We start from the raw sequence: 57,671 nt of genomic DNA, 5'->3' as shown, positions 1-57,671 counted from the left end.
TGGATAATCCAAGCCGGGGTTATCGCGGGGAGCGCAAACTTGCTCAATCTGTTGGATCTCAGACCGGGTCGGGCTCTCAAAGTGGCGTTACTGGGAGGCGCTGCCGGATTCTTACCCGCCCACAGTGGGTGCAACTTCGCACGTCGACGCCTGGCGGCAACAAACTGTGCTGTTATCGCCGCTGCCCTGCCCTTAGATTTGCGTGAAGTCACCATGTTGGGCGACACGGGCGCAAACGCTTTGGGAGCAGCTTTGGGAACCACTTGGTCGCAGGGAAGAACTACCCGCACCAACCTCGTGACCTTGGCGGGAATCGCTGTCCTGACCCTGGCTAGTGAAAAAATCAGTTTCTCGAAAGTCATCGACAGTCACCCGGTGCTAAAAGCTGGAGACAACTGGGGACGTTTGCCCGCGTAGGATTCGCGTGGAACGGCACGTTACATAAACAGTCCGAAAGGTGAGTAAACCGATTTGAGAAAGCGTGAAAAAACCGTTACGAACCCGGTAGCCGCTTTAGCAGGGGCAGCCGGGACCGTAGCGGTGATTACGCTAGTCTCCAGGGTTTTTGGTTTCGGACGATGGTTGGCTCAAGCCACCTGGGTCGGAGCGGACACGGTCGGCAACGCCTATGCCTCGGCGAACCAAATCCCCAATGTGATTTTTGAGGTCGTGGTAGGGGGCGCTTTGGCTTCCATTACCATCCCCCTGCTGGCTCAAGCTATTGCCGGTTCGCTGAAAGACGAAGTGAATCGTATCGCTTCGGCGCTGCTCACCTGGACGCTGACCATGCTGGTTCCGCTGGGGTTAATAGTTTTCGTGGCAGCAGAGCCTATCGCCGCGGTGCTGCCTGTCTCGGTAGGTTCCGACGTTGCCACACAAAATGCACTGACAGCTTATTTCCTGAGGGTGTTTGCCTTCCAGATTCCTCTCTACGGGGTCGCCGTGGTGCTGGGGGGAATCCTCCAAGCTCACCATCGGTTTGCCTGGCCAGCCCTGATGCCGGCGTTTTCCTCCGTAGTAACCATTGGTGCCTATGCCGCCTACGGCGCCGGGAGCGGCTCTGACCCGACCGAATACACGGCTATTACCGCTCTGGCATGGGGAACTACCGCAGGCGTGCTGGTGCTGAGCGTTCCACTGTTCATTCCCGTCTGGAACGTGGGAGTGCGCCTCAAACTCGTATGGAAGATGCCCCGGGAACAATTCCGGCACGCTCTCACGTTGGGAGCCTACGGTATCGGAGCCCTGCTGGCAGCCCAAGGCTACATGCTCGCCACATTGTTCCTGACCCGGTGGGGCGGGGTGGAAGGCACTATCAATGTTTTTCAGTATTCCCAAGCTATCTATCTGCTGCCCTACGCGCTGTTCACTTTTCCGGTCGCGACTGTCGTATTCCCGCTATTGACCAGGAGCTTCGCCGCGGGGCAGACCGTAAAAGCTGGAGAGCTGACCACCAGTTCCACCGCGTTAATTGCCGGTCTGTCTCTGCTGGGTGTCTCCGGTTTGATCGTGGTGGCACCCGGTATGGCAGCCATTTTTGCATGGAACAGACCCATTCCGGGACTGGAAATGGCAGTCGTGGCGATGGCTCCTGCCCTGGTGGGATACGCCTTGCTCTATCACTTGTCAAGAGTGTTTATTGCCCTTAATCATGCCCAGCATTCCTTTTTCGCAGCACTGCTGGGGTGGGGGATAGCTGCTATCAGCGGATGGCTGCTGATTATCGTTTTGGCGCCTTCGCGCGGTAACGGTGTTGCTACGCTCCTCGCACTGGGCGCTGGCAATGTCCTGGGTATGAGCGCGGCAGGGGTTTATCTGCTGATAATGTGGGGACGTCTCCAGGTGGGTTCTCCGGCACAAGTGTTGCGGGCATTGTTGATTGCTCTGCCCGGCGCTGTCCTGGGGGGCGCTTTCGGGCGCTTATCCTATGCGGGGGTCATGACCCTAGATCTGCCCCTGGGAGTGCTCTGGGCAATTCTCGCAGCCGGTTTTGTGGCGGTAATCTGTGCCTTGCCGGGACTGAAAATCATTGCCACGCCCTTCTGGAAACAAACCCGGGCCGCCCGCCAGGTTCCCGAAACCGTCGAAACAAGCGAGAACCTTGAGCAAAGCTCCTCCCCGCAGAATTCCCGACAGTCCCAACTGCAGACACCGCGTTCGGAAGAAGGCGAATCGTGAAAATAACCATGGTGATGGGTGAAGCCGCACACTCGATGGGCACTTTCGTGGCATCGCTTTCCAGCGTTTTGGTAGCGAAAGGTCACGATGTCCAGATTATCGCGGAACCCACCAGCGCTAAGCGGTATCGTCTCAAGAATGTTTTGCCACTGTGGCTCGTGACACCCCGGAGACTGTTCCTGATAGGTACGAATTTGCGACGATTGCGCCGGGCCCAAGACGTGTTAAAAAACTCTGATGTCATCCACGTTCACGGGTTGAAAGCGGCGCTGTATGCTCTGGTATTGACCACGTTCATGCCTAACACCCCGCCACTTTTAGTCTCGCTTTATGAACTGAATGATGAACGTCGGGATACCGTCTGGCGGCGGTTGCTGTTTCGGTGGATGGATAACCGGGCCTCTCTCATTTCGGGGTCCTCGCTGCGCTTGACCGCAAAAATTGACCGCAAATCCTCGGCGGACACTGACTCGGCAGTATCTTTCCTGGTCAGCCCCAGGGTAGAAAAACTCTTGCAGACCGGAATGCTCAATCGTAAGGAGCGGGTGAGTAACTGGACCAAATTGGCAGCTGCGGAACGGTTGCGCAACCGTGGTCAGCTGGTGCTGGGAATTGGTCCAATTGAGCAAGAAAAGCGTTTTGACCGATTCGTTCGTGCTATGCAGCGGGTGACTTATCCAGCCACAGGAGTGGTCATCGGGGATGGGGATCCGCAGCTGCTGGCGGGTTTGCGTTCTTACGGCACCGACGCACAAGTGTCTTTCCTGGGGTGGCGCAAGTCCTTGGATACCTGGTTGCAGGCAGCGAGCGTGTTGGTGATTACTTCGGAGTGGGAGTCGCGGGGTTTCATCGCCCAAGAAGCCATGAGCTTGGGGCTGCCGATTGTGGCTGCTCCGGTTGGAAAATTGCGGGATATCCTGCTGCCCGCCGGAGTGGCGGTGGAAAGCCCCCCAGGTGAAAGTTTGACCAGAGGGGAACACCTCGCGGGAACGTCACGAGAGACGGAACTGGGCATCGGCAGCCTTGTGGTAGACACAGACGATGCTGATGCGACAGCTCAAGCCATCACAAAACTGCTCGCTAACCCCAGTATTTGGTATGAAAAGCAAGAGTCTGCGAGACATCGCGCCGCAACCTGGCCGACTACCGACCAAGTCGCTAGCGAATGGCTGGGATTCTATCGGCGATTCTAATCGGGGCAGTCCCAGCCAGAAAACCAGAGCACCCCGGAACCACAAACAGGAGACCACAATGACTGATAACCCCTCGCAGTTGGCGTCACCAACAGATGAGCGAACCGAATTTCCCGTAGTGGATTCCAAGGAAGTGTTTAGGGGTAAAGTCTTTTCTTTGCTCACCGAGCAGGTTAGCTATGGAGACGGGATGGCGACTCGGGATTTTGTGAAGCATCCGGGGGCGGTAGCCATCGTTCCTCTGCGGGAAGGCGCAGAGAGCGCTTCGGGAGAGCCGGAAGTACTGCTGATTAGCCAGTATCGTCACCCGGTGAGGGCGACCTTGTGGGAGATTCCTGCGGGACTGCTGGACATCGCGGGGGAGGACCCGCTGCGGGCAGCGCAACGGGAACTCGCGGAAGAAGCCGACTTGCGGGCTGCACGGTGGGATGTGCTGGTGGATTATTTCACCACGCCAGGCGGATCGTCTGAAGCCCTGCGCGTGTTCTTGGCTCGCGATTTAACTCTGATTCCGGTACCGGAGCGCAGTTTTCAACGTGAAGCTGAGGAAGCGTTCATGACGCGACGCTGGGTGGGGCTGGGAGATGCCGTGGCAGCGATTTTTGCGGGTCAGATACACAATCCTTCTGTGGTCGTGGGAGTGCTGTCTACCGCGCTGGCGCTGGGGTTGCCAGATGTTTCCCCGGTTTCGTTACGTCCGGTGGCAGCCCCGTGGTTTCGGAAAATCTATCAGGATTAGCCTTGGTGCTAGCCGGGGAAGGTCCCTTTTCACTGACACTGGCGGGGCTAGACTGACGGGGATTCAAAAATGATTTCTGATACACTTCTGTTGCGCAATTTTTCAATAAAACCCCTGTTTGGTGTGTTTTGGCGGCTTTTAAGCAATGACTAGCTTGGGAAAATATGCTAGATTTAGGAAAGTCATAGTTGATGTAAAGATTTTGACGAAGGGGGAGCGGGATGCCAGCAATCGTAGATGATCAGGGCACCCGTCAAGTCGTTCTGGACCTAATCATTGAAAAGGGTCCCATTACCGCTTCTGTCTTGGCTAATATCCTCAAACTTACTCCGGCAGCAGTTCGGCGCCACCTCATCTATCTGGAAGAAAGTGGGCAAATCGAGAACCTTGAAGCCACCGGAAAGATTCGCGGTCGCGGACGTCCGGCACGTCACTATGTAGCGACTGACGCTGGACGTGCTACGTTGCCAGATGGTTATTCGCAGATGGCGAACAAAGCTCTGGACTACTTGCAGCAGGTCGCCGGGGATCAAGCCATCGAAGACTTTGCCAACCGGCACTCGCGGGAGGTGGAACGCCGCTATGCTCCGGTGGTTCACGCTGCCGGAGACGACCCACAAGCGCGGGTTGTCGCTTTGGCAGATGCGCTGGCGCAAGATGGCTATGCCGCGACCGTTCGACAAACTGCGCACGGGTTGGCGCTGCAACTTTGCCAAGGATCCTGCCCGGTGCAGGACGTGGCCAAGTCCTATCCAAAACTTTGCGAAGCCGAAACGCAGGCTTTTTCTCGACTGCTCGATACCCATGTGCAGCGTCTCGCCACTCTCGCCGAGGGGGATCATGCTTGTACCACCAGCGTGCCGCTAACCTTGCGCAAAAACGGAACCGTGAGCAGCATTAATGTGTTGAGTGGGGTGAAGGTCGCGCGTCGGGGGGAATAAAATAGTGAGGATGTCTCCTGGTGGCTCTTGAGAGTTAAGCCCCGGATGAATTGTCTAGACTTAGAGAAAACCTCGGATGAAAGGATAGAGATGAGCGATGCTCTGACTGAGTCAGATCAGAAAAAGCGCGCGGATGATGAGATTATCGAATCTATTTCCGATAAGTACGAGTTCGGCTGGCATGATTCCGATGCTGCTGGGCAAGCCGCAAAGCGTGGCTTGGATGAGGACGTGGTGCGCTACATCTCCAAGATGAAAGATGAACCGGAATGGATGTTGAAACTGCGGTTGAAAGCCCTGAAAATCTTTCAACGCAAACCCATTCCGAATTGGGGTCCCGATTTGAGCTTCCTGGACTTTGACGAGTTCAAGTACTTCGTGCGGGCAGCCGATAAAGTGGCTCAATCCTGGGATGACCTGCCCGAGGACATCAAACAAACCTATGACCGTCTGGGTATTCCGGAAGCGGAGCGGCAACGCTTAGTGGATGGAGTGGCTGCCCAGTACGAATCGGAGGTCGTTTACCACCAAATCCGTGAGGACCTCGAGAAACAAGGCGTTATCTTCCTTGATACCGATACGGGATTGAAAGAATATCCTGAACTGTTCCAGGAATACTTTGGGCGGGCAGTACCGGCAGGAGATAACAAGTTTGCTGCCCTGAACACGGCGGTATGGTCCGGCGGTTCTTTCATCTACGTTCCCAAGGGAGTGCAGTGCACAGTTCCCCTGCAGGCGTACTTCCGCATCAATACCGAAAGCATGGGTCAGTTTGAACGGACATTGATTATCGCTGACGAAGGTTCCTACGTCCACTACGTGGAAGGCTGTACCGCCCCGATTTACCAATCGGATTCCTTGCACGCCGCCATCGTGGAAATTTTTGTGAGAAAGAATGCCCGCGTGCGCTACACGACCATCCAAAACTGGTCGAATAACGTGTTGAACCTGGTGACCCAACGCGCCTTTTGCGAGGAAGGCGCCACAATGGAGTGGATTGACGGCAACATCGGTTCACGCATCAACATGAAGTATCCCTCGGTATATCTGCTGGGCGAACACGCTCACGGCGAGACTCTGTCCATTGCTTTTGCAGGCAAGGGCCAGCATCAAGACACCGGCTCAAAAATGCTGCATCGGGCACCGCACACGTCCTCGCATATTGTCAGCAAATCTATCTCCCGGCAAGGGGGACGCTCGTCATACCGGGGTCTGGTCGATATTGCCGAAAATGCCACTGGTTCCAAGTCCAACGTACTGTGCGACGCCCTGCTGGTGGACACCATTTCCCGCTCCGACACCTATCCTTATGTGGATGTGCGCAACGACGAGGTCGAAATGGGTCACGAGGCAACCGTTTCCAAAGTGTCCGAGGACCAGCTGTTCTACCTGATGAGCCGGGGACTGACTGAGACGGAAGCGATGGCAACCATCGTGCGCGGATTCGTAGAGCCTATTGCCAAGGAACTGCCGATGGAATACGCCTTAGAGCTGAATCGACTAATTGAACTACAGATGGAAGGCTCGGTGGGTTAAATGACTGAAGTGACTATGCCAACTGGCGATGCGCTGACCGCACCGACCCCAACTCGACTGACCTCCACGTCAGTAGAGGATTTTCCGATGCCTACCGGACGGGAAGAAGCCTGGAGATTTACCCCTCTGTCCCGATTCGCCGGTTTACTGGAAGAATCTCTGGAGGGCGGCGGTGCCAAGTTTGCGATAGATGGCGTGGCTTTGCGCGCTGACGAACCAGTCCAGCCCGAGGCGGGTGTGACCCTGAAACTGTCCGCGTTGGTGGGGCTGTCACCACTGGCAGGAGCACCTTTCGATCGTGCCGGAGTGGTGGGTTGGAACAACATTTCCCAGACCCTTGACGTGGCGGTTACAGGCGTGGTTAGTCGACCGGTCTGGATTGATGTCACTGCGGAAGGCACCGACACGGTCGGTCACGTGCGGATACATGCGGAAAAGAACTCCCAAGCCACCATTGTGCTGCGTCACCGTGGTGGCGGTTCCCTGAACGAGACCTTGGAAGTGAAAGCGGAGCCGGGCGCGAAACTGAACGTGGTTAGCCTGCAAGCCTGGGACGCCACCGCTGTGCATATGGCGACTCAACAGCTGACTTTGAGTGAAAACGCCAGCGTGAAACACGCCAACGTTACTTTGGGAGGGGACTCAGTCCGTATTGCGATGGGAGTGAACCTTCCTGCAGAACGCAGCGATTTGAACCTGTTGGGGCTGTACTTTACTAACTCAGAACAACATCAGGAACACCGGCTGTTCATTGAGCACAAGGGGCAAAAGTCTAAGTCCCGGGTGACCTACAAAGGGGCTTTGCAAGGTCAGGATGCCCATGCCGTATGGGTTGGTGACGTTGGCATCGGGCCGCAGGCTTTCGGGACTGATTCCTACGAACTGAACCGAAACCTGGTGCTGGGTAAAGGACCCCGCGTGGATTCCGTGCCGAATCTAGAAATTCATAACGGCGAAATCGAAGGTGCCGGACATGCTTCCGCAACCGGCAGATTTGACGATGAACAGCTGTTCTATTTGCAAAGTCGTGGCATCGATGCAGTCAATGCGAAACGACTGGTGGTGCGGGCGTTCTATGCGGAGCTATTGAATATGCTAGAAATACCGGAACTGACCGACTATGTATTGGAAACCGTAGATAGCCACCTGAGCGTAGGGAGTTTGCAATGAGCTTTATTAATGTTGCCAGTGTTGACGAGATTGAGCCGGGAACCGGCAAAGAAGTTAGCGTGGAAGGCACCGACATCGTAGTATTGCGCAGCGATGAGGGAGATTTTCACGCGATGGCAAAGGAATGCCCGCACGCCGGAGTATCCATGGTGGACGGCATTATTGAAGATGGCTGTGTGGAATGCGTCGCGCACGGGGCACAATTTGATTTGGAGACAGGTCAGCCCCTGTCTCCGGCGTACGACCCGCTTAAGATTTACCCGGTGCAAATTGTTGACGGATTTATCGCGGTGGATTTGAAAGCATAACAAAGCCCGTCTCAGCGTGGGAAACGTGTGAGTCGCTCGGAATGGAACAAGAAACAGGAGAAAACAGTGTCAGTGTTGGAAGTAAAGAACCTTAAAGCCCAGGTGGAGACTCCAGAGGGACCAAAAAAGATTTTGAAAGGCGTAAACCTGACCATCAACTCCGGGGAAGTACACGCCATTATGGGACCCAACGGTTCGGGCAAATCGACTTTGAGCTATGTCTTGGCAGGACACCCGAATTATGAGGTTACCGGTGGTGAGGCTCTGCTGGACGGAAAGAATATCCTGGAGATGAGCGTGGATGAGCGCGCTCGGGCGGGTTTGTTCCTGGCGATGCAGTACCCCGTCGAAGTTCCTGGCGTGAGCGTGTCGAATTTCCTGCGTGCTGCCAAGACCGCGGTGGCGGGGCAAGCTCCGTCGCTACGCAAATGGATGAAAGAAGTCAACGGCGCTTTTGACGACTTTAAGATGGAGAAAGAATTTGCCAGTCGGGATTTGAACGCGGGTTTTTCCGGCGGGGAAAAGAAACGCTTGGAAATCCTGCAGATGCAGCTGTTGGCACCACAGTTTGCGATTCTGGACGAAACGGATTCCGGCTTGGATATTGACGCCCTCAAAATCGTTTCCGAAGGTATCAACCGGGTTCACGAGTCTGCCAATACAGGAATTCTGCTGATTACCCACTATTCCCGGATTTTACGCTACGTACATCCCGATTTCGTTCATGTTTTTGTGGACGGGCGTATCAGCAAAGAAGGCGGACCCGAATTGGCAGACGAACTCGAAGCTGAAGGCTACGACAAGTACCTGGGAGCCTCGACGGCTGCCTGAGTGCGGCACGACAGGCAAAGGGAAGGAGTGGTCATGGTTACAGTCTCGAAGACGACAGATTTTAGCCCGGCGGAGCTCGCCCGGATGCGTGCGGATTTTCCGATTCTGACCATTCCGGGACGTGATGGTCAGCCCCTCGATTACCTGGATTCGGGGGCAACCTCACAAAAGCCGGCAGCGGTGTTGGATGCCATTGACGATTTTTACCGTCATCACAATGGGGCGGTGCATCGCGGCACCCACCAGCTCGGCGACGAAGCAACCTCCCTTTTTGAAGATGCTCGGCAGGACGTGGCGGACTTCTTAGGGGTGAGCGACCCCGAAGAAATCGTGTGGACTTCGGGGGCAACCGCAGCGTTAAACCTGGTGGCTTACGGGTTTGCAGCTGCTACCTGGGAGCGTGCAGGCGGTCCTTTTGCCTTGCAGCCCGGTGATGAAATCGTGTTCACCAGGGCGGAGCATCACGCTAACCTGGTGCCGTGGCAGTTGGTCGCTAAACGTACCGGAGCTGTGACGAAAGTCATCGAACTCACTCCCGACGGGCGCGTGGACGTGAATCACCTGGAGGATGTCATTACGTCGCGCACGCGGGTGGTTGCGTTCACGCACCTGTCCAACGTGACGGGAGCGGTGACAGACATCGCGCCAATTATTGCTGCCGCCCGGGCAGTCGGTGCCATCGTCGTGATGGATACCTGCCAGTCCAGTGCTCACCTGCCGCTGGACGTGGATCAGCTGGGCGTTGACTTTACGTGTTTTTCCGGGCACAAGATGCTTGGACCCACCGGGGTAGGAGCCTTGTGGGGGAGGCGTGAGTTACTCGAGCAGCTGCCGGTATTCCTCAGTGGCGGTTCTATGATTGAAAACGTCACGGTGGAAGAAACTACTTTCATGCCGGCTCCCTATCGGTTTGAAGCCGGTACACAGCCGGTAGCCCAGATTGTCGGGTGGGCTGCCGCTTGCAAATACCTGCAAGAACTGGGGATGGAACGGGTCGCTGCACACGAACAGGCTCTCACCGCTTATGCCCTGCCGAGACTGGTCGACATTCCCGGTGTGAAGGTACTGGGTCCCACCGACATGACGCATCGCGCGGGGGTGTTGTCTTTTGAAATGAAGGGCATTCATCCTCATGACCTGGGGCAATACTTGGATTCTCAAGGGGTGGCGGTACGCGTGGGACATCACTGTGCCATTCCGCTGCATCGGTTCTTTGGGGTAAGCGCCTCCACCCGAGCCACGTTCAGTCCTACCACGACTATTGAAGAGGTTGATCGTTGGCTGCAGGCGTTACCCCAGGCCGCGAAGTTCTTTGGGGTTACACCCGAGGGTGACTGATAGACAGAAGGAATACAAGTGAACGAACTGGAAAACCTGTATCAACAGCTCATCTTGGAGCAGTCCAAAGCTCGGCATGGTGCCGGTACTCTGCCCGGCTGGGCAGCGAGTTCCCACCAGGTCAATCCGACTTGCGGAGATGAGGTTACGCTGCAGGTGAAAGTGACAGACGGAAAGTTGCGTGAACTGGTGTGGGACGGGCATGGCTGCTCGATTTCGCAAGCGTCTCTGTCGATGATGTGGGAGCTGGTGCAGGGACAGGACCTGGAAGCCGTGCACGGGCTGGAACAGGATTTCAACGAAATGATGCATTCACGTGGTCGAGGGGTGGACGAAGACCTACTCGATCGCCTGGGCGATGCATCCAGTTTGGAAGGAGTCTCTCGGTACGTCAATCGTGTGAAATGCGCTCTGCTGGGGTGGATGGCTTTGAAAGATGCCCTGGCTCAGGCGGAAGTGACGGATGGAACCGGCGGCGGGACCCAGACGGCGCCGCACTGTGACCCGAAAGTGATGAACCGGACTTGTGACCCGCAACACCCCCAAATGGCAAAGGAATAAATCCATGAGCGAAGAACCCTTGAGCAAAGAATTATTGAACGAATTGGGAACTCCCGACACCAGCGCGATGGTGGAATCCGAGGGCAGCGCCACGCCAGCGGGGGCAGTAACCGTGGTCGAAGGGGTAGCGGCGGACACCGTGTCGGCACCAGGAGCAGAGCTTTCCGAGGAACAGCGAGCTCTGGTGGAAGAAATCGTGGAACTGCTGAAGGACGTCATCGACCCGGAACTGGGCATCAACATCGTGGATTTGGGGTTGCTTTACGGGCTGCACCTGGACGGAGATGCCCTGGTCATTGATATGACTCTGACCTCTGCCGGCTGCCCGCTGACGGATATGATTGAACGCCAATGCCGTTTCGTGCTGGAAGATTTGATGAAAACCGTGTCAATCAACTGGGTGTGGCTGCCACCGTGGGGTCCAGACAAAATCACTGAGGACGGTCGCGAGCAGCTGCGGGCTCTCGGTTTCAACGTGTGATTCACTCAGAGGCGAATTTGTGCTGCCTGGGGCGGGCTAAGGTATTTCACAGTTAGATTTGGCTTGAGGAATAACATGGGCGCAAAGATTCCTCGGCTCTTGTTAGAATTACCCCATGTCCCACCTTTTTACGCCGTTTCGACTGAAAAACCTCGAGACCCGCAACCGCTTGTGGATGCCGCCGATGTGCCAATTTACTGCCTCTTCCGAGGGACCGTCTGCGGGTTGGCCTAACGATTGGCATGAAGTTCACTACGGTGCTAGGGCAGCAGGCGGGGTGGGCGCTGTCATCGTGGAAGCGACCGCGGTGAACCCGGAAGGACGCATTAGTCCCTTTGATTTAATGCTGGATCGGGACGAGAAAATCCCCGCGTTCGCGCGACTGGCTACCCTCATCAAGGAAGGTGGCGCGGCTGCCGGCATTCAGATTTCTCACGCGGGCAGAAAAGCCTCCGCTTCTCCGTCCGGTACTCCCTTGGCTCCAGAAGACTCCGACTTGGGAGGAATCGGTTGGCATACGGTGGCTCCCAGTCCGATTCCGTTTACTGCCCGCCACGAGACTCCACGTGAAATGAGTGTCGCGGAGATTCGTCAGACACAAACGGATTTCGTCTCTGCCATCCGCCGCGCCCTGGAAGCCGGGTTCGATTTTGTGGAGCTTCACGGTGCCCACGGTTACCTGTTGAGCCAGTTTATTTCTCCGCTGACGAACCAGCGTACTGACGAGTACGGTGGTGACTTGCAGGGAAGGTTCCGGTTTTGGCGCGAGCTGGTCATTACGATTAGAGGGGAGCTGGGAGAGAACTTCCCGCTCTTAATGCGAATTTCCGCGACAAACTGGGTACCCAGCGGAGCTTTCGGTTTGCAGCGTGACGTCACCCTAGAGGACTGGGGTCGTATTGTCCAGGATTTGGCAGCCTTCGGCGTTGACTTCATTGACGTGTCCACCGGTGGTCTGATTGCCGGGGTGGAAATTCCGCAGGCCCCCGGTTATCAGGTGAAATACGCCACTGAGATTCAAGACCGAGGCCCGCTTCCTGTTTCAGCAGTCGGCTTGATTACCGAACCGGCGCAAGCTGAGCAGATTTTGGTCAACGGTCAAGCTTCTGTGATTCAGGTTGGCAGACCGCTGCTGACTGATCCCTCGCTGCCATTGGCTTGGGCGGCACGTTTGGGTGATGAAGCCCCGATTCCCAAGCCTTATATCAATGGCACTCCGCGCAGCTGATGTCTATCAGCCTTGACTTCGAGGCGGCGCGACTATTGACCTTAGGGCAGCGGTTCAACGGGAACTACTTTGCCTTCGCAATCAGAGCTTGACCCAGATACGTCACGAATCGCTGCAATTCGGCACGCACCTCGTTAGCGTCCTTGACTGGATTCTTGCCGTCAAAATACACCCGAATTTCCAAGTTACCGACTCTCTGAAACACCCCGACTTCGGTAGTGGCAAGCTGGCCTTCACCGGGGTCCGTTCTGCTAGTCATCATCAAGCCGTCTTGGGCTCCGTCAAGCGGATAATCCGCCGCGGCGGTGGTAAACCGGAGGCTTTTGTCTCCGGGAGCCGTCACTGCATAAGTGGGACAGGCTTGTGCTAAATCCCGCTGGACTTTAATGGCTTTCTGGGCCTGCGCCACGGAATCATAAGCTCGCAGTTGAGTGCGCACAACGGTGGCGTGATTATTAAGGTTAGCTTGGGAAAAAGCAGCGGGGATGCTTTCCTGATCCGCATACGAGTCGAGAACTTTTTGCTGGCACTTTTCAGGTTTAAAGGTAGTTTGCCGCAACAAATCTAACGCTTGGTGATCGGCAGAGCGCATCGAAGCGGTGGTCTCTTCGTCATAGACTTTCAGGCTTTCACCTTTGAGTTTTAACCCACTCAAAATAATGGCCAGATTCGGACCGGAAAACTGTTTCACCATTGTGGGGAGGTCATCTTTTTGCTTGACATAAGCGCTGTCAGGGTGATCCAGAGTCTGTTTCGTACCGGTGGTACATCCGCTCAACGTTGCTGCCAGCAGTGCCGCCCCCAGGATGCTGGCGACGGTCTTTTGATAACGCATCAGTTTTCCTCTCTAGTCTGTTTCAAACAGTTTACCGTTTCGTGTGGTGTGGATAGACAACGGTTTAATCTACTTCAACCAGTTCCAGATAAGTTTCGTCCCACAGGTCCTCATCACCATCGGGCAGCAGCAGAACCCGTTGCGGATCCAGTGCCTTCACCGCGCCCGGATCGTGGGTGACCAAGATTACTGCCCCTTCATAGGTGGCTAAGGAATTTAGAATCTCCTCGCGCGAGGCAGGATCCAAGTTGTTGGTCGGTTCGTCCAGCAGCAGTACGTTCGCCCCGCTCACCACCAATGTGGCTAAAGCTAGACGGGTCTTTTCTCCGCCGGACAGCACTGCGGTGGGTTTATCTGCATCCGCTCCGGAGAACAGGAACTGTCCCAGCAGGGAACGTACCTGGGTGTCGTCAAGTTCCGGAGCTGCCCGCCGTAAGTTCTCTACCACGGAGAGGGAGTTGTCCAGCGTCTCGTGTTCTTGGGCGTAATAGCCGAGCTTCAATCCGTGACCAGGAACCACTCGTCCCGTGTCGCTGGTCTCCAAGCCAGCTAGGATACGCAGCATGGTCGTCTTTCCCGCGCCGTTGAAGCCTAACACCACCACTTTTGAACCGCGGTCGATAGCCAGCGTCAGATTGGTAAAAACTTCCAAGGAACCGTAAGTTTTAGAAATTCCCTCCGCGGATAGGGGAACTTTTCCACAAGGCTGGGGCTGAGGGAAATCCAGTTTGGCGACTTTTTCCTTCGGACCTTCCGCCTGGGTATTTTCCAGCAGCTGCGCCGCTCGGCGCAGCATCTGTTGGGCAGCCACAGCCTTGGTGGCTTTCGCGTGGAGACGTTCGCCTTGAGCTTGCAGAGCCGCGGCTTTCTTTTCTGCTACCGCCCGTTCCCGTTTCCGCCGTACCTCATCATCAGCGCGAGCCTGCAAATATGCCTTCCAACCCATGTGGTACACGTCCAACACGCCACGCATCGCATCCAAATACAAAACCTGGTTCAGGGTTTCGTCCAAGAGCTTGACATTGTGCGAAATAATCAGGACTCCGCCAGGGAATGAACGCAGGTACCCGCGCAGCCACACTATCGAGTCGTGGTCTAAGTGGTTGGTCGGTTCGTCCAGCAGCAGGGTGTCTGCCCCGGAAAACAGCACGCGTGCCAGCTCGACCCGGCGGCGTTGCCCTCCGGAGAGCGTCCCCAAAGGCTGCCGTAATGTTTCGTTAGAAATCCCTAAGTTAGCGGCGATTTGTGCAGCTTCGGAAGCTGCCGCGTAACCGCCGGACATGTGAAACTCCTGATCCAGGCGCACATATTTTTCCATGGCCTTTTGCTGTTTTTCGCCTGATTCACGACTCATCGCCTCCTCCGCTTTGCGGATGCGAGATTCGATGACATCCAGTCCGCGCACGCTCAAGATGTGGTCGCGCACTATCTGGTCGGGATCAACTTCCCGAGGATCTTGGGGAAGGTAGCCTGGGGCGGTCGACCGGGATACGGTTCCCTCAACTTGAATAGCATCGGGCAGACCGGTACCGCTCAGTAGTCTCATTAGGGTGGTCTTGCCGGCGCCGTTGCGCCCCACCAAACCGACCCGCATACCTTTGTTGACCTGGAATGAAGCGTGTTCCATCAGGATGCGATCCGCGATCCGTAAGGTGAGGTCAGTGGCAGTAATCACCCCAAGAGTTTAGTCGGAAAACCGCCAGAACTGAAAACCTGCTCAACCGACCTTGTGACGTGAGATCGCAATTTACAAAATCCGTCTGGCAGAGGACTCTCAGGACGGAAAACCACCCCAAAAGTGTGCGTCTGATTATTTTCGGGTGCGAATCCACAGACGGTCGAATTCCCAGGCGGAGAGTTCCGCAGCGACTTCGCCGTGGCGTTCCATGCCGTGCAGTAACTCCCCGGCTTCGCGCAGCAGCGAGAGCGCCCAATGAATGGTGGTTTCTCGGTCCGACCCGGCAGAATAAACCAGTTGTACCGCGCATTTTCGCAGGTAGCGGGCCCGCAAAAGCGGTCGTTCGCTGTACAAATCCGCAGCGCAACCATAGAGCCCAGCGGCGCGGATGCCCTGCAGATCGCGTGCTGCCAAATCCGCGGCAATAACCGTAAATTCTTGCTCCAGTGCCAGATTCCCGTGGCGCTGCGCCCACGCTGAAACTTCCTCAGCGTATTCAATGCCTTTTTTGGCGCGTCCCATCCGCGCCAGCGAACGAGCCAGCACTGCTTTGACGCCGATGCGACGGGATTTTCCCAGATTCAGCTGGTCAAAAAGCCGGAGAGTCTCTATACCGTGGGAAATGACGTCTTGATCCAGATGCATTTCGGCATCGAGATCAGTTCGAGTGGCACTCAGCAGGGCTTGCTGGAGCAGCAGCCCCTCCGATTTGGCCTGCTGGAATAACGTTTTTACCCGATTCAGGGCAGCGGCGTAGTTCCCGCTATCCTGATCCATTTGCAGACGAAACATTCCGATGGTCATGCGGGCGCCCTGCAGATCAGAAAAAATCCCCGGGTTGCCCTCTAAATCGTCAAGAAAAAACAGTGCCTGCTCCCGCTGCCCTTGAGCCAGATAGATTTTCACCTGTAACAGAGCGGAATCCAGACGAATCCGGGCTGAGCTGACCGCAGCTTCACCGCGGAGAATCCGGGCGGCTCGCAAATCCCCCAATTCCAGCAGGCTGTTTGCTAAAAGCACCAAGGATTCAGATTTTTCTAATGAATCAGGTACTCTGGCGAGGAATTTAATCAGCTGTGCTGCGGTCTCGGAAGCCTCCGCCGGAGGAATCTGAGGCAATAGTAGAGCGTGTGCCTGCGCCAGGGCATAGGTAGCCCCCCTCAAATCGTCTCGATGATGACACCACACTGCGACTTGTTTCCAGATGGAGGCTGCCGCGCTGTTCTCACCGCGGGCTACCAGCATATCTGCCCATAGGCGCAGAATGTTCAGATTTTCTGTCTCGCTGCGACTCGGGCTGGGAGCAAAAGGTTCAGCAAGAGGGAAAGCCTGCAGGGCATAAGCCAGCAGATGCAGACTGACGGAATGCGACGAGGTGGCGTACTGGCTGGCCAAATCCGGCAGCAGCAGCGTAATATCCATCCGATTTGCCATTACGCTTTTCCCTCCTCGGACGAGTCTGACGGTGGTGGTGCACTTTCGTTAGGCACAATCGAAGTGTCCGCGTCACCCTCGACACTCGCCATCCAGGTGCGCAGTTCATTCCATTTAGCAAGTTCCTGCGCAGCGAGTTCGCGTTCTCCCTCCGGAGTGGACATCAACAGCGAAAGCGCTTCCTCCAAAAGATCCTTTGCTAGAGACAGTGCAGTTCTTGCTTCAATAGATTTAACATCCGGAGTAATCTCTAGGTGCTGTAGCGTTTCCGCTTCCAGTCTTGCGGCGGGGTCGTCCGGGAATGGCGCACAGGAGTCCTCGGGCAGCTCCCGACGCGGAGGTTTCAGACCTACGGTCTCTAAAATCGCCGCGGACTCTTTACGTAGGAAGCGGGCTCGCAGCGATATTTCACCACCGGCTAGTTCCGCGCAGAATCCGTAAAGATTAGCGGCACGAGCTTGATCTCCGCTAGCTCTGGCAGATTTAGCTCCCATTTCAAACAGCACAATGGCGGTATCTACGTCCCCGTGTTCCCGAGCTCGCGTGCCGGCAATCTCAGCGCAATTAACCGCCTGAATATGCCGCCCTAAACTGGCCAAACTTTGAACCAAGACAATGTCCAAAGTCCTCACCACCTCGTTATTGATACCGAGATCGTGAGCTACATCCAGAGCCCAGGACGCTAAATCAACCACGATTTCCGTTTTGTTCAGTTCCACCAGGGAAGAAATCTGTTCCATTGCCGCAATCACAGCCATGTAGGGCAGGTCATAGTCGCGGCACAGGTCGGTCACAATCCGGAGGTGATTGGCGGCATCTACGTGACGGCCTATGGCTCGATACCAGGTCCCTAAGAACTCGCGCACCTCGACTTGTAACGCCAGTGGGTCTTCGGAATCGCGCCCTAATATAAGTTCCCCGAATTCCAAAGCCTCATCAATCTGCCCGCAGCAAGCCAGCAGCACGGCATCAGCCAGGTCCAAACTGGCTTTGAGAGATTCTTTTTCGGGACAGATAACCCGAGCTTGATCCAGGGTCTCCCGGCCATCAGCATTGGCTCCAATGAGAGCAAAACCGTGCACCAGATGGGCGAGGGTTGCCGTGGACAAATCCGGATTTTGTGCCATAGCTGCGGGATTATCCAAAAGCAGATTCACGATGTCTCGCAAATCCTTACGAATATCTCCCACAAAAGTTGAGCCGTGCTCGGTGTCATCATCGAGACGGAAAGATCGATCCACGTGCAGCTGCGCCAGAGCGGCCGCTTGGGACACTATGTCGCCCGCCCCTGCGGCTTGGGTAGCCGCGAACTTAAAGATAGCCCGACAGGCACTGACATCCCCCAAAGCATCTAAAATGGTTGCCCGCAGTCGCAGGAACGAGATAGCGTGGCGAGGCGCCACCGCGCTCAGAGGAGCGTTCGGAAAAGCCTGCAGCATCCGGTCCGCGAGCCGCCACGCATAAGATCCGGTCGCATCCGTATACGCTTCACACAGCTCATCCAGAGAATCCGGAACAGGAGGTAAGGCGAAACGTTGCATGAAGAAAGTTTATCCCGCCAACAGGGACAAATCGTCCAAGAGCGCGCGAGGTTTGCCCGAAATAGTAGCATCTATAAACTCGTCAGCCCGCACCAGCCAGTTACGCGCCACACTCAAATCGTCCAACTGCCAATAAGCCTGCACCAGGTAGCACGCCAAACGCAGCGACTGACGGTGATCGTCCACTCGTTCACCGATTTCCAGCAGCAGTTCACCCGTATCTATAACCTCGTTCCACTTGCCGGCCGCGGCCAAGAAAGCCACCCGGTTTGTCCCCAGCACCAAGCGTTCTTTATCGGCAGAAATCGCAGCTGGCAGCGCTGAAAAATCAATCGACTCCTCAAAGGCTCGCAGCTGTTTCTCGACGGCAGAGGCCTGTTGAAAGTCCAACAAATGAAACTCTGGAACAGGTTGATGCGCCCAAGACGGATCGTCTAGCTCTGGCAGCACCCATTCTGGACTGTTTTCGCTCAACCCCTGTTCGGCGAGCAGATTCTTTACGCCAAAACGGACTCGCAAAAGGTCTTTCACCGCAGCGAAAGAACACAGGGGAGCTTCGTGCAGACTCTGGGTGACCCTTGTGGACATGGTGTTGTTAGCGTTACGGAAGTCAAAAGCCAACGCAAGTTTCATGGCTACCGATTCCAACCGGGCTTGTGCCAGCGCTATAGTATCCGCCGGACTGAGACTCTCGAAGGAGAGCCAACGATTCGACCCGTTGATAGCAAATCCGAGGGGCGGCACTTTTGTGCCCGTCCCAATAAAAGCCCCCACGGCGCGGGAGAGGAAAGTTGCCGCGGAGCGGGTCGCCACCAGTAAATCCCAAGGGTCCTCAGGATTAGCGAACCATTGCGCATGGGTTTCCAGCAGTTCCAAGCCTTCGGGAATGTTCCACGTCGCCGCGCAAAAACGCAGGTGAGAAGCAATGTCACCGAGGTATTGGGAAGTTTCGGTTTGGTGACGGTAAGAACGTTCGTGAGCGCGCCACGCCGCATCACCTTCGCCTGCCCAAGACAGTGGCAGCATCAGGAGGGGATTGATGTCATCCGGTTGAATGCACTGCCAGTCAGCGGCAGCGCACCGCTCCAAAGCATCGCGATAGAGGGAGAGCGCTTGGGGAAATTCCGAAGCGTTGACTGCCCAAGCGATGCGGGAACGATAATGGTGCAGGGGACAGTCCGCCTCGTCGCGAACTTCCCGGGGCAGTTCTTCCAAAGCAGAAATAATATCGAGAGCTTCGCGAGCGGCTTCGCGATGTCCCCGTCCCAACTCCACCTGGTGTCGGGTAATCCAGCGGGAACGCAAGGAAATACCCGCTTCAGTCGTGAAGTATTCCATCCAGTAGGTCAAGTGTTCGAGGAGTTTCGCGCTTACGCCGGGGTGTCGGGCTGCCAAGGTAGGAATTTGCAGCAGCTGTTGGGCGATGACCTGGGTTTGAGTTTCGTTCGGGACCATTTGCCCGTGCGCGACCTGCTGTAGCACCCACGACAGGGTCGCCAAGGCGGATTCGGAGTCGCCGGATTCGAGGGCATCCCACACGACTTCCAGGCGGATGGTGGCTTCCACTTCGTCCAGACCGTGTTTTTGAGCCAGAGTCGCCAGTTCTTCCAGGCGATGCAGGCGATCTGTACTCAATGGTTCACGCAAAGCAGTTTCCAGATCATCGCCAATCTGCATGGTCAGAATTTCTGGATCCACTCCGGGGACGAAGCCGTCGGACTCAAAAATGCTCATTAGCACCCATTCTTACATATTCACAAGGTTCCTCGTCCGGTTTCCCGGTGTGTCACACGTGCTAGGACAGCGCGCCCCGGTATGGTGATTTTAACCGGGATAGGTAAGGGGGAGTCTGTTGAGCATAACGTTTTCCGATGATGCTTACTCTTTTGACTCCGCATCTGATGATTCTGCCCCCCACAGCGCGGCGGTGTTGTCCACGCAATTGATGAATGCTGCCTCGATTCCTCCCGGACTGCCACGTACAAAAGCGACTTTAGACGTGGTGAGTGCAGCTCGTGACGCTGGATATGACGATTTGTTGGCAGGGGCTGAAATTGAGCTGATTGGCTGCTATCTGGAAGGTCGGAATCCCGGCAAGGCTTTGGAAGCATTTTCTTCAACGCTGACCCGCCTGTTGCATCGCCCGGAACTGTATGATTCGCGTCAGTTGGAGCAACTCTCTCGCTTCTATCCCGAGGTCATCGAGAGTGCCTGTACACACCCTGATGTCCCCCTGTCCCTGCTGAATCATTTATTGGCTGGCTTGCAGGCTTTCCAAGCTAGCCTTGGTCCCTCGCCGGCTGCCGGGGATTACCTGCGTCATCGGATGCGGGAAGCCTTGGGGAACCCTGCTGAGGAACGGTATTTTTTGGATCGTGCTATCGACCGGATTACTCCCGCGGATCATCCGGCTCTGGGGCGCGCGATAGATATTTCGCAGGTGGCACTGGCTTGGGAGCATCATCCCGACCAGGCCTTGCAGGTGTCGTGGCGGATGTTGACTCACGAGATTCCGGCTCCGCAAAAGGCGCGGTTGCTGCGGGTGATGCTACCGGGGCTGGTCGCCGCTGATGCTTGGCAGGTTGCCTGGGAAGCGCACTTGGTGGCTTATGAATATGATCGTGAGAACTCCCGGCTTTCCGAGCTGTGCGAACACTTTCAATTTCTAGCGGTGGCAGGGATGTGGTCACGCCTGCTCCTGTTACTGGAGCGGCACCTGGGGTTGATTCGTCAGGCTCACGACCCGTGGGATTTATTGGTCGGGATGCGTGCCCTCGTCGGGGCTTTAGAAGCGTTGGATTGGGCTGGATATGGGAGGTATTCCCTGAAGGTGTCGTTGGCTTCGACTTCGCGTTTCCACGAGATTCCTGCCCTGGTGCATCCAACTGTGGCACAGGCTCGCGATTTGCTGGGGCAGGCAGCTGCCACACTGGCAGCCCGGTATGACGAGCGTAACGGCAATGTTGAGGTGTCATCGTCTTTGGGGTTGCTGGATTCTCACCTGCTTCCCGACGGTTTGTTACTGCAGGGAACCGAAGGAGACGCGCGGTTTATGGCGCGGCTGTTGCGGGCGCGGGCTCTCTTGGAATGCAACCAGGGATTTGACGCTTTGCTACTGCTGGGAGGGCTGGAACAGACGAACTTCCCCTCCGTGCGACGTCTGGGTCCCGAGATTCGGATGCTGACATCTTTGGCGCGGATGCAGATGTCTCATGATTCTGCCAGTGCCGCGGAATCATCGACTGCTGGATCCTCCCCGGAATCCCAGTCTGCCTAGCCTTCTGCGGTCTCGGCGAAGGCACCGTTACCGTGGCTGCTCGCCCTGCAGCTTGTGCAGGAATTGGCGAGTCCGTTCCTGAGTAGGGTGGTGAATGAGCTGTTCCGCGGGACCTTCTTCCAACACGGTGCCGCCGTCCATGAAAACGGCACGGTCCGCAACTTGGGCGGCGAACTCCATCTCGTGAGTGACGATGACCATAGTCATTCGTTCGTCAGCCAGAGAGCGGATAATAGCCAAGATTTCGCCGGTGAGCTCAGGATCTAGCGCGGAAGTTGGTTCGTCAAAATACAGCATCCGCGGCTTCAATGCGAGCGCCCGAGCGATGGCCACGCGCTGCTTTTGACCTCCGCTCAGCTCAGAGGGGTAAGCATTGCCTTTATCTCCCAAGTTCATACGTTCCAAGAGCTGGTGGGCTTCGGCGCGAACCTCGGTCGGATTGCGATGCTGCACTTTAATCGGGGCATCGGTGAGGTTGCGCATGACATTCCAGTGGGGGAACAGGTTGAAGTTCTGGAACACCAGCCCGTAATCATGCCGGAACCGTTTCTCGTCGCCACTCGAGGTTTTTTCACCATTTTTCATGCTCAGGGCGGTTTCTCCGAAGTACTCGATGCTTCCGGAATCCATGCGATCCAGGAACGTGGCGCAACGCAGTAAAGTGGATTTGCCCGAACCGGAAGGACCCAGAATCGCCAGGACCTCACCCTGCTCGACCTGTATGCAGACCCCCTTCAGGACTTCCAGGTTGCCGAAGCTCTTGTGCATGTCTTTGATGGATAGTGCGGTGCTCATTTTTTCCTGCTTTGCTGGTGACATCTCAGATTTGGTATTTGCTGACGCGTTTTTCCAACTTGTTCATGGTCACAGCCACCACCATGTTAAAGACGTAATAGAAAATCCCGGCAGCGACGAAAGGTGCCATCGAGGCGGTGGTGGAGGCATATTCCCTGGCAATGGAAAACATTTCCAGGAAAGAAATGACTTGGGCCAGGGAAGTGTCCTTGACCAGGGTGATGACTTCGTTGGTGATGGAAGGCAGTACCGTGCGAAACATTTGGGGCAGCTTGATGGTGTAGAAAGTGCGCTGCTGGGAGTACCCCAGTACAAACGCCGCTTCAGTTTGCCCCTGGGGGATAGCTTGGAAACCGCCACGATAGATTTCGGCAAAATAGGCTGCGTAGTTGACGGAAAAAGCGATGATGGCTGCCCAGAAGTTGTATGACGCGCTGATAGGCACTTTGAACAGGTAATACGGTCCGAAATACACGACCATGAGCTGCAGCATCAGGGGAGTGCCGCGCATAATCGAGATATAGAACTGCACTATCCAGTTCAGGGGTTTAAACGGAACCACGCGTCCGGCATACACCAGCAATCCCAAGGGAAGGGAAAGAATCAGGGTCAGCGCGAACAGAATCACGGTGCGACCAAAGCCCAGGGTCAGTTCAGGAAGAAAAGTCCACTCGTTCATATTGCATTCTCAAGCCGAGGAGTTTGCGGTGCCGTTGGTTACGGTACCTAGGAAATCGCGGCACCACAAACTCACTTTTGCATACGTTTACTTGTTGATAACGGCTTTTTCTAAGCCGTATTTCTGGGCGAGTTCCATGAACTTGCCGTCTGCTTTCATCTGGTCCAGGGTGGTTTGTACCTGGTCACGCAAGGCTTTATTGCCGAGTTTGAAGCCTATGCCGTACTGTTCGGTTTGCACCGGTTTTTCCATAATGGTGTACATGCCCTTTTGCCGTGTCTCCAGTTGGTAGTTGGCGACTCCAAGGTCCACGACTACCGCATCGGCAGCTCCCGCTTCCAAACTCATGAATGCGTTGTTGTAGTCGGGAACTTTGTTGAGGGTCTTAAACGAAGCGAGCAATTCCTTGTTCGATTCGTCCTCGAGGGCTGCTAAACCGGATGAATCAGCTTGCACAATGACGGTCTTGCCTGCCAGATCTGCAGCGTCTTTCAGGTTGTCGGCGCTGCGCGTCACAAAGACGATGGAGTTATCCACATAAGGCTTTGACCAAGTGTATTTGTCCTCGCGACCGTTCATGGTGAAACCGTTCCACAAGCAGTCCACTGAACCTGATGAGAGCTGCATATCTTTGGAATCCCAGTCGATAGGTTTCTTTTCTAGGGTCCAGTGGTTGCGCTTCGCTACTTCGGTCGCTAAATCCATGTCAAAACCGGTATATTCCCCAGTTTTTTCGTCTTTGTAACCGTAAGGGGGAAAGTTTGCGTCGAAGCCGACCACAAACTTGTCGCCGGCGCTTTTCGCCACATTGTCACCCGCGTTACCGGCATTGTTACTTGCCGCACCGCCGCAACCAGCTAAAGAAAAAGCCAGGGCGAAACCCGCTGCTACGCTGACAATTTTTTTGAAGACCATTGTTTTTCCTTTAGATAGTGAAAAAGTTGTTTTTGTCTTTTGCAGTCTAACAGTGCGGTCGCCGGGAATTAAACCGTGACGGAAATTTGTGTAATTCCAAAACACGCCGAAGCGCATCCCGGTTAATCGCATAACACTCACTAAATTTCTGGCGTCAAAAAGGCGGCGTTACTTTAACCCTTAAGTTCAAGGTTAAGGTTGGAAGGGGAAACCATTATGGAACCAGCACCACTGGCAGTCATCCGTGTCGTAGGCGTCGGGGGTGGCGGTGTCAACGCGGTGAACCGAATGATTGAATCAAATCTGCGTGGCGTGGAGTTCATCGCGATTAACACCGACGCACAGGCACTGCTCATGTCAGACGCGGACGTCAAACTTGAGATTGGCAGAGAGTCCACACGCGGATTGGGCGCGGGAGCTGATCCGGAAGTTGGCAAAGCTGCCGCAACTGCTCACGAGGACGATATTCGTGAGGTGCTGCGCGACTCTAACATGGTTTTTGTCACCGCTGGAGAAGGCGGTGGCACCGGTACAGGGGCGGCACCGATTGTGGCAGGTATCGCTCGCGAGCTCGGGGCTTTGACCATTGGTGTGGTCACCCGACCTTTCCAGTTTGAGGGGCGTCGTCGGGAACAGCAAGCTGATCGAGGCATCGAGGCACTGCGCGAACAAGTCGATGCCCTCATCGTGATTCCGAACCAGCGTCTGTTGGAATCCACGGAGGAGAACCTCTCGGTTTTGGAGGCTTTCCGTGCCGCTGACCAGGTCTTGCAATCGTCCGTGCAAGGCATTACCGAAATCATCACTATCCCGGGCACTATCAACGTTGACTTTGCCGATGTAACCACCACCTTGAAAGACGCCAAGACCGCTCTGATGGGCATCGGGACGGCTACCGGTCCGGACCGCGCACGCGTTTCGGTTGATATGGCAATCTCTTCACCGCTGTTAGAAAGCTCTATGGACGGCGCTGACCGCGTACTTATTTTCTTCCAAGGCGGAACAGACATGGGTATGCAAGAAATGAACGATGCTGCCGAGATGGTTCGTGAACTCGCCGATCAGGACGCTAACGTCATTATCGGCTACGCCCCGAACGAAGAATTTGCCGATGAGATTAAAGTGACGGTTATCGCCGCGGGGTTTGGAAGTAAGGACGCGGCTGCAGCTTCTGCGCGGGTCGTCCAGACTTCTGCTGTTTCCCGCACCGCAGCGCGTCCCGCCCCGGCTGTACCGAGTGCTAAGCCGGCGGTGCCAACTCGGAATAGTGAACCGAGTGAGCCTCGTCCCGCGCCCCAGCCTAGTGCAGAAACTCCCGCAGCCCCGCAACCCGCCCCGGCACCTGTTGCCGCCCCGGCGCCGGCTGAGCCCGCTGCAGAGAAAGAAGAAATTCTTGACGGAATAGAAGCCCGGCTGGCACAGCATCGCCATGAGCCGGCAGCGAAAGTCCCGGAGCTGAAAGCGCCGAAATTCCCTGCGGGAACCGAAGCGGTGGGCAGCTTGCGTCCCAAAGCAGAGCAACACAAACCCGATATTAAACTCACCAGTTTGAACGGAATTCCTGACGCGAAACACGAGCCTCTGGCTGTCACCTCCGGGATTCGTCCGGTATCTCCCGATGCGGCAAGTGTGCCGGACTATGTGGACTCCTCGCGTGAACAGCGGGCTCCGGCACTGCGCCTGGAACACGTATTCGATGATATTGCGGGAGACGATGAGCTCGACATACCGGACTTCTTGAAATAAATCTGCCGTGCGCAGGCGGTAATACTGGCGCGGCTGAAAACTTTTTCCTATCTCCCAATAAAAGCCGTTCCCGTCGTTGACTACCAGTCAGCGACGGGGCGGTTTTTGCATTTTCTCGCTTCGATTGGCGACACTCCGTAAAAATTCCCCAATAAACACCGGTTATCGCGTAACCTCGTTCCAGTTGTCTAAAAATACAATCGAGACCTAGGGGAGAAAATATGGGGCTGGCGTTGCGTAACGTTTTAGAGAAAGTCGGTTTGCGGGAACCCGACGTCGATGATTACGAAGACGAGGAATTTATCGAAGACGAGACTCCTTTGGGCGAGCTGCACGAATTCCCCGGTTCTACAGAATCTGAAGCTGCGCCGGAAGCTCCGGTGGAGGCTCCAGTCGTCACTATTGACCGGATTAAGACCGCCAAGCCCACGACGTATTCCGATGCCAAAGAGATTGGCGATTACCTGCGCGATAACGTTCCAGTCATCCTCAATCTTGCTTATCTTTCGGTCAAGGAAGCGCAGCGTATGGTTGATTTTGCATCCGGTCTGACTTATGGTCTGCGCGGTTCTTTCGAGGAAGTTGGCACCCGAGTGTTCTTGCTTTCTCCCCAGAACCTTAAAACTATCGAGGACACACCAAAATCCTCGACTTCCCTGTTGCAAACTTTGTGACCACCAGTCTCCTTCCATCCTGAGGTTCCCCCGTCGCGTCCCCGTGGCGGGGGAACCTCAGTCTGTTCGGTCTGCGACTCTCAGGTAGGATGTGTGCTGTGAGTATGGTGCAATTGCTGGGTCTGGTCATTTATTACGTGATAAATGTTTATGTTTTTATACTGATTTTGCGGGTAGTTCTGGACTGGGTACAGATTTTGGCCAGAGACTGGCGTCCCCAGGGAATTATTTTGGTGTTAGCTAACTTGATTTATGCCCTGACAGATCCGCCGGTACGCTTCTTTGGGCGCTTAATCCCCCCGCTACGCATTGGCGGATTGGCTCTTGACATGGGATTTATGGTGCTTTTCATATTGCTGTTCGTGGTGCAGAGGATGGCAGTCAGTATTGTTTTTATGGTTTAGTTGCCACGTTTTGGCTTTTGACGGTCCGCGGAATTAGCAAATTTCCCCCTTTTCGGAGTAAGTTTTAAACCTCAGTATTCACACAAGTAACAAAAAATGTGTAACAATGTCTTTTGTACAAAACGTGCGAATGCCCAAGAGGTTTTGGAAATCGGGGCGCAAGCCCCCTGACACGGACGAGGTGACGAATATGGCGTTGCTCACCACAGATGACATCGTCAACAAGAAGTTTCAGCCCACGAAATTCCGCGAAGGCTATGACCAAGATGAAGTGGACGATTTCTTGGACGAGGTGGTGAATACCCTCGATACCCTGACTAAAGAGCGTGACTCGCTCCGGGTCGAGCTGGATGAAGCAAACCGCAAGATTGCTGAACTGAGCAACGGCGTGGCGCCGGTGGCGGAAACAGTTTCCGAACCGGCTGTTCCGGAACCTGCCCCGGTGGCAGAACCCGCTCCGGCTACGGGCGAGGTTCCCGAGTCGACTTCTGCTGTCTCCATGCTGGATATGGCGCAGCGCCTGCACGACGAATACGTGCAAGACGGTCAAAAGAAGGGCGAAGAGATTATTGCCGATGCCCGCGTCGAAGCTGATCGCATCGTTGCCGAGGCGGAGCAAGAACATACCCGGGTACTGACTCAGTTGGAGCAGGAGCGTGGCATGTTGGAGCGCAAGATTGAAGAGCTCAAGACTTTCGAATCCGAATACCGCTCCAAGATGAGTTCTTTCCTGGAAGGTATTCTTTCGGACTTGGCGAACTCTGCCCCGACCAACTAAATTGGCGCTCGCAATCAAACTTGCCCCGCAGTCAACGTGGCACCCTTTCCGGGTCTCACGTTGGCTGCTGGTCATTTTTATCGGATTGATTATTGGTGCGGTTGACCAAGTCACGAAGGCTCTGGCGGTTAACTTGCTGCCCTCCAACGGATCCGCATTGCCCTTGCTTGGCTCTTGGGTTACCTTGCACGTGACGCACAATTCCGGGGCAGCATTGTCGTTGCTCGATTCGGCCACAATAGTTGTCACGGTGTTGAGTTGCCTTTTGACTCTCGTTTTACTCGTGCTGGCGTTGATGACCCCCAATAGTATCTGGGCTGGCGTTTTAGCGGTCATTGCCGGTGGCGGGTTGAGCAATATCGTGGATCGGGGGCGCGGCAACCCGTGGGGAACCGGTGCGGTCATTGACTTTATTGACTACTTTGGGTGGTTTGTAGGTAATGTGGCCGACGTCTTCGTGGTTGTCGGGGTTGCAGTGGTGTTCGTATTGATGTTGCGAGGCATGCCGCTGGGTGTGGTGTGGTTGCGGCGTGCAGACGTCGCAGCGGCCCTTGAAAGCGGGAAATCCGTCCATGGCAAGCACGGTGTTTACATTTTCTTAGACGAAGCAAAGGACGCCTTGTGAGTCGCCTGTTGCCCGTTCCAGAAGGGTTGGCGGGATTGCGGGCTGACGTTGGTCTGTCGCGGCTGCTGGGGCTGTCACGAGCAAAAACAGGAGCCTTGTTAGAATCCGGAGCGGTCATACAAGACGGGGAAACTCTCAAAAAATCCGATCAACTCGCTGCCGGCAATCTGCTGGAAATCGATATTCCCGAGCCTACTGGCTACGTTCCCGAAGTCACCCGCGTGGATAATTTGGGAATTTTATATGCCGATGATGATTTGGTGGTGGTGGACAAGCCAGCCGGGGTCGCCGCCCATACAGGTCCCGGTTGGGAGGGCCCCACAGTAGTCGGTGCGCTTAGAGCTGCGGGGATTCGGGTGTCGACCTCCGGTCCAGTGGAACGTGAAGGAATCGTGCATCGTCTGGACGCGGGAACCTCGGGAGCGATGGTCGTCGCTAAATCAGAACTCGCCTACGGCAAACTGAAAAACGAGTTTCGCTATCACCGGGTCGAAAAAATTTATACCGCCCTCGCCACGGGAAAGGTGAAACCCCCGGTAGGAACCATTGATGCTCCTATTGGGCGGGCGCCGGGGCGCGAGTTTAAGATGGCGGTAGTCTCCGGGGGAAAGCCCGCGGTAACGCACTATGACATCATCGAGGAGCTTCCGGGCGCAACCCTGTTGAAAGTCCAGCTGGAGACGGGGAGAACCCACCAGATTCGCGTGCATCTCGCGGCTATCGGACATCCCTTGGTGGGAGACACGGAATACGGGGCGGATCGGAAGACAGCCGCCCGGCTGGGTCTGGAGCGGCAATGGCTGCACGCCAGTAGGCTGGCGTTTAAGCATCCGCGAACCGGGCTAGAAGTCGCAGTGCAGGCTCCGTTACCAGCTGATTTAGCGACTGCTGTAGAGCTTTTGCGCCAATAATCAAACTGGAATCTGCGAGCCACATCCTCACCGGAGAGACTGGGACCTTTCAGGTTCGGCGTGCAAAATCGACTAAGATTAATCCATGCCTAGTTCCGATTTCGTCCACCTTCACGTCCACACTGATTACTCGATTTTGGATGGGGCAGCAAAGATTAAGCGGCTGGTTGCTAAAGCGGTAGAAAACCAGCAGAAAGCCGTGGCGATTACCGACCACGGTTACCTATTCGGGGCTTTTGAGTTTTATCAAGAATGCCGTAACGCCGGAATCAAACCCATTATTGGTTTGGAAGCTTATGTCACGCCGGGAACTTCGCGTTTTGACACCACGCGGGTGCAGTGGGGGACTTTGGAACAGCAAAAGGCCGGTGACGACGTGTCCGCTCGTGGCGCCTACACGCATATGACACTGCTGTCCCACACGACTGAGGGGATGCACAACCTGTTTCGGCTCGGTTCTTATGCCTCCCTGGACGGTCAGATGGGGAAATGGCCGCGGGCTGACCGGGAACTGTTGGAGCGCTATCACGAGGGACTCATCGGCACAGCAGGCTGTCCCTCTGGAGAGGTCCAGACGCGGCTGCGTTTGGGGCAGTATCAGGAAGCCGTGCGTGCCGCCGGGGAACTGCAAGATATTTTTGGCAAAGACTATTTCTATGTGGAACTGATGGATCACGGGTTGTCCATCGAAAACCGTGTGCGGAAAGACCTGCTGCGCTTAGCTCGAGAAATCAACGCACCCATCATCGCAACCAACGACTCACACTATGTTTATAAGGAAGACCGGGAGATTCAGGATGCCATGCTGTGCATCAACTCCGGGGATCGTCTGTCTAACCCGGATCGGTTCCGCTTTGACGGTACGGATTATTATCTGCGCCCCAGCGAGGAAATGCATGAGCTGTTTGCGGAAATCCCCGAAGCCCTAGATAACACCCTGTTGATTGCGGAACAGTGCAATGTCGAATTTCCAGACGTGAAAGAGGGCACCTTCATGCCGGTGTTCCCGGTACCTGCCGGGGAAGATGAAGTGTCCTGGTTCATCAAGGAAGTCGAACGCGGTTTACAGTATCGTTTCCCAAATGGCATTTCTGAAGAAGTCAGGAAACGTGCCGACTACGAAGTCGAGATTATTGTGCAGATGGGATTCCCGTCGTACTTCCTGATTGTTTCAGACTACATTCAGTGGGCTAAAGACAACGGGATTAGAGTCGGACCGGGGCGTGGCTCCGGCGCAGGTTCCATGGTTGCCTATGCGATGCGCATCACGGACCTGGATCCCATCAAGCACGGGCTGTTGTTTGAACGTTTCCTCAATCCCGAGCGGGTGTCCATGCCGGATATCGACGTGGACTTTGACGACCGCCGTCGTCAGGACGTAATCGACTACGTGACCCGCAAATACGGCAAGGACAAAGTGTCCCAGGTCGTGACCTACGGCACGATTAAATCAAAGCAAGCTCTTAAAGACGCGGCGCGGATTTCGGGCGCGGATTTCTCAAAAGGGGAGAAACTCACCAAGGCAATGCCACCGGCGGTCATGGGCAAGGATATTCCCCTGTCAGGCATGTATAACCCGCAACATCCGCGTTACAAAGAAGCCGAAGAGTTCCGCAAAGTCGTGGCGGAGGATCCCTTTAATCGCCAAATTTTCGACCTGGCAGCCGGGGTGGAAGGCATGGTTCGCCAGTGGGGGGTACACGCCTGCGCGGTCATCATGTCTCGAGAAACCTTGACGGACGTCATTCCCATGATGAAACGCCCGCAAGACGGAGCCATGATTACCCAGTTCGACTACCCGACTTGTGAGCACCTCGGTCTGCTTAAGATGGACTTCCTGGGGCTAAAGAACCTCACCATTATTTCCGACGCCCTGGACAACATCAAGATTAACGGCAAGACTCCTCCCGATTTGGAACGCTTGGACGTCGATGACAAGGCGACTTATGAACTGTTGTCCACCGGAGAGACCCTGGGCGTGTTCCAGCTCGATGGTGGGGGAATGCGCACCCTGCTGAAGCAGCTGCGACCCACCGAGTTCGATGATATTTCCGCTCTGGTGGCACTGTATCGACCCGGACCGATGGGCGCGAATTCCCACACGAACTATGCATTTCGGAAAAACGGACTGCAAAAGATTGAGCCAATTCATAGTGAGCTGGAAGAACCCCTCAAGGATATCCTTGGCTATACGTACGGTCTGATTATCTACCAAGAACAGGTCATGGCTATCGCCCAAAAGGTCGCCGGGTTCACCCTGGGGCAGGCTGATATTTTGCGTAAAGCCATGGGGAAAAAGAAAAAAGACGTCCTGGACAAGCAATACGTGAAGTTCCACGATGGAATGATTGAGCACGGTTATTCCGAGGATTGTTGTGAAACCCTGTGGGGAATCCTGGTGCCCTTCGCCGACTACGCATTTAACAAATCCCACTCCGCGGCATACGGGCTGATTGCATACTGGACCGCCTATCTAAAGGCAAACTTCCCGACCGAGTATATGGCGGCGGTGCTGACCACCCAGACGGATAAAGACAAACTGGGGATGTACCTGAACGAGGTGCGCCGCATGGGAATCAAGGTCTTGCCTCCCGATGTGAACCAGTCTTACGGGGTTTTTGCACCTGATGGAAATGACATTCGTTTCGGACTGGCCTCAATCCGTAACGTTGGTGAAAACGTGGTGGCAGAAATCATCAAAGCACGCCAAGAAAAAGGTGCCTACACGTCCTTTTCCGATTTCCTGAAAAAGGTTCCGGCGGAAGTCTGCAATAAGCGCACCATCGGTTCACTGATTAAGGCTGGAGCTTTTGATGCTTTCGGGGCGCCGCGCAGCGCTCTCACCGCGATTCATGAGCAGGCAGTGGAAGCTGTGGTGTCCACGAAACGGCAAGAGTCCAACGGGCAGTTCGACCTGTTCGCTGCCCTCGAGATGGAGGGGACAGAGTCCCCGGACAATCTGTTAGGTTCAGCCAGTATCGATATTCCGGATATTTCTGAGTGGCCCAAAAACGAACTGCTCGCTTTTGAACGTGAAATGTTGGGCATGTACGTCTCGGATCATCCGCTGTCAGGCATGAATCGGGTGTTGGAAGGCTTGGCTGAAGACCGGATTGTTGATCTGACTTCGGACGAGGGGAAAGGCAACGATTCCCCGGTTAAGATTGCCGGTCTGGTGACCGCGGTAAATGTTAAAATTTCCAAACGGTCTGGACAGCAGTGGGCGATTGCCAAAATCGAAGACATGACCGGTTCCGTGGAAGTGTTGTTCTTTGCGAAAACCTATGAAAACATTGCCGGTGACCTGGTCCAGGATAATATCGTGGTGGTCGGCGGACGGCTGCGCCGCGAGGATGAATCTGTCTCGATTTATGCCAGTGACCTGAGCGTACCCAAGATGTCGCTCCATCTGGATCACTTGGATGAGGTTGAGTTATTGCTTCCTGCCGAGCGCTGCACGAAAGAAAACATGCGTGCCTTTGGGGCTCTGCTGGAACGTTTTCCCGGTCAGGCTCCGGTACGTTTACATATCCTGGAGGAAGGGGAACTCCAAGTTTTGGATTTGGGACCCGAACGCCGGGTTAACGCCGGTCCGGACTTCCTGGGCGAGCTGCGTGCCATGCTGGGATATGACTCGATTATCACACCGGGAACTAACCCCTTGGAATCCAACGCGGCAGCTGAAGTTGCTAAACTTTCTCCGGTTAATCCTCTTGCAGAGCAGAGACCGTCGGGTACGACTTTATTTGATGCATCCAGCCTCTAGCCTGTTACTGTATCCTAGAAACGGCGGTCTTTTCATGAATTTGCATTTAGATATCTTCGAAGTCATATGAAAAAAGGTCTGGATTCGGGCGGTAAGTCTCCAACCAGGTTTTAGTGGTGTGAACGTGAGCTTGTGCCAAAAATGATGCTCGTTCAGGGTCCCGTTTTTTGATTGCTTGAACAATCTCTAGGTGGGCGCTATCACTAACTTTTTTCAAATCTAGTCTTTCAGGATTTTCATAAATGTGGTAATCTCTACCGCGTTGACGCAGCACTTTGAGCAGAGAAATGATGGCTTGGTCATTCGCGGCACTGGTTATGAGCTTGTGAAACTCTGTATCAAGGATTTGTGCTTCGTATCCGGGATTGCATTTCCTCAAATCCATTGCTATTCGTTCAAGTTCCTCGATTTGAATGTCTGAGAGTCTCGCTGCTGCTTGGGAGGCACAGTAGCCTTCCAGTATTTCCCTAAGGGTGAATAATTCGATGAAAGAATCAAGGGGTAACAGCGGAACGATAGCGGTAAGTGCATCCACCACGTTTTTTGGCGTTAGTTGGGATACGCGCGCGCTAGCATTCCTTTTTAGATTTAACACTCCAGCCACGCGCAGCATTTTCTGGGCCTCCCGCAGCGAGCTGCGTGAAACTTTAAAGCGTTCGCACAGCTCAATCTCGGAGGGGAGAGCCTGCCCTGGTTTTATTTCTCCAGTGGCAATCATTCTGCACAGACCCAAGCGGGCTTGTTCTACTGCATCTTGCATAGTTCTACCTTACAAGTAAAAGGTCCTAGCACTTCTAAAATCTGAATTGTCAGACAATTAAGTAAAAATTGCGAAAATTATCTCTATTTATTTCTTTAGGTGTTAGAATTGCCAGACAAGGAGGTTTGAACAATGAAGTTCCCCACTATATACCCGTATAACTCAGGTCCCAGCTGGTCTCTCGATCCCAGATGCAAACATCTCAATCACGGTTCCTTCGGTGCAGTACCTGTGGAGGTGCAGGCTGAACAAAATCGGCTTCGTACATTGATGGAACAAAACCCTGTGAGCTGGTTTTCGGCAGCTCACGAGCGGGTAGGTGATGCGCGCGAGGAAATGGCGAGGCTGCTGGGGGTGGACTCCTCACACCTTGCTTTTGTTTTCAACGTTTCGGCGGGTGCGTCCGTTGTTTACCAGAGATTTATGTCGCGAGGTCCTGTTCACACTCTGGTTACGGATCACGGTTATGGTGCGGTTTCGATGGGGGCTAGGCGTTTGTCTCAGCGTACAGGAGGAACTTTCAATGTGGTTTCTGTTCCTTTGAATGCCACTTCGGCAGAAGTAGTGGATATTCTTACTGAAAAGATGCAAAACACCCCACGCGGATTGCTTGTTATCGATCAGATTACGTCAGCCACAGCCCGACGTTTTCCGGCTAACGAGATTTGTAAAAAGGCTCGGGAACTAGGGTTTGCCACCCTAGTGGACGGGGCACATTCCCTCGGCGTTTTGGAAAATCCAATTTCCCTCGACGCAGATTACTGGGTTGGTAACTTGCATAAATTTGCTTGCGCGCCACGCGGTGCAGCTTTGCTATATTCAAGGGATGCTGATCAAGAGCTATTCCCCTTAATTGATTCCTGGGGTGCTGAGCTCGAATTTCCTAGGCGTTTTGACCACACAGGAACTATGGACACCACGGCGTGGCTCACCGCACCATTTGCCTGGAGCCTCATCGACAAGATGGTTGGTTGGGATAATGTTAGGGAGTGGTCTAGTCATCTAGCTGATGAAGGCGAGAAAATCCTTGACGCGCCGCTGCGTCAGTGGATGGACAATCCTTTTCCCGATGTAGGGCAGAAGGTTGGTCCACTGCGATTGGTGCGATTACCGCTTGGCTTGGGACAGACGCGTGAACAAAGCGATGCGTTGCGTATTCCGCTCATTGAAGCCACGGGAATAGCACTTTCCTTCACAAGTTTCCACGGTCAAGGTTTTCTTCGCTTTTCAACCCATATATATAACTCGTTGTCGGATTTTGACTATCTTGCCAGCGAAGGTATCCCCCTGCTGTACCAATGGGCGAGCCAGAATTCGACTGAATCCAACATATGAACAACAAAGAATAGGAGGAATAATGCGTAAACACATCGCCGTGTTAATTGCAGCCTCATTTGCCCTGGCACTTGGGCTTACTGGTTGCAGCTCAAGTAGTGGAGATGACTCACAAGGACTGGTTAAGCTCCAGATGGTTGAGTCACTAACTAATCCGGCTCGTACCGAGTTGATTCGAGGTCTGCTGAAGGATTTTGAAAAAGAACATCCAAATATCAAGGTAGAGTTGATTTCTCCACCAACGGAGCAAGCAGACCAAAAAATTCAGCAAATGCTTCAATCCGGTTCCGGGGTTGATGTTTTGGAAGTTCGTGACCTGACTGTTGGACCTTTCAGTAATAATGGCTGGCTTTACGACATGGCTCCGGATCTTAAAAACTGGGATGGTTTCGATAAGCTCACCAATCAGGCTCAAAAATTCACCGTCAATGCTGATGGGAAATCTTACTTCATTCCTTATGGTTTCTACGGTCTGAGTCTGTTCTACCGAACTGACTTGGTGAAACAGGCCGGATTCGAGGGAGCGCCGAAGTCCTGGGAGGAATTGACGGAGCAAGCCGCTAAGATTCAGAGTCCTGCGCAAAATCGCTACGGTTACGCCTTCCGCGGGGGTCCAAACTCAGCTGGGCAATTGATGAGTATTCTCGAAGCCTACAATGCAGATAACCTCGACATAGCCAACGCATACAAGGTTAAAAGTGGTAAGACGATTTTTGCGACCCCGGAGTCTAAAACCGCTTTGGATAAATACGTGGAGCTATACAAGACAGGTTCTCCAGAGTCCTCAGTTTCCTGGGGGTATGCTGAAATGGTGCAGGGTTTCACCAATGGCTCTACCGCGTTTTTACTTCAGGATCCTGAGGTTATTGCTACGGTGAAGGAATCATCCCTGTCTGAAGACCAGTGGGGTGTGGCGCCCAATCCGGTGGGACCGACGGGGAAAGCAGCCTGGCCAATGGCTACGGCGGGCTGGGGCGTGACTCAGTTCTCTAAGCACAAAACTGAGGCAGTGGAACTGGTGAAATGGTTGGCTGGGGATTCTTCCACGACTTTTGCGAAGGAAAACTCTCTCGTGCCGATTCTTCAGGCTGCCGGGGAAGACGAATTCTTCAAAACCGGTCCCTGGGCTGCTTACGTAGAAATGACATCTAACCCGGATACCTGGATCTCCGTTGAGGAACCTCGTGGGGTTGCTTGGTGGACCGAATGGATGCAGCGTTCAGAAGCTGATTTACAGAAAGTTCTCCTGAACCAGATGACCGCCTCCCAGATGCTCTCGGGGTGGGATAAATTCTGGACAGAAAAGTGGCAAGGGTAGCTGCGATGTTCTCAGGGAAGAAAGCTGTGGGTGCGTCTGCTGAAGTCGGGCGCGCCCACAGCCGGCGCCCGTTTTCGAGCAGGTTCGCCCTGACGATAATGGTATTTCTAGCGCCCGCTTTCATCTTCGTAGCTATCTTCACCTACTACCCGATGCTACGTGGTGCCCAGATGGCATTCCGAAAATGGGACTTGTGGAATCTTAACGACACGCCATTTGTTGGTTTCGGTAACTTCCAGCAACTCATTTTTAATCCTCTGTTTCTGCACACAATGGTGAACTCTCTCATCTGGGTGGTGGCATCTATCATTCCCCAGTTCGTAATCGGGTTCTTAATAGCCTTAGCTCTACGCAATCGCTTCAGGTTCAGAGGCTTGTATCAAGCTGTTATCTTTTACCCCTGGGCGGTGTCAGGGTTCTTGATTGGCATACTCTTCAGGTGGATGTTTAACAGTGAATTTGGCGTGTTTAATGATTTGTTAATGCGAGCCGGTATTGTAGATTCTCCCGTTCCATGGCTGGCAAAACCAGAATTAGCATTCGTTGCCGTGATCATCGCGAACATCTGGTATGGGGTGGCTTTCTTCGCAATTATGATTCTGGCTGCGTTGCAATCTGTGCCTCAAGATATGTTGGAGGCGGCGGCAATAGACGGCGCGAGTCGTATACGCGCCCTGTTCAGCATAATCATTCCTTCGATTCGTTCAACCTTGATACTCACAATCCTGCTGCGAATAATCTGGATTTTTAACTTTCCGGATATTATTTACGCCATGACGGGAGGGGGTCCTGGTAACCAGACACATATCGCAACGACTTGGATGATTCAGTTCACCCAACAAGGCAGTTATGGCTTGGCTTCCGCACTCGGCTTCATCATTGTTGGCGTACTTACGGTGTTCACCGGCATGTATCTACTGCTCTTATCAAGGAGTGATGATGCAAAGTAGAACCCCCATGTACCTAAAGATAATAAAAGTCTGCGGCTTGACCCTATGGTTTGTCATTACAGTGTTCCCGCTTTACTGGATTCTCCTCACATCCTTTAAGCCAGCAAGTCAAATCGCCGAATATCCCGTTCGATATTGGCCCAGAGTCTTTTCTATAGAGAACTACGTGAATCTCTTTTCCAAGGCTCAGTTCGGAACCTATATGTTCAACTCTTTGACAGTGTCTCTGCTTGGGTCGATTGTTGCCACATTGATTGCCCTTCTCAGCGGCTACACATTGTCGCGTTTTACTTTTCGGTCAAAAGGAGCGGTACTAATCGCATTTCTCGTCACGCAGATGATACCGATGTTTATTGCCCTCGGTCCGCTCTATCAAATGTTCACTACCTTGGGCTTGATTGATACCCGAGCCGGTTTAGTCCTAATCTACATTGCTATGACAATACCTTTTTCCTCGATAATGCTGCGGGGTTTCTTCGATAATGTTCCCGACTCTCTCGAAGAAGCAGCGATGGTAGATGGTTTGAACAGATTCTCCGCTCTATGGCGTATCATTGTGCCGGTTATGCTGCCGGGAATCACAGCGACTTTCATATTTAACTTTGTTAATATCTGGAACGAACTGTTCTTGTCCGTGACACTAATAAACTCGGATTCTAAACGAACAATCCCAACAGCATTGAACAGTTTCATCTCTAGTTTCAACATTGAGTGGGGACCGATGTCCGCTGCTGCCGTGTTAACAATCTTTCCTACTATGATACTGTTTTCTTTCGCTAGTAGGTGGATTGTAGCTGGTCTAACCCAAGGTGCTACTAAGGGATAGCTGTATGATGTTACCGTGTTTAACTTATTGGATTTTTCAAAAGAAGACGTTGATGCTGCAGTGCTGCGCGAGCGCCTTCCACGGGCAGCCCTCGACGTAGAGCAGGCTGTGGCGGCGGTAACGCCCCTGATTGAAGCGGTGCGTCGGGAAGGCGCCAAAGCCTTGCGAGACCAATCCGAGCAGTTCGACCGGGTCCGCCCGCGCCTGTTACGAGTTCCAGAGACTCAAATTGACCGCGCCTTGCAGGAACTGGATCCGGCGCTGCGCGAAGCGATTGAAACTTCCATTGCCAATAACCGCAAAGGTCACGAGGCACAGTTGCCCCACCCGGTCGTCACCGAGATTATTCCCGGTGGTACTGTTACGCAGCGTTGGATTCCGGCGCGGCGCGTGGGACTGTACGTTCCGGGCGGGCTGGCAGTCTATCCCAGCTCGGTCATCATGAATGTGGTGGCAGCACAAGTGGCGGGGGTGGACCAGATTGCTCTGGCCTCCCCGGCACAGCGGGCTTTCGACGGCTCGGTACACCCGACCGTGCTGGCGACCTGCGCCTTATTAGGAGTGCGTGAAGTCTATGCCATGGGCGGGGCAGGCGCGATTGGTGCATTTGCCTACGGCGCGAAAGGAGAGACCGCAGATGACGGTCAGGTTCTGGTGGAGCCTGTGGACGTCGTTACCGGTCCGGGCAATATCTATGTCGCGGCGGCGAAACGTGTGGTATCCAGTGTCTGCGGTATCGACGCCGAAGCCGGTACCACCGAGATTGCCATCATCGCGGATAGCAGCGCCACTCCGAAATTTGTTGCTGCAGATTTAATCAGCCAAGCCGAACACGACCCCGCAGCCGCCTCGGTCCTGATTACCGACTCGACCGAACTTGTGACCCAGGTGCGCGCCGAACTGGAACGCCAAATTCCCCAACGCGACCACCACGAACGCATCGTCACTGCCCTATCCGGGCCACAATCGGGCACTATCCTCACTCGGGATATTGAACAATCCATTGCCGTGGCAAACGCGTACGGCGCTGAACACCTCGAGATTCAAACCGCTGATGCTCGCGAGGTGGCAGCAAAAATACACAATGCGGGGGCAATCTTTGTCGGTGACTACACCCCGGTGCCCCTGGGGGACTACCTAGCAGGCTCCAACCACGTCTTGCCCACCGGAGGCACGGCCTCCCACGCTTCGGGACTGAACGTGATGGCATTCTTAAAGTCTGTGCAACAGATTGAATACACCCAGCAAGCTGCGGATGCGCTGACCGACCGCCTGGTGGTATTCAGTCATGCCGAGGACCTGGAAGGTCACGGAGCGTCCCTGCTGGCACGTCGGGAAGGCAAATAAATGAGTGCCTCAGATGCCCGTGCCATGACTGAGTGCTCGATTCAACTGCCCGTGCGGACGGACCTGGTCGGGCTAGAACCCTACGGGGCGCCCCAGTTGCAGGTGCCGGTGGCTATCAATGTGAACGAAAACCCCTATCCGGTGCCAGCTCCGGTGATAGAAGCGATAACCACGGCGGTGCGGGAGGTAGCAGGCAACTTAAACCGTTATCCCGACCGGGATTTTCCGGAACTACGCCTTGCTTTGAGCGATTATTTGGAGCGGGAATCCGGGGTGCGAGTGGCTCCCGAGTGGATATGGGCTGCCAATGGTTCTAACGAGGTCATGCATCATTTGTTTAGCGCTTTTGGGGGACCGGGACATCCGGCGCTGTCGTCCTCACCCACGTACTCGATGTATCCCGAATATGCTCGCAACACCCTGACTGAGCTGCTGGACGTGCCGCGGCGGGAGGACTTTTCCGTGGACGTGGTCGCGTTGAAGCAAGCCGTAGACCACGCACACCCGGCGTTGCTGGTGCTGGCTTCTCCCAACAATCCCACGGGGACTCACCTGAGCTCCGCGGATGTGGCTGAAATCTTGAACTTTACCCGTACCAGTGGACCGCAGGGGAGCGCGACCCTGGTGGTCATTGACGAAGCCTACGGCGAGTTTCGCCGTGACGGGGTGCCTTCCGCTCTGGAACTGTTGGCGGCGCACCCGCACCTGGTAGTGTCCAGGACCATGTCTAAGGCTTTCGCGATGGCTGGTTTGCGACTGGGATACCTGGCGGCTCATCCGCAGATTATTTCCCAGCTCATGCTGGTGCGATTGCCCTATCATCTGTCGGCTTTGACCCAAGCGGCAGCTCTGGCAGCGCTGTCTCGGGCAGATTTGTTGCAAGCACAGGTGGCAAAGATGCGCCACACTCGCGACCGCATGGTGCAAACTCTGCGAGGAATGGGTTTGACCGTGGCAGAATCGGATACGAACTTTGTTTTCTTTGGAAAGTTCGGCAATCGTCAAAAAGTCTGGCAAGATTTACTTGACCGTGGCGTGTTGATTCGCGTAGTCGGACCCGATGGCTGGCTGCGAGCCAGCGTGGGCACTGAGGAGGAAACTGAGGCGTTTCTTTCCGCCCTGAAGGAGGCATTGCAATGAACGAAACTCGAACCCCCAGGGTGGCGGAGGTCACGCGGGCAACGTCGGAATCGCGGGTAAAGGTGCGGGTGAACCTGGACGGTACCGGTCAAGCCAACATTCACACGACGGTGCCGTTTTATGACCATATGCTCACCGCTTTGGCACGTCATTCCCTGATTGATTTGGACATTGCAGCCTCGGGAGACACCGACATTGATGTCCATCACACAGTGGAAGATACGGCTATTGTTTTGGGGCAGGCTTTGCGTGAAGCGTTGGGGGACAAGGCGGGTATCAGCCGTTTCGGTGACGCTTGCGTGCCCCTGGACGAAGCCCTGGCTCACGCGGTGGTGGATTTGGCGGGACGCCCTTACGTCGTCTGCGAAGGAGAACCGGAAGGTCAGCAGTATCACCTGATTGGCGGACACTTCACAGGTTCGCTGACCTATCACGTGTTTGAATCTCTGGCGCTAAATGCCGGGATATGCCTGCATTTGCGCCTGCTGGCGGGACGGGATCCGCACCATATCGTAGAGGCTCAATTTAAGGCTTTGGCACGGGCGTTAAAGGTCGCAGTGGAATATGATTCGCGCGTGGTAGGTGTCCCTTCCACCAAAGGAACTCTGTAACATCAGGGAAGGCTAGTGATGAGTGAACCGCAAGAACCCCGAAAACCTGAGGACAACGGGCAGGATTCCGCCGATCAGCAAGCCTATGATGCCGAGTTTGCTGACCTCATCGCAAAATTGGGAGATGTTGACTTTGAACCGGAGTCCGCGGTTTCCAGTCAGGACGAACAGCTGGATTTACCTGAGGAATCAGAGCCTCCGCTGGTGAATCGGCAAGCCACTGCATGTTTTCTGACCCCGGTGGCTTCGGCGGAAGCCTTGGGGGCGCTGTGCGCTTTGAGCGGTATCTCGGCGGTTGTGGTGCCCACAGAAGCCGGGGCGATGGTGGTACAAAACCTGGAGCTGACCGAGGAACAGTGGGGAATGGCGCTGTTGGTCGAAAGTCTCAATGAACTCGACTCAGATTTGGACACGGTCGCGTCCACGCTGACGGAGATTATTCGGATGCCGGTGGTGGTGTTTTCTGCGCTGTTGGCTCCCGGTACCGAACAGGAGCCCGGCGTGACCGGTCAGGTTTTGGCGGGTCGTTGGGTCAATCAGGCTTTTGAGTCAGATTTGCCGGCGGGGCTGGTTATTGCACAAATGCCAATCGTGATTGAGGAATTAGTGCTGGGTCGGGTTAATCCGGCGGAGGTGGACGGGGCGGTAGATACCGTCGATATTCCCCGCTGGAAAGCTTTGCGGATGTTGGGCAGAGGCATTAAAAACTCTCGTGAAGAACGCCGGCGCCAACGTGGACAGACAGATTCTCACGATGACGCGATGGGGGACACGGACGCAGCAGGGCGGGGGGACGCCTCATGATTGCTCCCCAAGTCGTCGTGCTGGATCACGGATATGGCAATGTTCTTTCCGTTGCGCACGCCCTGGAGCGGGCAGGGGCACGGGTGTCTCTCTCGGCTGACCCGACGGAAGTTGCCCACGCAGACGGTTTGGTGGTTCCTGGAGTGGGGGCATTCGCGGCGGTGATGCGGTCCCTGCAGGCCTCTCGTGCTCCCCAGATGATTGAGCGTCGTCTCGCCGGAGGTCGCCCGGTACTGGGCATCTGCGTCGGGTTGCAGGTCATGTTTGAAAGCGGCGACGAAAACGGGGAAGTAACTGAAGGCTTGGGCGAATGGCCTGGAATGGTGACAGCTCTGCCCGCAGCGCGTTTACCACATATGGGCTGGTCAAAAGTGCACGTCCCGGCGCAGTCGCAGCTGTTGGCGGGGCTTGACGGGCAGAGGTTTTATTTTGTGCACTCTTATGCTTGCCTCAGCGACCCCGCCGCAGCCTTAGGGACAGACGAGGAATCGCGGCGACTGTTCCGCCCTCCGCTGGTGTCTTGGGCGCATTACGGAGCCGACTTTGTGGCAGCAGTGGAAAACCGAGCCTTGTGCGCCACTCAATTCCACCCGGAAAAGTCCGGACCAGCCGGGGCGCGCGTGTTCGCAAACTGGTTAGAGATGCTCTAGTGGTGGCGGGTCGTGAATCGACCCTGGAAAGGACGCTCAATGACACAATTAGTGCTGTTACCAGCAATTGACTTGGTTGACGGAAAAGCGACCCGGCTGACCGAGGGTAAAGCCGGAACCGAAAAAGTTTACGGCGAGCCCGCACAAGTCGCGGCGGAGTTCCTCGCTACCGGAGCGCAGTGGCTGCACCTAGTCGACCTGGATGCCGCTTTCGGGCGGGGCTCCAACGCCGACCTGGTGGAGTCGCTGGTGAAAACCTATCCGGGCTTGAATATTGAGGTCAGTGGGGGATTACGTGACGATGACTCGCTGTGCCGTATGCTCGATGCGGGAGCGGCGCGGGTAAACCTGGGTACTGCTGCAATCGAAAATCCCGAGTGGTGCGCCACGGTCATTGAGCGGTTTGGGCAGCGCATCGCAATCGGTTTAGACGTGCGCGGCGAACGGGTGTATGGTCGCGGCTGGGTCAGTGAAGGACCACTGCTGGACCAGATTGTGCGGGATTTGGACGCTTTGGGGTGCGCCCGTTACGTGGTGACGGACGTGTCGAAAGACGGCACTTTGACTGGACCGAACCTGGAGCTGCTGGCTCACGTGTGTCAATCCAGCCCTGCAAAAGTCGTGGCGAGCGGGGGAGTGTGTGCTCTGCGCGACCTGCAGACCCTGCGGGATTTGGCTGTCAAACACCCCAACTTGGAGGGGGTCATCGTTGGTAAAGCCATCTATGAGCGACGTTTCACGGTTGCTGAAGCCTTGGCGAACCTGGCGGACTGACGCAGTGAGGTTCTGTTTGAAAGCGCGGCAGCATACATGAAACACCTGGCGAGCAATCCCTTTGCGTCGGATTGTGGTGATTTGCTGCCCGGAACCCAGCGCGCCCTGGAACTTGCCGCGGTCAAAGACGTGGGGGCAGCGCAGGCTGAACTGTTTTCAGCGCTGCAAACGGAGCGTCTCATTGTGGAGGCGCCCGTGGCTGTCTCCGGAAGCTGTGAATCACCGACCTTTGCGGGTGTTTATGCCCCCTACGGGTCGGCTTTGCCGGTGTATTCCAGCGCCACGCGTTTCGCGGAGCTAACGAACCCGGAAGACCGACCGTTGCTGGTCAATCCCGCACGAATCGCCTTGGCAGCGCTGGCTACTGAAGGATTTATATGGCTGGATGCCCCGGTAATACTAGGTAGCGCTACTCAGGCCAAGCCGCTGGCGAAAAATCCGGAGTGGATTCACGCCTATGCTCCGAGCATCATGCTGGGACCACCCGCGTTGAATGCCCTAGCCAGCGGCGACAACTGGCTCCCCGCCTGGGAAGATGCCGGACTTGCGACACTGCTCTATTCACTGTCAGCCCATACAGGCGTCGAAATCGAGACCATCGCAGCCGGTCCGGCAGGGGGACTGGTCGTTACAGTCCGCACCCCCGACGACCTAGATGCCGCGAAACTTGCCGTCAAACGGTTCCACAAATCCCTTCTGCGTTCGCCAGAAGTCTCCCCTCGCGCTACTTACGTGCAACTCCTTCCCGTGCGCTGACGACCTCCGCGCTGGCTATCCCTGCGCTCGGTGACGCGACGTTACCGGGTGTGAGCGGGAAGACTGGTGGATCTGACACGGGACGCTAGCGCTGCCACCGCCCCACCGCCCTTGTGAAAGGCATTAAGCGTGGGGAATATCGCCCAACCAGTCAGCAACGTGTTGAATCAAGGCTTCGTCAAAAACATCATCCGAGTGGTGTTCGCCAATCCACTTCTGAATCGAACCACCGGCTGCCGCGTCCATCTGTTTCCGAGCCTCCGCAGGCTTAACCAGGACCTGCCACAGCATGTTCTTGGCTTCTTCCACCGAGTGATAAAAAAATGGGTAGTCTGCCGGCACCAAGGCGTGAGCCCATTCGAGGTCAGGAAAGACGCCGATGACTCCCGCCCCCAAGGCTTCCACGTATTCGATGCCGTAAGATTCTTCCTCAGTGGTCGCCAGGAAAGCGGTCGTATGCGCCAAAGCCCCCCAATAGGACTGGCGCGTGGCTGTCAGGGGTCCCACCCAAATCCAGTCACGATGGGAAAACTTCATGGCGGCTTCGCTGACCAGGTGGGTTTCGTGCAAACGCATCTCGACCCGCAGCGGAATCTGGCGGTGTACCCAGTTGACCACGTCCAAGAAAATATCCGGGCGCTTCTTTGCCGAAAGATAAATCGAGGGGTAGAGCACGACCGGAATCTCCGTCTCTACCCGCGGACGGACATGAGCCAGACGGAACCCCAGGTTTACCCACCCCAGCTGCATCTGTTCATGCAGCGGTTTCACAGTCCATTTTTCTGCCATCTCCCGGACTTCCATAGCGGTGCGTTCCGAGTTCGCAAAAGTGGGGAACAGGGCACAGGACAGAGCCATGGAGGCAATGCCTTCTACCGTCGTCAATTCGCGCGGAGACCACCACATGAAGTTCATGATGTGCGGTTTCGTCGCTCCGGCATTGTGCATTTTTTGCCACAGTCGCGGTGAATCAATGACATCCATATTGATAACCGCCGTGTCAGTCGGGTCGAGCATCTCGAGGGGAGCCACACTGAAGTTTTCGGCGCGCCGGGCGGGACCGCCTATCAGGATGGAGTCGGGGAAGTTACGCAAAACCCGTCGCACCAGAGTGTCGCCGGCAGAATGCCCAGACACCCGCCCGGTTTCGTCAACTTGGGCATTTTCCCACTTGATTGCCAATTTCATGGTTATTCCCCTTTCTGTTCCGCAGTCTGGTCGGATGGCTGCGGGGGATTACTTTGCGATGGCTCTGCCGTTAATTCGAGGTCGGGAACGTGTTTCAAAAGGTCGGTGTCTGACGGTGATGCCTCGAGGATTTCGTCCAGCGCGGCCGCGTCGATGGGGGCTTCAATGCCTCCGGGGCGAGGAATCGCCTTGAATGAGGAACGGGCGACCCGATTCTTAACACTGGGAATCCCGTTCAACTCGGTGTCAACCGGCGGTTCGTGATCATGCATAGCGTCCCGAGAGGCCCCACGGATACGCATATGATAGAAACTGCACCACACGAAGTAGGCTGAAGCCACAAAAAAGACCCCAGCTAGGATATGCACCAGCCGTGCCTGACCCTGGTTCGTCAGACTCACTGCCAATTCCACTGCCAACAGACCAAACAGGGTGGTGAATTTGATAATCGGGTTGAGAGCTACCGAGGACGTGTCCTTGAACGGATCGCCGACCGTATCACCGACGATAGTCGCATCGTGCAGTTCGGTGCCCTTCATATGCAAATCGACTTCCACGACCTTTTTCGCGTTGTCCCAAGCCCCGCCGGCATTAGCCATAAATATGGCTTGGTACAAACCAAAAATAGCGATAGAAATCAGGTAGCCGATGAAAAAGAACGGCTCGGCAAAGGCGAAAGACAGCGTGGCAAAGAACACTGCCAGGAAGATAAGCAGCATCCCCTGCTGAGCGTACTGTGTACAAATTTCTACCACCGCGCGGCTGTCCTTTTCGGAGGCCCGTTCGCTGCTGGCATCAAGGTGGATATTATCTTTGATAAACGCCACGGCGCGGTTTGCCCCGGTCGTTACCGCCTGGATAGAGGCCCCGGAGAACCAGTAAATGACGGCACCTCCGGTAATCAACCCCAGCAGGAAAGGAGCGTGCAGCAGGGAGAGATTGCCCACGGCTTGTGTGTCCTGCAAACGATTCGTGAGGGTCATGATGATGGAGAAAATCATGGTGGTGGCGCCCACTACGGCGGTGCCGATGAGAACCGGCTTTGCCGTGGCTTTAAACGTGTTGCCCGCCCCATCATTGTCCTCCAGCATGAGTTTCGCGGTGTCCCATGCGGGTTTAATAGTGAAGTCTGACATCAGCTCGGCTTCGATGTTCTCGACCGATTCGATACGCGAGAGTTCATAGACAGATTGGGCATTGTCAGTGACAGGACCGTAAGAGTCCACGGCGATGGTTACCGGACCCATCCCCAAGAAACCAAAAGCTACCAGTCCAAAAGCGAACACTGCCGGAGATGCCATCAGGGATTGCGGTATCAGCAGGGAGATTAGGAAGGCAATTCCCATCAAACCCACTATCGTCATCCCCAGCCAGTACCCGGACATATTGCCGGAAACCATGCCGGACAAAATGTTTAGCGAGGCACCGCCCTCACGAGAAGATTTCACCGTTTCCCGCACGAAACGCGCTTTGGTAGAGGTAAATACTTTCACAAGTTCAGGAATCAATGCCCCCGCGAGGGTCCCGCAGGTAATGATGGTCGCCAGTTTCAGCCACAGGTGGTTGCCTTGCTCACCCAGTACAAAGAAAGTCACCAGGAAAATCAACACGATGCATAGCATCGAAGTCAGCCAGACCAGCGTAGTCAAGGGGGTCTCAAAGTTCATGCGTTTCGCGTCACCATAACGCCCTTTGACCCACAGGGCATTGAGGGCGTACGCCAGTGCCGCACCCAGAATCATTGCCGCGCGCACCGTAAAAATCCACACCAGCAACAGCGCCTGAATGGAAGTGTCGGGGACTGCCAGGATGACGTAAGTTACCAGGGCTACACCGGTGACTCCGTAAGTTTCAAAGCCGTCAGCGGAAGGTCCCACCGAATCTCCGGCATTGTCCCCGGTGCAGTCTGCGATAACCCCAGGGTTACGCGGGTCGTCCTCGTCAATTTTGAACACAATCTTCATGAGGTCCGCGCCAATATCGGCAATCTTGGTAAAGATACCCCCGGCGATACGCAGGGCGGACGCTCCCAGGGACTCTCCGATAGCGAAACCGATGAAACACGAACCAGCCACGTCAGCGGGCAGGAACACCAGAATAACCAGCATCATGAATAGCTCGAGGGAAATCAGCACGGTACCGATGGACATCCCGGCCTGCAGCGGAATCTGGTGGACAGGGTAGGGCTTGCCGCGCAGCGAGGCAAAAGCTGCCCGGGCGTTAGCAAAAGTGTTGACCCGAATGCCAAACCAGGCAACGGCAAACGATCCGCCCATCCCCAACAGGCTGAACAACACCACAATTCCGACTTTGCCCCAGCTAAATCCCACCAGTACCTTGTAGTAAATGAGAATGATTACCGTGATGAAAGCCCACAGCAGCAACAGGAATTTGCCTTGCTTCACCAGGTAGGCTTTGCAAGTGGAGTAAATGAGTTCCGCTACTTCTAGCATGGATTGATGCACTGGTAGGCTGCGGAGTTTAAAAAACGTCACGATTCCAAATGCCAGACCTGCCAGGCACACTATCATGCCAAAGATTAGCAAGCTGGTACCGGCTATGCCGTGAACGTTAGCGAGGGACAAATCGGGAAGCACCAGGTTTGCCTCCCCGCCGCCGGGTCCGTCGCCTGGTTTTGCGCTGATTAGCGGGAATACCCCTGTCGGGCTTGCATCCATAACCTTTAAGCTAGGAATCATTGGTCAGCCTCGTTTCCATAGGTCGTTACCTTGTTTGTAATTTTAGGAGGTATTTCCGGTATTTTGGGGGATTCTAAGCGGAAGCTTGGGGTTGTTCCTGACAATGTCAAGTCGGGCTGTCACAAGTGCAGTAGCCTTCGTTGTCATTACAGGAAATCTTTGCGCGGTTGCGGTTCCGTTCGTTCCAGTCGCGTTTCAGGCAACCGAAATGTGCGAAAACCTCGTGGATGCGCTAGAATCAACTCCGTTCGGCTGTATGCCGAAGTAAGCGGAAAGTTTTCCCACCTCCACCCGGTGTAGTTTCCTGAGGGACGCACGTCTTGGGTTATGGTCTAAAGCGCTCGGCTGTGCTTTCTATGCCACGGTTGCGGGGTAACTTTGCGTGTGCTTTGGTTCGCGGCGTGGTTACAAGCAAGGAGTCCTCATTACTGACGTAAGGATTAATGACCAAATTCGGGTGCCCGAAGTGCGCCTGGTTGGTGTCAACGGCGAACAAATCGGAGTGGTGGCCACCATGAAGGCCGTCTCTTTAGCTGATGACGCCGGTCTGGACCTGGTGGAAGTCGCTCCCGATGCGCATCCGCCAGTTTGCAAACTGATGGATTACGGCAAATACAAGTACGAAGCCGCGCAAAAGGCTCGTGATCAGCGCCGGAATCAAGCCAGTACCCAACTGAAAGAAATTCGCCTGGGACTTAAGATTGACAGTCACGACTACGAAGTGAAAAAGGGTCACATTCTGCGCTTCCTCAACGGCGGAGACAAAGTCAAAATCATGATTAAGTTCCGGGGACGGGAACAGAGCCGCCCGGAAATGGGAATCAAACTTTTAGAACGCTTGGCTGAGGACATCGCGGATGATGGTGTTGTCGAGTCTGCCCCCCGTCAAGACGGTCGTTCTATGACTATGGTGATTGGTCCGGTTAAGAAAAAGACTGACGCCATGAGCCAGCAGCGCAAGCGCCGTGAGGACGAACGTCAAGCGAAGCGTGACGCTAAGGCGGAACGGGCGTTACGGAATCAGCAGCGGGTGGCACAACAGGCAAACGCCCCGGTTTTGAAGCCGTTGACATTTGACCAACTCGGTTCGAGCAACCTGAGCGCCGCGGCTCCTAAAGCTACAGAGCCTGCTGATGTAAAGCCGGCGAAAGCGCCAGCCCGAAAGAAACCTGCCAGCTCTGTGAATCCAGAAACTTCGGCGGCAGCGGAAAAACCTGCTGCACAGAGTCCAGCGGCTGCCCAAAGCCCGGAGGTTGGCGAAAAACCGGCAACGCGGAAAGCCCCGGCACGGAAGACAGCCGCCAAGACTGCGACAAAGACCGCTGCTAAAACTGCAAAGGCGAGCGATGCCCCTGCTGAGAGCAGTGCCAAGACTCCTGCCCGGAAAACGACTAGTACTACCAAAAAATCTGCCCCCAAGACAACCGCGGGCAAAACCGATAAACCGGCCACCAAGAAGGCCCCGCTTAAGAAAGAGGAGAAATAATATGCCAAAGAATAAAACCCATTCTGGGACTAAAAAGCGGATTCGTGTTACTGGCTCCGGCAAACTGATGCGTGAACAGACTAATAAGCGTCACCTGCTGGAACATAAGTCGTCTCGGCGCACTCGTCGCCTCAGCCAGGATCAGGTCGTGGCTCCCGCTGACGTGAAACGTATGAAGAAGCTGTTGGGTAAGTAAAGGAAAAAGGAGATAAATCATGGCACGTGTCAAGCGCGCAGTAAATGCTCACAAGAAACGCCGCACCACTCTGGAACGGGCCGAGGGCTACCGCGGTCAGCGTTCCCGCCTGTACCGCAAGGCTAAGGAACAGGTCACCCACAGTTTTGTGTATAACTACCGGGACCGCAAGGTCCGCAAAGGCGACTTCCGTCGCTTGTGGATTACCCGCATCAATGCGGCTTGCCGCGCCCAGGGTATGACCTACAACCGCTTCATGCAGGGTCTGCGTCTGGCTGGTATCGAAGTCGATCGTCGGATGCTGGCAGAACTGGCAGTGAGCGACATTGCTGCTTTCAATGAATTGGTTAAGGCAGCTCAAGCTGCCCTGCCCAAAGATGTAAACGCTCCCGCGGCTGCCTAAGCCCAGCGTTTATCGAGCAAAACTCTATGGTAGAACGCCGCGAAATTCTCGACAACCCCGGAAGCGATCGCATCCGGAAGGTGGCGGGGCTTTCGCGGCGTTCCGCGCGCCTTCGTTCGGGACTGACCCGGGTGGAAGGTCCCCAAGCAGTCACTGAGCTGCTGCACTGTGCGCCCCAGGGGGCAGTCACAGATTTATATGTGACTGAGGCGGGTGCTGCGACTCGTCCGGAACTGCTGGAATTCGCGCAGTCCACGGTATCCGCTGGGGGACTGCATATACATACTGTTTCCCCGCAAGTTGAGAAGGCTCTGAGTGACGCTGCACAAGGGTGGATTGCAGTGGCGCGTTTCGAGGCTTTTCCGTCTGTGACAGGCTCTCCCGAGGGAAGTTTGGCTTTGATTTTGCCTGCCACCCAAGACCCCGGTAACGTGGGGACGCTGATTCGGCTGGCTGATGCTTGTGGGGCATCGACAGTGTTTATGGGGCAGGATTGCGCAGACGCGACCAGCCCGAAAGTAATCCGTGCCTCGGTGGGCAGTGTGTTCCATGTTCCCACCCCGCGGTTCCAGGATTTGGCAGCGGTGGTGAAGGCTCTGCGATCCGAGGGATGGACCATCGTGGGCACGTCCCTATCCGGAGACGTCATGCTGACTCCCGTTACTGCCGGGACTTGGAGCAACAAGAAAGTCGCCTGGGTCATGGGTAACGAGGCACACGGACTGGACGCAACTGAGGAGTCCTGGTGCGACGTGCTGGTGTCCATTCCCATGTTTGGGCGTGCCGAGTCCCTAAACGTGACGTCCGCAGCGACCTTGTGCTTGTGGATGAGTGCGGTTGCGCAACGGATGTAGCCGGTGGTTTTCCCGGTCGCTGCGGATTCGGCACGTAAACGGGGGAGCCTAGTTCAGTGCTTTTAGCGCATCTTCAAAGTTAGGATCCGTGGTGATTTCGTCGACCAGCTGCGTGTATTTCACCACACCGTTCGGATCAACAATCACGATAGACCGTGCGAATAAGCCTGCCATAGGGGAGTCAGCTATCTGCACGCCGTAATCTTCACCAAAACTGGAACGGAAGGCTGAAGTCGTGGTGACGTGATCAATCCCTTCTGCAGCGCAAAACCGACCTAGGGCGAAAGGAAGGTCACGCGAAACACAGATGACTTCCACTCCCTCGAGCTGGGCGGTTTCGGCGTTGAAACGACGTACAGAAGCCGCGCAAACCCCCGTATCGATAGAGGGGAAAATATTGAGAAGCACAGTCTTGCCACGTAAATCAGACAATTTCACTTCGGACAAGTCCTGTTTGACGGTCACGAAATCCGGGGCGGGAGAACCCACCGCGGGCAGTGAACCAACAGTGTTTACGGGATTACCTTGCAAATGAGTTGTTGCCATATACCCATCCTAACAGTGTCCCATCCCGGTCAGGTCAAACCATAGCGGTGCCGGGGTGAGTCTAAATTAACGCCAAAACCCGAATCACACGTTCGTGGCGGGAAGAGACTGCTGCATTTGCTGAAAACAAATACCGCGCCAAGGGCGGACCCTGACGCGGCATTCAAGAAGTGAATTGGGGTTAGCGACCCGTATTACGCACCACTCGATTGGACTTAATGCACTTGGTGCACACGTTCAAATGACGGGGAGTGCCCTCGACGATGGCGCGAACCCGCTGAATGTTCGGGTTGAAACGACGCTTGTTGCGCCGGTGAGAGTGAGACACGCTCATCCCGAAACCGGGACCTTTTCCACATACATCGCATACCGCAGCCATGTTCTTACCTCTGATTTCCTGTAATTTTTCAAAGCCATTCACGGGGTTGAACCCGCAGCTCTAAACGAGCAACCTCACTATGATAAGGCAAAACCCGCTGATTTTCAAATCGTATCCCACTTTGGAGGCGTGTTGTCGCACGACTCCAAGACTACGGTAGTTCCAAACACGGCGTTGAACTCGCAGACTAGAATGAGACTGTCAGGACAATGCAGTCCTGGTAAATCGCGCGTACAAATCCTTTATCCGAGAAAACAGATAGGAGCGATGATGACTGGGCGTATCGAAGAGGACTTGCTCGGGAAACGAGAAATTCCTGAGGACGCATACTATGGAGTACAAACCTTGCGGGCAATCGAGAATTTCCATATCTCGGGCAAGAAGATTCAAGATGTTCCCGAATTCGTACGCGCCATGGTCCAGGTCAAAAAGGCTGTGGCGTTAGCGAACGAGGAACTGCACGTACTGCCTCATGACATTGCCCGTGCCATTGTGGCTGGCTGCGATGAAGTGCTGGTGAAAGGTCGCGCGATGGATCAGTTCCCGGTGGACGTGTTCCAGGGTGGGGCGGGCACCTCGGTGAACATGAACACGAACGAAGTTGTGGCAAACTTGGCGCTGGAACTGTTGGGCTATGAAAAAGGTCGCTACGACATCATTAATCCCAATGACCATGTGAACAAGAGCCAATCTACCAATGATGCCTATCCCACCGGGTTTCGGGTGGCGGTGTTTACCTTGCTGCGTGGGGTCGAGCGGGCGGTGCGGGAACTGTCCGAGGCTTTTGCACGTAAAGGCGAGGAGTTTAAAGACATCCTGAAAATGGGGCGCACCCAGCTCCAGGACGCTGTTCCGATGACGTTGGGGCAAGAATTCAATGGTTTTTCGGTCAACATGACCGAGGAACTGACACGTTTGTCAGTGGCGGGAGATTTACTGCTGGAAATGAACCTGGGCGCGACCGCTATCGGCACCGGCGTGAACACCCCGGAGGGTTATCCACAAGTCGCGTGCCAAAAGCTGGCGGAGGTGACCGGTTACGACATTGTTCCGGCGACGAACCTGTTAGAGGCCACTTCGGATAACGGTGCTTACCTGGCAGTCCATGCGGTGCTGAAGCGGTTGGCATCCAAACTGTCAAAAATTTGTGATGATTTGCGGCTGCTTTCGTCGGGTCCCCGCTGTGGTCTGCACGAAATTAATCTTCCCGAGATGCAGCCGGGTTCCTCGATTATGCCTGCCAAAGTCAACCCGGTCATTCCCGAGGTTGTCGATCAAGTCTGTTTTAAAGTTATGGGCAACGATGTTGCCCTCACCCATGCTGCCGCTGCGGGGCAGCTGCAGCTAAACGTGATGGAACCAGCTGCCGCTCAATGCATGTTCGAATCTATTGAGCTGCTGACCAACGCTATCGACACCTTGCGCACCAAGTGCATTGACGGTATCACCGCGAATCCCGAAGTCTGCGAGGCTTACGTACACAATTCCATCGGTATTGTCACCTACCTCAATGACATTATCGGTCACCATAATGGTGATTTGATTGGTAAGGAAGCTGCCAAGACAGGCAAATCCGTCAAAGAACTGGTAATCGAGAAAGGTCTGATGAGCGCTACGGAACTTGACGAAGTGCTCAGTGTAGAGTCCCTCATGAGTCCCCACTACACTGGCAAGGTTTGGGGTGACGAGGAAAGAGGTTTGCCTTCGCGTTGAATGCGTGGTGAGGACAGTTCCCGAGTCCGATTGGTCCCATTGTCGTTTCGGGTAGCGGCAGTGGGACCAATATGTTGGTCACGGCGCGAAGCGGGCAGAAACCGGAATGGGAATCGGAAAAATTGGTCGATAGCGGGTAACTTGGAAAGAAAACAGAGGGGAACAGTTTGGATACCGCGCGACAAAAGCTAGAGACTAATGACCTGCGTGAGTGGTGCGTGCGCACGGGGGCGGTCCTGAACCAGGCGCGGGAATTGTTGGATGATCTCAACACTTTTCCGGTGCCAAACTTTAATACCGGGACCAATCTGGCGAACTCTTGGGCGGTGGCGACACGGGCGACTCAAACCTTGCCCCTTCCGCTGCGTCCTGCCGAATTTATGGCTGCGGTGAGTCGCGAAGTGGCGAAATTTCCCCACGGTTCGGTCGGAATTTTTCTCGCTTCCGGTTTTGCGGCCTGTGCTGAAGCTTGGGGGGATGCACCGGTGGTGCGTCCTGCTGATTTGCTGATGTCCGTCGACGCTATGGACAGGGCGTTTCGAGAAGTCAGCGGGTCAGATACTTGGGAATTTGGGTTGTCCCGATTGATTACTACCGTTTCAGAACAGCTATCGGAGCTGGAATTATTGACGTTGTCTCAAGTCGTGGACACGGCTTTGGTTTGTGCGCAGGAGGCCACTATTGATTCTGCTGATGCCCACGGTGGGGTGGGGGATGCTGGTCTGGCAGGTGCGTGTTTGATTTTTGCCTCTTTGGCAGACTTGGCGGCAACGGCTGAAGGGGACGTTCCCACCAATGTTTCCACGGTACAAGCCATGCTGAGTGATTGGGCTAATCGATCGCGTAGCGTTGCGGAAAGTCTGCGTCACACGGTGCCGGGCGGCGAATTTGGCGCTACTTTCCATTTTGAAGCCCTGGACATGCCCACCGGAAAACTGCGGGAAAGTCTGCGAGCAGCCAGTTCCGAAGTGCTGATATGTAAGGTTCTGGATGGAATTGGAGCGGGTCGTTTCGTGGCTCACGTACACACTCCATCACCGCTGGCAGCCCTGCCATATCCGCACGGGGCGGTGTTGATTCACCATCTCGGAAGGAACCCCGAGGCTTTCGAAGGCGATGAAGATCCCCTGACTCGACTCACTGCTGATTTTGACAATGTGGTGGTGCTGTCTGACTTTGCTGCCCGTCAGGCTCCGTTGGTGACCCCCGGTCTGCTGGTTCTCAGCGCCGCTCCGGCACTGGTAGAGACCTACGCGAGGGCGGGAGCCACGGTCCTTTTGGGGACGGAAAATTCCGAACAGATTTGCTGGGCGTGGCGTTCTCTCCCGAAAGGTCGCGCTGCTCTCATCATTCCTGCTGACCCCGAAACGCGAAAAATGGCTCTGACGATGCGTGATTCTCTGGATGATGCCGAGTTATCGGATTCTCCCGTGATGGTGGCCGACACCGAAGACGAACTGAGTGCTGCGTGGCTGGTGCAATCTCTGCAGGGGAAGCAATTTCGTGGCGAGAATCTGGAGCAATTGCGCGATCTGGAAACTGCTTGCCGGGATTTGAAAGCCGGCATCCGTGTTGAGCCTTTGTCCCACCATGACCTAGATACCCAAATCCGGGATCTGGTCAATGATCTGGGACCAAACCGGGAACTCCACGCAGTAATCAGTTCTGGAAACGTCAGTACGGACCGGATGAATTTGCAGCTTGCTTTGGCGAACTATGCCGATATCGAACTGGTTGCCTACTACGGAGGACAGCCTGGCTCCACCTACATCGGGGTCAGATTTTGAAGCCTGACCCCGGTCTGACTGTGACGGTCTTCCATTTCTCAAAACTTTCGAATTTTCGGTGCGAGGCTCCCTGATAGGGTGAAATCATGGTTAACTTGCAGACCCCTCTCGAGCGGATAATTAAGGCGAAGTCTGTCGTCTCCAAATTCGCTCACCTAGGAGTGCTAACCTTGGGTGACCTGCTCTGGTATCCGCCACGACGGACTTATAGGTGGGGGGAACTGACAAATTTTGACTCGCTGATTCCCGGAACGGATGTCACCGTTTTTGCGGTGGTCATGGACTCGCACTTGGGCTGGACTCGTCGTCACGACAAAGCCATGCTCACGGTAACCCTGCAGGACCAACTGGAAACCGATGCGCGCAACGAGGGAGGTGCCCGTCCGGACTTGTGGGGTCAGAGAGCTAACCGCCTGACCGTGCGTTTCTTTGCGAAACATCCCAACGCCTTAAATCTGCATGCAAATCGCCTGGAAAAGGGAACGTTAGCGGTTTTTGCCGGGCGGCTTTCGGGGAAACCAGACAGCCTTGCCAGTGAAGCCTTCTTGGCTCATCCGGAATATCGGGTGCTTGCCGATTATGACCCGGAGATCGTGAAAACACTTTCGACCCAACCCCAGCCGCTATATCACGCCACCGCGGGTCTACCCTCGTGGAAGATTGGGAAAATTATCGACGCGCAGCTGCTGATGGTAAACCCTGCGGAGATTCCCGAAGCTATTCCCGACTCGCTGCGCCGGGAGAGGAACCTCCCTGATGCCTACACAGCTTTGCTCGGTCTGCACCACCCGGAGACTGATGCTCAATACCAAGCGGCGCTGGACTATCTGCGTTTCCGCGAGGCTTTCACGCTGGGGGCAGCTCTGGCGAAAGCCCGTAATCAGATTCAATCCCATCCGGCCTGGTCCTTGCCGGTTTCGCAGGATGTTTTCGAGTCGAGTACGGACTCAGACGGGGAACCTGGTGACTTGGTCGCACAAGCCGTGGCGGGGTTGCCTTTCCAGCTCACTGCGGGGCAACGCCAGGTTTGGGAAGAAATCGCCGGGGATATTGCCCGCGAAGTTCCGATGAATCGACTGTTGCAGGGGGAAGTCGGGTCGGGCAAGACCGTAGTGTCGGCTTTGGCATGTCTCGCCGCGGTACAAAACGGTTTTCAGGCGGCTTTCATGGCGCCCACCGAAGTCCTTGCCCACCAGCATTTTCAGACCTTGAATCGGCTGTTAGGGGACCTGGCTGACCCTCTGGGGGGTCTTTCCGGGGAACAGCCCGGCACGGATAATGTCCCACTGCGTTTACTGACCGGGTCAACACCCGCCCCGGAGAAACGAGAAATTGCAGACCGGGGTGCGGCCGGTGAGCCGATGCTGGTGGTGGGAACTCAGGCCCTGCTGACTGAGTCGCTGCAGTTATCCCGACTGGCCTTGGTTGTAGTTGACGAACAGCACCGTTTTGGGGTGGAACAACGTGGCGCCCTGCTGACGAGAGGGGAGAGAGCGCCGCATTTCTTGACGATGACCGCTACCCCGATACCGCGAACCGTCGCCATGACCGTGTTTGGGGACCTGGATGTTTCCGTATTGCGTCAGCTGCCCGCGGGGCGTGCGGAGGTTCAGACGTTCCTGGTCAATGAGGCAAATGTACGGTGGGTCACACGTGCCTGGAGCCGAGCCGCGGAAGAAATCAAACAGGGGGGACGTGTTTATGTGCTCTGCCCCAAGATTGCGCCGGATGCCACGGGACAGAACCCTGTTTCCTCCAGTGATTCTCGGCATCCGCCGCAAGGTGACCGGAAAACTCGGAAACCTGCGGTGCAAACCAGTTGGGGTGATGATTTAGCGGGGTTCGGTGAACTCGAGGCACTGGAGCCCGACCGGATTCTGCACACCGTCACCCAGACCGCGGCGCGACTGGCTGCCCTGCCTATATTCAGGGATGTTCCTATCGGGGTGGCGCATTCCAACCTGGATTCTGCCGCCAAACAACAGGCAGTGTCAGACTTTGCCGCGGGTCGCACCCCACTGTTGGTGTCCACCACGGTTGTGGAAGTCGGCATGGATGTGCCCGAAGCCTCCATGATGATCATCTTGGATGCAGACCGCTACGGGATTTCGCAGCTACATCAGCTACGAGGGCGGATTGGTCGCGGTTCTCGACCTGGCGTTTGCCTCGCTATTGCCCCCCTGGATTTCCCACCCGTTTCGGGCAATCTGCCGGAAATGATGGCACTAGCGGGGGCGGGGACACTGTCTCCGGCTCTGGCACGTTTGTGCGCTTTTGCGGCGAGCCGGGATGGATTTGCGCTGGCTGAAGCCGACTTGACTATCCGGCGAGAGGGTGACGTGCTGGGACAGAACCAGTCGGGTCGCCGCTCCCGACTGAAAGTGCTTTCCTTGGTTAATGATGCGGAAGTTATTACTGCCGCGAAAGTTGCGGCGGCGGCATTGGTCGCGGCAGACCCACAGCTTAGCGCTCATCCAGAGTTGGCTAGGCTGGTATTTGAGCTGGGGGATGGTGCCCAGAATCTCACCAAGTCATAGGGGAGTACGGTAGGCGTGTTTAAACTTGGTAAAATTCCACCTATGTGTTC

The 57,671-nt window shown here is 55.2% G+C and carries 53 protein-coding genes (2 of these 53 cut by a window edge); 40 read left to right on the top strand and 13 right to left on the bottom strand.

The window, feature by feature from the left end; genetic code table 11:
- The 13 genes from HMPREF0573_RS09230 to HMPREF0573_RS09170 form a co-directional block, all read left to right on the top strand.
- Nucleotides 1-417: the 3' portion of a hypothetical protein gene (locus tag HMPREF0573_RS09230; protein WP_004006616.1), read on the top strand. It extends 333 nt beyond the left edge of the window; only the last 417 of its 750 coding nucleotides appear in the window; the start codon falls outside the window, past its left edge; its stop codon occupies nt 415-417.
- A gap of 54 nt (nt 418-471) precedes the next feature.
- Nucleotides 472-2,178, top strand: a complete 1,707-nt coding sequence (gene murJ / locus HMPREF0573_RS09225) for a murein biosynthesis integral membrane protein MurJ (RefSeq protein ID WP_004006617.1) — start codon at nt 472-474, stop codon at nt 2,176-2,178.
- Nucleotides 2,175-3,371 carry a glycosyltransferase family 4 protein gene (locus tag HMPREF0573_RS09220; protein ID WP_004006618.1) on the top strand — a complete coding sequence of 399 codons (1,197 nt, stop codon included), beginning with the start codon at nt 2,175-2,177 and terminating at the stop codon, nt 3,369-3,371. Before murJ ends, HMPREF0573_RS09220 begins: the two co-directional genes overlap by 4 nt.
- Nucleotides 3,372-3,429: 58 nt before the next feature.
- Complete coding sequence (locus HMPREF0573_RS09215) at nt 3,430-4,110, top strand: NUDIX domain-containing protein (protein WP_013189653.1); 681 nt, start codon at nt 3,430-3,432, stop codon at nt 4,108-4,110.
- Nucleotides 4,111-4,331: 221 nt separating this feature from the next.
- Nucleotides 4,332-5,051, top strand: coding sequence for a helix-turn-helix transcriptional regulator (locus HMPREF0573_RS09210; RefSeq protein WP_004006620.1), 720 nt, complete (start codon nt 4,332-4,334; stop codon nt 5,049-5,051).
- 90 nt (nt 5,052-5,141) lie between these two features.
- Nucleotides 5,142-6,587: a Fe-S cluster assembly protein SufB gene (sufB, locus tag HMPREF0573_RS09205; protein WP_036324173.1), complete on the top strand. Its 1,446-nt coding sequence runs from the start codon at nt 5,142-5,144 to the stop codon at nt 6,585-6,587.
- Entirely contained in the window at nt 6,588-7,757 is a 1,170-nt protein-coding gene (sufD, locus tag HMPREF0573_RS09200) for a Fe-S cluster assembly protein SufD (RefSeq protein WP_004006622.1), read from the top strand.
- Nucleotides 7,754-8,065, top strand: a complete 312-nt coding sequence (locus tag HMPREF0573_RS09195; protein ID WP_004006623.1) for a Rieske (2Fe-2S) protein — start codon at nt 7,754-7,756, stop codon at nt 8,063-8,065. The genes sufD and HMPREF0573_RS09195 overlap by 4 nt, the downstream gene beginning before the upstream one ends.
- A gap of 66 nt (nt 8,066-8,131) precedes the next feature.
- Nucleotides 8,132-8,896 carry a Fe-S cluster assembly ATPase SufC gene (sufC, locus tag HMPREF0573_RS09190; RefSeq protein ID WP_036324481.1) on the top strand — a complete coding sequence of 255 codons (765 nt, stop codon included), beginning with the start codon at nt 8,132-8,134 and terminating at the stop codon, nt 8,894-8,896.
- A 33-nt stretch (nt 8,897-8,929) separates the two neighbouring features.
- Complete coding sequence (locus HMPREF0573_RS09185) at nt 8,930-10,234, top strand: aminotransferase class V-fold PLP-dependent enzyme (RefSeq protein ID WP_041798092.1); 1,305 nt, start codon at nt 8,930-8,932, stop codon at nt 10,232-10,234.
- 18 nt (nt 10,235-10,252) lie between these two features.
- Nucleotides 10,253-10,795: a Fe-S cluster assembly sulfur transfer protein SufU gene (sufU, locus tag HMPREF0573_RS09180; RefSeq protein ID WP_004006626.1), complete on the top strand. Its 543-nt coding sequence runs from the start codon at nt 10,253-10,255 to the stop codon at nt 10,793-10,795.
- Between the two features lie 4 nt (nt 10,796-10,799).
- Nucleotides 10,800-11,276, top strand: a complete 477-nt coding sequence (locus tag HMPREF0573_RS09175; RefSeq protein ID WP_004006627.1) for a metal-sulfur cluster assembly factor — start codon at nt 10,800-10,802, stop codon at nt 11,274-11,276.
- 115 nt (nt 11,277-11,391) lie between these two features.
- Nucleotides 11,392-12,504, top strand: coding sequence for an oxidoreductase (locus HMPREF0573_RS09170; protein WP_013189651.1), 1,113 nt, complete (start codon nt 11,392-11,394; stop codon nt 12,502-12,504).
- Between the two features lie 64 nt (nt 12,505-12,568).
- Here the strand turns inward: HMPREF0573_RS09170 and HMPREF0573_RS09165 are convergent, their stop codons facing one another.
- From HMPREF0573_RS09165 to HMPREF0573_RS09145, 5 genes are all read right to left on the bottom strand, one after another.
- The gene (locus HMPREF0573_RS09165) at nt 12,569-13,339 is read right to left on the bottom strand and encodes a hypothetical protein (RefSeq protein WP_004006629.1); all 771 of its coding nucleotides are present in this window, start codon (nt 13,337-13,339) and stop codon (nt 12,569-12,571) included.
- Nucleotides 13,340-13,403: 64 nt separating this feature from the next.
- On the bottom strand, nt 13,404-15,014 hold the full coding sequence (locus HMPREF0573_RS09160) for an ABC-F family ATP-binding cassette domain-containing protein (protein ID WP_004006630.1): 1,611 nt from the start codon (nt 15,012-15,014) through the stop codon (nt 13,404-13,406).
- 135 nt (nt 15,015-15,149) lie between these two features.
- A complete protein-coding gene (locus HMPREF0573_RS09155; protein WP_013189650.1) occupies nt 15,150-16,451 on the bottom strand; it encodes a hypothetical protein in 1,302 nt (433 codons plus the stop codon).
- The gene (locus HMPREF0573_RS09150) at nt 16,451-17,992 is read right to left on the bottom strand and encodes a hypothetical protein (protein WP_013189649.1); all 1,542 of its coding nucleotides are present in this window, start codon (nt 17,990-17,992) and stop codon (nt 16,451-16,453) included. The genes HMPREF0573_RS09155 and HMPREF0573_RS09150 overlap by 1 nt, the downstream gene beginning before the upstream one ends.
- Nucleotides 17,993-18,001: 9 nt before the next feature.
- Complete coding sequence (locus HMPREF0573_RS09145; protein ID WP_013189648.1) at nt 18,002-19,726, bottom strand: hypothetical protein; 1,725 nt, start codon at nt 19,724-19,726, stop codon at nt 18,002-18,004.
- Between the two features lie 118 nt (nt 19,727-19,844).
- On the opposite strand from HMPREF0573_RS09145, the gene HMPREF0573_RS09140 reads away from it, so the two are divergent.
- Nucleotides 19,845-21,269: a hypothetical protein gene (locus HMPREF0573_RS09140; RefSeq protein WP_236585897.1), complete on the top strand. Its 1,425-nt coding sequence runs from the start codon at nt 19,845-19,847 to the stop codon at nt 21,267-21,269.
- A 27-nt stretch (nt 21,270-21,296) separates the two neighbouring features.
- Here HMPREF0573_RS09140 and HMPREF0573_RS09135 read toward each other — a convergent pair whose 3' ends face one another.
- From HMPREF0573_RS09135 to HMPREF0573_RS09125, 3 genes are all read right to left on the bottom strand, one after another.
- Nucleotides 21,297-22,088 carry an amino acid ABC transporter ATP-binding protein gene (locus tag HMPREF0573_RS09135; protein WP_013189647.1) on the bottom strand — a complete coding sequence of 264 codons (792 nt, stop codon included), beginning with the start codon at nt 22,086-22,088 and terminating at the stop codon, nt 21,297-21,299.
- A gap of 1 nt (nt 22,089) precedes the next feature.
- Nucleotides 22,090-22,743 (bottom strand): amino acid ABC transporter permease, encoded by a 654-nt coding sequence (locus HMPREF0573_RS09130; protein ID WP_004006636.1) that lies wholly within the window; start codon nt 22,741-22,743, stop codon nt 22,090-22,092.
- An 87-nt stretch (nt 22,744-22,830) separates the two neighbouring features.
- Nucleotides 22,831-23,658, bottom strand: a complete 828-nt coding sequence (locus HMPREF0573_RS09125; RefSeq protein WP_013189646.1) for an amino acid ABC transporter substrate-binding protein — start codon at nt 23,656-23,658, stop codon at nt 22,831-22,833.
- Between the two features lie 216 nt (nt 23,659-23,874).
- Between HMPREF0573_RS09125 and ftsZ the strand changes: the two genes are divergently transcribed.
- From ftsZ to dnaE, 7 genes are all read left to right on the top strand, one after another.
- Nucleotides 23,875-25,404 carry a cell division protein FtsZ gene (gene ftsZ, locus HMPREF0573_RS09120; protein ID WP_004006638.1) on the top strand — a complete coding sequence of 510 codons (1,530 nt, stop codon included), beginning with the start codon at nt 23,875-23,877 and terminating at the stop codon, nt 25,402-25,404.
- Nucleotides 25,405-25,625: 221 nt separating this feature from the next.
- Nucleotides 25,626-26,078, top strand: coding sequence for a cell division protein SepF (locus HMPREF0573_RS09115; RefSeq protein WP_004006639.1), 453 nt, complete (start codon nt 25,626-25,628; stop codon nt 26,076-26,078).
- A gap of 104 nt (nt 26,079-26,182) precedes the next feature.
- A complete protein-coding gene (locus tag HMPREF0573_RS09110; RefSeq protein ID WP_013189645.1) occupies nt 26,183-26,482 on the top strand; it encodes a YggT family protein in 300 nt (99 codons plus the stop codon).
- Nucleotides 26,483-26,672: 190 nt separating this feature from the next.
- Nucleotides 26,673-27,260 (top strand): DivIVA domain-containing protein, encoded by a 588-nt coding sequence (locus tag HMPREF0573_RS09105; RefSeq protein WP_036325002.1) that lies wholly within the window; start codon nt 26,673-26,675, stop codon nt 27,258-27,260.
- 1 nt (nt 27,261) lies between these two features.
- Nucleotides 27,262-27,885, top strand: a complete 624-nt coding sequence (locus HMPREF0573_RS09100) for a signal peptidase II (RefSeq protein ID WP_013189644.1) — start codon at nt 27,262-27,264, stop codon at nt 27,883-27,885.
- Entirely contained in the window at nt 27,882-28,796 is a 915-nt protein-coding gene (locus HMPREF0573_RS09095) for an RluA family pseudouridine synthase (protein WP_013189643.1), read from the top strand. Before HMPREF0573_RS09100 ends, HMPREF0573_RS09095 begins: the two co-directional genes overlap by 4 nt.
- Before the next feature lie 85 nt (nt 28,797-28,881).
- Nucleotides 28,882-32,562: a DNA polymerase III subunit alpha gene (dnaE, locus tag HMPREF0573_RS09090; RefSeq protein WP_013189642.1), complete on the top strand. Its 3,681-nt coding sequence runs from the start codon at nt 28,882-28,884 to the stop codon at nt 32,560-32,562.
- Between the two features lie 46 nt (nt 32,563-32,608).
- Here the strand turns inward: dnaE and HMPREF0573_RS09085 are convergent, their stop codons facing one another.
- Entirely contained in the window at nt 32,609-33,322 is a 714-nt protein-coding gene (locus HMPREF0573_RS09085) for a FadR/GntR family transcriptional regulator (protein ID WP_013189641.1), read from the bottom strand.
- 132 nt (nt 33,323-33,454) lie between these two features.
- Here HMPREF0573_RS09085 and HMPREF0573_RS09080 point away from each other — a divergent pair, with 132 nt between their 5' ends.
- The 11 genes from HMPREF0573_RS09080 (at nt 33,455) to HMPREF0573_RS09030 (ending at nt 43,833) form a co-directional block, all read left to right on the top strand.
- Nucleotides 33,455-34,657, top strand: coding sequence for an aminotransferase class V-fold PLP-dependent enzyme (locus tag HMPREF0573_RS09080; protein WP_041798089.1), 1,203 nt, complete (start codon nt 33,455-33,457; stop codon nt 34,655-34,657).
- Between the two features lie 22 nt (nt 34,658-34,679).
- Nucleotides 34,680-35,975, top strand: coding sequence for an ABC transporter substrate-binding protein (locus HMPREF0573_RS09075; protein WP_004010561.1), 1,296 nt, complete (start codon nt 34,680-34,682; stop codon nt 35,973-35,975).
- Nucleotides 35,976-36,001: 26 nt separating this feature from the next.
- Entirely contained in the window at nt 36,002-36,925 is a 924-nt protein-coding gene (locus HMPREF0573_RS09070) for a carbohydrate ABC transporter permease (RefSeq protein WP_244855349.1), read from the top strand.
- 166 nt (nt 36,926-37,091) lie between these two features.
- Entirely contained in the window at nt 37,092-37,751 is a 660-nt protein-coding gene (locus HMPREF0573_RS09065) for a carbohydrate ABC transporter permease (protein WP_236589588.1), read from the top strand.
- 15 nt (nt 37,752-37,766) lie between these two features.
- Complete coding sequence (gene hisD, locus HMPREF0573_RS09060; RefSeq protein ID WP_013189638.1) at nt 37,767-39,098, top strand: histidinol dehydrogenase; 1,332 nt, start codon at nt 37,767-37,769, stop codon at nt 39,096-39,098.
- Nucleotides 39,099-40,238, top strand: a complete 1,140-nt coding sequence (locus HMPREF0573_RS09055; protein ID WP_013189637.1) for a histidinol-phosphate transaminase — start codon at nt 39,099-39,101, stop codon at nt 40,236-40,238.
- Nucleotides 40,235-40,849: an imidazoleglycerol-phosphate dehydratase HisB gene (hisB, locus tag HMPREF0573_RS09050; RefSeq protein ID WP_013189636.1), complete on the top strand. Its 615-nt coding sequence runs from the start codon at nt 40,235-40,237 to the stop codon at nt 40,847-40,849. Before HMPREF0573_RS09055 ends, hisB begins: the two co-directional genes overlap by 4 nt.
- Nucleotides 40,850-40,867: 18 nt before the next feature.
- Nucleotides 40,868-41,653, top strand: a complete 786-nt coding sequence (locus tag HMPREF0573_RS09045; RefSeq protein ID WP_013189635.1) for a hypothetical protein — start codon at nt 40,868-40,870, stop codon at nt 41,651-41,653.
- Nucleotides 41,650-42,303 (top strand): imidazole glycerol phosphate synthase subunit HisH, encoded by a 654-nt coding sequence (hisH, locus tag HMPREF0573_RS09040; RefSeq protein ID WP_013189634.1) that lies wholly within the window; start codon nt 41,650-41,652, stop codon nt 42,301-42,303. The genes HMPREF0573_RS09045 and hisH overlap by 4 nt, the downstream gene beginning before the upstream one ends.
- A 39-nt stretch (nt 42,304-42,342) precedes the next feature.
- A complete protein-coding gene (priA, locus tag HMPREF0573_RS09035; protein WP_013189633.1) occupies nt 42,343-43,077 on the top strand; it encodes a bifunctional 1-(5-phosphoribosyl)-5-((5-phosphoribosylamino)methylideneamino)imidazole-4-carboxamide isomerase/phosphoribosylanthranilate isomerase PriA in 735 nt (244 codons plus the stop codon).
- Nucleotides 43,078-43,113: 36 nt separating this feature from the next.
- Nucleotides 43,114-43,833, top strand: coding sequence for a hypothetical protein (locus HMPREF0573_RS09030; protein ID WP_013189632.1), 720 nt, complete (start codon nt 43,114-43,116; stop codon nt 43,831-43,833).
- Between the two features lie 123 nt (nt 43,834-43,956).
- Here HMPREF0573_RS09030 and HMPREF0573_RS09025 read toward each other — a convergent pair whose 3' ends face one another.
- Together HMPREF0573_RS09025 and HMPREF0573_RS09020 are read right to left on the bottom strand one after the other, a co-directional pair.
- Nucleotides 43,957-45,021 (bottom strand): hypothetical protein, encoded by a 1,065-nt coding sequence (locus HMPREF0573_RS09025; RefSeq protein WP_013189631.1) that lies wholly within the window; start codon nt 45,019-45,021, stop codon nt 43,957-43,959.
- 2 nt (nt 45,022-45,023) lie between these two features.
- Nucleotides 45,024-47,699, bottom strand: a complete 2,676-nt coding sequence (locus HMPREF0573_RS09020) for a sodium-translocating pyrophosphatase (protein WP_414018031.1) — start codon at nt 47,697-47,699, stop codon at nt 45,024-45,026.
- A 403-nt stretch (nt 47,700-48,102) separates the two neighbouring features.
- Between HMPREF0573_RS09020 and infC the strand changes: the two genes are divergently transcribed.
- Genes infC through HMPREF0573_RS09000 form a run of 4 tightly spaced genes read left to right on the top strand, consistent with a single transcriptional unit; the run spans nt 48,103 to nt 50,659 of the window.
- Nucleotides 48,103-49,206, top strand: coding sequence for a translation initiation factor IF-3 (infC, locus tag HMPREF0573_RS09015; RefSeq protein ID WP_013189629.1), 1,104 nt, complete (start codon nt 48,103-48,105; stop codon nt 49,204-49,206).
- Nucleotide 49,207: 1 nt separating this feature from the next.
- The gene (gene rpmI / locus HMPREF0573_RS09010; protein ID WP_004006656.1) at nt 49,208-49,402 is read left to right on the top strand and encodes a 50S ribosomal protein L35; all 195 of its coding nucleotides are present in this window, start codon (nt 49,208-49,210) and stop codon (nt 49,400-49,402) included.
- 19 nt (nt 49,403-49,421) lie between these two features.
- Nucleotides 49,422-49,805: a 50S ribosomal protein L20 gene (gene rplT, locus HMPREF0573_RS09005; RefSeq protein WP_004006657.1), complete on the top strand. Its 384-nt coding sequence runs from the start codon at nt 49,422-49,424 to the stop codon at nt 49,803-49,805.
- A gap of 26 nt (nt 49,806-49,831) precedes the next feature.
- Nucleotides 49,832-50,659 carry a TrmH family RNA methyltransferase gene (locus HMPREF0573_RS09000; RefSeq protein WP_004010574.1) on the top strand — a complete coding sequence of 276 codons (828 nt, stop codon included), beginning with the start codon at nt 49,832-49,834 and terminating at the stop codon, nt 50,657-50,659.
- Between the two features lie 48 nt (nt 50,660-50,707).
- Here the strand turns inward: HMPREF0573_RS09000 and tpx are convergent, their stop codons facing one another.
- Both tpx and rpmB read right to left on the bottom strand, forming a co-directional pair.
- Nucleotides 50,708-51,205, bottom strand: coding sequence for a thiol peroxidase (gene tpx / locus HMPREF0573_RS08995; protein ID WP_004010575.1), 498 nt, complete (start codon nt 51,203-51,205; stop codon nt 50,708-50,710).
- 181 nt (nt 51,206-51,386) lie between these two features.
- On the bottom strand, nt 51,387-51,584 hold the full coding sequence (rpmB, locus tag HMPREF0573_RS08990; RefSeq protein WP_036324183.1) for a 50S ribosomal protein L28: 198 nt from the start codon (nt 51,582-51,584) through the stop codon (nt 51,387-51,389).
- A 267-nt stretch (nt 51,585-51,851) separates the two neighbouring features.
- Between rpmB and aspA the strand changes: the two genes are divergently transcribed.
- From aspA to HMPREF0573_RS08970, 4 genes are all read left to right on the top strand, one after another.
- Nucleotides 51,852-53,297 (top strand): aspartate ammonia-lyase, encoded by a 1,446-nt coding sequence (gene aspA / locus HMPREF0573_RS08985; protein ID WP_004010576.1) that lies wholly within the window; start codon nt 51,852-51,854, stop codon nt 53,295-53,297.
- A 167-nt stretch (nt 53,298-53,464) separates the two neighbouring features.
- Nucleotides 53,465-55,084, top strand: coding sequence for a hypothetical protein (locus tag HMPREF0573_RS08980; RefSeq protein ID WP_013189628.1), 1,620 nt, complete (start codon nt 53,465-53,467; stop codon nt 55,082-55,084).
- A gap of 86 nt (nt 55,085-55,170) precedes the next feature.
- Nucleotides 55,171-57,621: an ATP-dependent DNA helicase RecG gene (locus HMPREF0573_RS08975; protein WP_004006663.1), complete on the top strand. Its 2,451-nt coding sequence runs from the start codon at nt 55,171-55,173 to the stop codon at nt 57,619-57,621.
- Between the two features lie 42 nt (nt 57,622-57,663).
- Nucleotides 57,664-57,671, top strand: partial view of a tellurium resistance protein TerC gene (locus HMPREF0573_RS08970; RefSeq protein WP_236589590.1) — the 5' portion only. Its footprint extends 2,431 nt past the window's final position; the window shows 8 of its 2,439 coding nt (coding positions 1-8); its start codon is at nt 57,664-57,666; its stop codon lies off the right edge, out of view.

It is taken from the genome of Mobiluncus curtisii ATCC 43063 (assembly GCF_000196535.1).
Lineage (GTDB): Bacteria > Actinomycetota > Actinomycetes > Actinomycetales > Actinomycetaceae > Mobiluncus > Mobiluncus curtisii.
Note: the sequence above shows the minus strand (reverse complement) of the source record. Positions and strands in the feature narration are given on the sequence as shown.

Coding starts and splice junctions, on each gene's coding strand:
- HMPREF0573_RS09215 (WP_013189653.1), top strand. CDS start 3,430: ATGACTGATAACCCCTCGCAGTTGGCGTCACCAACAGATGAGCGAACC.
- HMPREF0573_RS09210 (WP_004006620.1), top strand. CDS start 4,332: ATGCCAGCAATCGTAGATGATCAGGGCACCCGTCAAGTCGTTCTGGAC.
- sufB (WP_036324173.1), top strand. CDS start 5,142: ATGAGCGATGCTCTGACTGAGTCAGATCAGAAAAAGCGCGCGGATGAT.
- sufD (WP_004006622.1), top strand. CDS start 6,588: ATGACTGAAGTGACTATGCCAACTGGCGATGCGCTGACCGCACCGACC.
- HMPREF0573_RS09195 (WP_004006623.1), top strand. CDS start 7,754: ATGAGCTTTATTAATGTTGCCAGTGTTGACGAGATTGAGCCGGGAACC.
- HMPREF0573_RS09185 (WP_041798092.1), top strand. CDS start 8,930: ATGGTTACAGTCTCGAAGACGACAGATTTTAGCCCGGCGGAGCTCGCC.
- HMPREF0573_RS09175 (WP_004006627.1), top strand. CDS start 10,800: ATGAGCGAAGAACCCTTGAGCAAAGAATTATTGAACGAATTGGGAACT.
- HMPREF0573_RS09170 (WP_013189651.1), top strand. CDS start 11,392: ATGTCCCACCTTTTTACGCCGTTTCGACTGAAAAACCTCGAGACCCGC.
- HMPREF0573_RS09165 (WP_004006629.1), bottom strand. CDS start 13,339: ATGCGTTATCAAAAGACCGTCGCCAGCATCCTGGGGGCGGCACTGCTG.
- HMPREF0573_RS09155 (WP_013189650.1), bottom strand. CDS start 16,451: ATGGCAAATCGGATGGATATTACGCTGCTGCTGCCGGATTTGGCCAGC.
- HMPREF0573_RS09150 (WP_013189649.1), bottom strand. CDS start 17,992: ATGCAACGTTTCGCCTTACCTCCTGTTCCGGATTCTCTGGATGAGCTG.
- HMPREF0573_RS09145 (WP_013189648.1), bottom strand. CDS start 19,726: ATGAGCATTTTTGAGTCCGACGGCTTCGTCCCCGGAGTGGATCCAGAA.
- HMPREF0573_RS09135 (WP_013189647.1), bottom strand. CDS start 22,088: ATGTCACCAGCAAAGCAGGAAAAAATGAGCACCGCACTATCCATCAAA.
- HMPREF0573_RS09130 (WP_004006636.1), bottom strand. CDS start 22,743: ATGAACGAGTGGACTTTTCTTCCTGAACTGACCCTGGGCTTTGGTCGC.
- HMPREF0573_RS09125 (WP_013189646.1), bottom strand. CDS start 23,658: ATGGTCTTCAAAAAAATTGTCAGCGTAGCAGCGGGTTTCGCCCTGGCT.
- ftsZ (WP_004006638.1), top strand. CDS start 23,875: ATGGAACCAGCACCACTGGCAGTCATCCGTGTCGTAGGCGTCGGGGGT.
- HMPREF0573_RS09115 (WP_004006639.1), top strand. CDS start 25,626: ATGGGGCTGGCGTTGCGTAACGTTTTAGAGAAAGTCGGTTTGCGGGAA.
- HMPREF0573_RS09110 (WP_013189645.1), top strand. CDS start 26,183: ATGGTGCAATTGCTGGGTCTGGTCATTTATTACGTGATAAATGTTTAT.
- HMPREF0573_RS09105 (WP_036325002.1), top strand. CDS start 26,673: ATGGCGTTGCTCACCACAGATGACATCGTCAACAAGAAGTTTCAGCCC.
- dnaE (WP_013189642.1), top strand. CDS start 28,882: ATGCCTAGTTCCGATTTCGTCCACCTTCACGTCCACACTGATTACTCG.
- HMPREF0573_RS09085 (WP_013189641.1), bottom strand. CDS start 33,322: ATGCAAGATGCAGTAGAACAAGCCCGCTTGGGTCTGTGCAGAATGATT.
- HMPREF0573_RS09080 (WP_041798089.1), top strand. CDS start 33,455: ATGAAGTTCCCCACTATATACCCGTATAACTCAGGTCCCAGCTGGTCT.
- HMPREF0573_RS09075 (WP_004010561.1), top strand. CDS start 34,680: ATGCGTAAACACATCGCCGTGTTAATTGCAGCCTCATTTGCCCTGGCA.
- HMPREF0573_RS09055 (WP_013189637.1), top strand. CDS start 39,099: ATGAGTGCCTCAGATGCCCGTGCCATGACTGAGTGCTCGATTCAACTG.
- hisB (WP_013189636.1), top strand. CDS start 40,235: ATGAACGAAACTCGAACCCCCAGGGTGGCGGAGGTCACGCGGGCAACG.
- HMPREF0573_RS09045 (WP_013189635.1), top strand. CDS start 40,868: ATGAGTGAACCGCAAGAACCCCGAAAACCTGAGGACAACGGGCAGGAT.
- hisH (WP_013189634.1), top strand. CDS start 41,650: ATGATTGCTCCCCAAGTCGTCGTGCTGGATCACGGATATGGCAATGTT.
- priA (WP_013189633.1), top strand. CDS start 42,343: ATGACACAATTAGTGCTGTTACCAGCAATTGACTTGGTTGACGGAAAA.
- HMPREF0573_RS09030 (WP_013189632.1), top strand. CDS start 43,114: ATGAAACACCTGGCGAGCAATCCCTTTGCGTCGGATTGTGGTGATTTG.
- HMPREF0573_RS09025 (WP_013189631.1), bottom strand. CDS start 45,021: ATGAAATTGGCAATCAAGTGGGAAAATGCCCAAGTTGACGAAACCGGG.
- HMPREF0573_RS09020 (WP_414018031.1), bottom strand. CDS start 47,699: ATGGATGCAAGCCCGACAGGGGTATTCCCGCTAATCAGCGCAAAACCA.
- rpmI (WP_004006656.1), top strand. CDS start 49,208: ATGCCAAAGAATAAAACCCATTCTGGGACTAAAAAGCGGATTCGTGTT.
- rplT (WP_004006657.1), top strand. CDS start 49,422: ATGGCACGTGTCAAGCGCGCAGTAAATGCTCACAAGAAACGCCGCACC.
- HMPREF0573_RS09000 (WP_004010574.1), top strand. CDS start 49,832: ATGGTAGAACGCCGCGAAATTCTCGACAACCCCGGAAGCGATCGCATC.
- tpx (WP_004010575.1), bottom strand. CDS start 51,205: ATGGCAACAACTCATTTGCAAGGTAATCCCGTAAACACTGTTGGTTCA.
- rpmB (WP_036324183.1), bottom strand. CDS start 51,584: ATGGCTGCGGTATGCGATGTATGTGGAAAAGGTCCCGGTTTCGGGATG.
- aspA (WP_004010576.1), top strand. CDS start 51,852: ATGATGACTGGGCGTATCGAAGAGGACTTGCTCGGGAAACGAGAAATT.
- HMPREF0573_RS08975 (WP_004006663.1), top strand. CDS start 55,171: ATGGTTAACTTGCAGACCCCTCTCGAGCGGATAATTAAGGCGAAGTCT.